General features: G+C 41.9%; 54 protein-coding genes and 4 tRNA genes. 41 read left to right on the top strand and 17 right to left on the bottom strand.

Annotation, left to right across the window (positions count from 1 at the left end):
• Window positions 1–63 precede the first annotated feature (63 nt).
• Window positions 64–264: a 50S ribosomal protein L28 gene (gene rpmB, locus KFV02_RS01995; protein WP_252379861.1), complete on the bottom strand. Its 201-nt coding sequence runs from the start codon at window positions 262–264 to the stop codon at window positions 64–66.
• Window positions 265–475: 211 nt separating this feature from the next.
• On the opposite strand from rpmB, the gene KFV02_RS01990 reads away from it, so the two are divergent.
• The 21 genes from KFV02_RS01990 (at window position 476) to lon (ending at window position 21,144) form a co-directional block, all read left to right on the top strand.
• The gene (locus KFV02_RS01990) at window positions 476–1,003 is read left to right on the top strand and encodes a YceD family protein (protein WP_252379860.1); all 528 of its coding nucleotides are present in this window, start codon (window positions 476–478) and stop codon (window positions 1,001–1,003) included.
• Window positions 1,004–1,082: 79 nt separating this feature from the next.
• Window positions 1,083–1,262 carry a 50S ribosomal protein L32 gene (rpmF, locus tag KFV02_RS01985; protein WP_252379859.1) on the top strand — a complete coding sequence of 60 codons (180 nt, stop codon included), beginning with the start codon at window positions 1,083–1,085 and terminating at the stop codon, window positions 1,260–1,262.
• A complete protein-coding gene (plsX, locus tag KFV02_RS01980; RefSeq protein ID WP_252379858.1) occupies window positions 1,255–2,301 on the top strand; it encodes a phosphate acyltransferase PlsX in 1,047 nt (348 codons plus the stop codon). The genes rpmF and plsX overlap by 8 nt, the downstream gene beginning before the upstream one ends.
• A 148-nt stretch (window positions 2,302–2,449) precedes the next feature.
• A complete protein-coding gene (locus KFV02_RS01975) occupies window positions 2,450–3,433 on the top strand; it encodes a beta-ketoacyl-ACP synthase III (protein ID WP_252379857.1) in 984 nt (327 codons plus the stop codon).
• Between the two features lie 52 nt (window positions 3,434–3,485).
• Window positions 3,486–4,229: a 3-oxoacyl-[acyl-carrier-protein] reductase gene (gene fabG / locus KFV02_RS01970; RefSeq protein ID WP_252379856.1), complete on the top strand. Its 744-nt coding sequence runs from the start codon at window positions 3,486–3,488 to the stop codon at window positions 4,227–4,229.
• Between the two features lie 183 nt (window positions 4,230–4,412).
• Window positions 4,413–4,643 carry an acyl carrier protein gene (gene acpP, locus KFV02_RS01965; RefSeq protein WP_252379855.1) on the top strand — a complete coding sequence of 77 codons (231 nt, stop codon included), beginning with the start codon at window positions 4,413–4,415 and terminating at the stop codon, window positions 4,641–4,643.
• Between the two features lie 229 nt (window positions 4,644–4,872).
• Window positions 4,873–6,114: a beta-ketoacyl-ACP synthase II gene (gene fabF / locus KFV02_RS01960; RefSeq protein WP_252379854.1), complete on the top strand. Its 1,242-nt coding sequence runs from the start codon at window positions 4,873–4,875 to the stop codon at window positions 6,112–6,114.
• 125 nt (window positions 6,115–6,239) lie between these two features.
• The gene (glyA, locus tag KFV02_RS01955) at window positions 6,240–7,478 is read left to right on the top strand and encodes a serine hydroxymethyltransferase (RefSeq protein ID WP_252379901.1); all 1,239 of its coding nucleotides are present in this window, start codon (window positions 6,240–6,242) and stop codon (window positions 7,476–7,478) included.
• 15 nt (window positions 7,479–7,493) lie between these two features.
• Complete coding sequence (locus tag KFV02_RS01950) at window positions 7,494–7,952, top strand: deoxycytidylate deaminase (RefSeq protein ID WP_252379853.1); 459 nt, start codon at window positions 7,494–7,496, stop codon at window positions 7,950–7,952.
• 20 nt (window positions 7,953–7,972) lie between these two features.
• The gene (ribD, locus tag KFV02_RS01945; protein ID WP_252379852.1) at window positions 7,973–9,169 is read left to right on the top strand and encodes a bifunctional diaminohydroxyphosphoribosylaminopyrimidine deaminase/5-amino-6-(5-phosphoribosylamino)uracil reductase RibD; all 1,197 of its coding nucleotides are present in this window, start codon (window positions 7,973–7,975) and stop codon (window positions 9,167–9,169) included.
• A gap of 46 nt (window positions 9,170–9,215) precedes the next feature.
• Window positions 9,216–9,875, top strand: a complete 660-nt coding sequence (locus KFV02_RS01940) for a riboflavin synthase (protein WP_252379851.1) — start codon at window positions 9,216–9,218, stop codon at window positions 9,873–9,875.
• 111 nt (window positions 9,876–9,986) lie between these two features.
• Complete coding sequence (locus tag KFV02_RS01935) at window positions 9,987–11,192, top strand: bifunctional 3,4-dihydroxy-2-butanone-4-phosphate synthase/GTP cyclohydrolase II (RefSeq protein WP_252379850.1); 1,206 nt, start codon at window positions 9,987–9,989, stop codon at window positions 11,190–11,192.
• A gap of 63 nt (window positions 11,193–11,255) precedes the next feature.
• Entirely contained in the window at window positions 11,256–11,726 is a 471-nt protein-coding gene (ribH, locus tag KFV02_RS01930) for a 6,7-dimethyl-8-ribityllumazine synthase (protein ID WP_252379849.1), read from the top strand.
• A 52-nt stretch (window positions 11,727–11,778) separates the two neighbouring features.
• Window positions 11,779–12,312 carry a transcription antitermination factor NusB gene (gene nusB, locus KFV02_RS01925; protein ID WP_252379848.1) on the top strand — a complete coding sequence of 178 codons (534 nt, stop codon included), beginning with the start codon at window positions 11,779–11,781 and terminating at the stop codon, window positions 12,310–12,312.
• Window positions 12,281–12,814, top strand: a complete 534-nt coding sequence (locus KFV02_RS01920) for a hypothetical protein (RefSeq protein ID WP_252379847.1) — start codon at window positions 12,281–12,283, stop codon at window positions 12,812–12,814. The genes nusB and KFV02_RS01920 overlap by 32 nt, the downstream gene beginning before the upstream one ends.
• 199 nt (window positions 12,815–13,013) lie before the next feature.
• Window positions 13,014–15,512 carry a leucine--tRNA ligase gene (leuS, locus tag KFV02_RS01915; protein WP_252379846.1) on the top strand — a complete coding sequence of 833 codons (2,499 nt, stop codon included), beginning with the start codon at window positions 13,014–13,016 and terminating at the stop codon, window positions 15,510–15,512.
• Between the two features lie 101 nt (window positions 15,513–15,613).
• Entirely contained in the window at window positions 15,614–16,105 is a 492-nt protein-coding gene (gene lptE, locus KFV02_RS01910; protein ID WP_252379845.1) for an LPS assembly lipoprotein LptE, read from the top strand.
• Between the two features lie 347 nt (window positions 16,106–16,452).
• Entirely contained in the window at window positions 16,453–17,418 is a 966-nt protein-coding gene (holA, locus tag KFV02_RS01905) for a DNA polymerase III subunit delta (protein ID WP_252379844.1), read from the top strand.
• A gap of 86 nt (window positions 17,419–17,504) precedes the next feature.
• On the top strand, window positions 17,505–18,182 hold the full coding sequence (gene radC / locus KFV02_RS01900; protein ID WP_252379843.1) for a RadC family protein: 678 nt from the start codon (window positions 17,505–17,507) through the stop codon (window positions 18,180–18,182).
• 71 nt (window positions 18,183–18,253) lie between these two features.
• Window positions 18,254–18,526 (top strand): acylphosphatase, encoded by a 273-nt coding sequence (locus KFV02_RS01895; RefSeq protein ID WP_252379842.1) that lies wholly within the window; start codon window positions 18,254–18,256, stop codon window positions 18,524–18,526.
• 197 nt (window positions 18,527–18,723) lie between these two features.
• Window positions 18,724–21,144 (top strand): endopeptidase La, encoded by a 2,421-nt coding sequence (lon, locus tag KFV02_RS01890; RefSeq protein ID WP_252379841.1) that lies wholly within the window; start codon window positions 18,724–18,726, stop codon window positions 21,142–21,144.
• 34 nt (window positions 21,145–21,178) lie between these two features.
• Here lon and KFV02_RS01885 read toward each other — a convergent pair whose 3' ends face one another.
• Both KFV02_RS01885 and KFV02_RS01880 read right to left on the bottom strand, forming a co-directional pair.
• Window positions 21,179–21,658, bottom strand: coding sequence for a CBS domain-containing protein (locus KFV02_RS01885; protein WP_252379840.1), 480 nt, complete (start codon window positions 21,656–21,658; stop codon window positions 21,179–21,181).
• A gap of 363 nt (window positions 21,659–22,021) precedes the next feature.
• The gene (locus KFV02_RS01880) at window positions 22,022–23,266 is read right to left on the bottom strand and encodes an HD domain-containing protein (protein WP_252379839.1); all 1,245 of its coding nucleotides are present in this window, start codon (window positions 23,264–23,266) and stop codon (window positions 22,022–22,024) included.
• Window positions 23,267–23,521: 255 nt separating this feature from the next.
• On the opposite strand from KFV02_RS01880, the gene rplM reads away from it, so the two are divergent.
• From rplM to KFV02_RS01865, 3 genes are all read left to right on the top strand, one after another.
• Window positions 23,522–23,950 carry a 50S ribosomal protein L13 gene (gene rplM / locus KFV02_RS01875; protein ID WP_252379838.1) on the top strand — a complete coding sequence of 143 codons (429 nt, stop codon included), beginning with the start codon at window positions 23,522–23,524 and terminating at the stop codon, window positions 23,948–23,950.
• Between the two features lie 21 nt (window positions 23,951–23,971).
• A complete protein-coding gene (rpsI, locus tag KFV02_RS01870) occupies window positions 23,972–24,364 on the top strand; it encodes a 30S ribosomal protein S9 (protein WP_252379837.1) in 393 nt (130 codons plus the stop codon).
• Between the two features lie 196 nt (window positions 24,365–24,560).
• Window positions 24,561–25,811, top strand: coding sequence for a radical SAM family protein (locus KFV02_RS01865; protein WP_252379836.1), 1,251 nt, complete (start codon window positions 24,561–24,563; stop codon window positions 25,809–25,811).
• A gap of 369 nt (window positions 25,812–26,180) precedes the next feature.
• Here KFV02_RS01865 and purM read toward each other — a convergent pair whose 3' ends face one another.
• Window positions 26,181–27,227 (bottom strand): phosphoribosylformylglycinamidine cyclo-ligase, encoded by a 1,047-nt coding sequence (purM, locus tag KFV02_RS01860; protein ID WP_252379835.1) that lies wholly within the window; start codon window positions 27,225–27,227, stop codon window positions 26,181–26,183.
• 525 nt (window positions 27,228–27,752) lie between these two features.
• Between purM and KFV02_RS01855 the strand changes: the two genes are divergently transcribed.
• Both KFV02_RS01855 and amrS read left to right on the top strand, forming a co-directional pair.
• On the top strand, window positions 27,753–28,016 hold the full coding sequence (locus KFV02_RS01855) for a hypothetical protein (protein ID WP_252379834.1): 264 nt from the start codon (window positions 27,753–27,755) through the stop codon (window positions 28,014–28,016).
• Window positions 28,017–28,408: 392 nt separating this feature from the next.
• Entirely contained in the window at window positions 28,409–29,422 is a 1,014-nt protein-coding gene (gene amrS / locus KFV02_RS01850; RefSeq protein ID WP_252379833.1) for an AmmeMemoRadiSam system radical SAM enzyme, read from the top strand.
• A gap of 40 nt (window positions 29,423–29,462) precedes the next feature.
• On the opposite strand, the gene KFV02_RS01845 is transcribed toward amrS, so the two are convergent.
• Window positions 29,463–29,969 (bottom strand): cob(I)yrinic acid a,c-diamide adenosyltransferase, encoded by a 507-nt coding sequence (locus KFV02_RS01845; protein WP_252379832.1) that lies wholly within the window; start codon window positions 29,967–29,969, stop codon window positions 29,463–29,465.
• A 163-nt stretch (window positions 29,970–30,132) separates the two neighbouring features.
• Window positions 30,133–31,383, bottom strand: a complete 1,251-nt coding sequence (locus tag KFV02_RS01840) for an amidohydrolase (RefSeq protein ID WP_252379831.1) — start codon at window positions 31,381–31,383, stop codon at window positions 30,133–30,135.
• Between the two features lie 353 nt (window positions 31,384–31,736).
• On the opposite strand from KFV02_RS01840, the gene KFV02_RS01835 reads away from it, so the two are divergent.
• A complete protein-coding gene (locus tag KFV02_RS01835; protein ID WP_252379830.1) occupies window positions 31,737–33,065 on the top strand; it encodes a UDP-glucose dehydrogenase family protein in 1,329 nt (442 codons plus the stop codon).
• Window positions 33,066–33,133: 68 nt separating this feature from the next.
• Here KFV02_RS01835 and KFV02_RS01830 read toward each other — a convergent pair.
• Window positions 33,134–33,211 (bottom strand) — tRNA-Pro (locus KFV02_RS01830).
• 94 nt (window positions 33,212–33,305) lie between these two features.
• Here KFV02_RS01830 and KFV02_RS01825 point away from each other — a divergent pair.
• The 10 genes from KFV02_RS01825 to dnaA all read left to right on the top strand — a co-directional run bounded on the left by KFV02_RS01825 (window position 33,306) and on the right by dnaA (window position 46,046).
• Window positions 33,306–34,802, top strand: a complete 1,497-nt coding sequence (locus KFV02_RS01825; RefSeq protein ID WP_252379829.1) for an HD domain-containing phosphohydrolase — start codon at window positions 33,306–33,308, stop codon at window positions 34,800–34,802.
• Window positions 34,803–34,832: 30 nt separating this feature from the next.
• Window positions 34,833–35,891 carry a protein-glutamate methylesterase/protein-glutamine glutaminase gene (locus KFV02_RS01820; protein WP_252379828.1) on the top strand — a complete coding sequence of 353 codons (1,059 nt, stop codon included), beginning with the start codon at window positions 34,833–34,835 and terminating at the stop codon, window positions 35,889–35,891.
• Window positions 35,892–36,051: 160 nt separating this feature from the next.
• A complete protein-coding gene (locus tag KFV02_RS01815) occupies window positions 36,052–37,989 on the top strand; it encodes a HEAT repeat domain-containing protein (RefSeq protein ID WP_252379827.1) in 1,938 nt (645 codons plus the stop codon).
• 4 nt (window positions 37,990–37,993) lie between these two features.
• Window positions 37,994–38,875, top strand: coding sequence for a CheR family methyltransferase (locus tag KFV02_RS01810; RefSeq protein WP_252379826.1), 882 nt, complete (start codon window positions 37,994–37,996; stop codon window positions 38,873–38,875).
• A 1-nt stretch (window position 38,876) separates the two neighbouring features.
• Complete coding sequence (locus tag KFV02_RS01805; protein ID WP_252379825.1) at window positions 38,877–39,272, top strand: PilZ domain-containing protein; 396 nt, start codon at window positions 38,877–38,879, stop codon at window positions 39,270–39,272.
• 110 nt (window positions 39,273–39,382) lie between these two features.
• Entirely contained in the window at window positions 39,383–40,132 is a 750-nt protein-coding gene (locus KFV02_RS01800; protein WP_252379824.1) for a ParA family protein, read from the top strand.
• A gap of 64 nt (window positions 40,133–40,196) precedes the next feature.
• On the top strand, window positions 40,197–40,901 hold the full coding sequence (locus KFV02_RS01795; RefSeq protein ID WP_252379823.1) for a chemotaxis protein CheW: 705 nt from the start codon (window positions 40,197–40,199) through the stop codon (window positions 40,899–40,901).
• A gap of 14 nt (window positions 40,902–40,915) precedes the next feature.
• Entirely contained in the window at window positions 40,916–41,287 is a 372-nt protein-coding gene (locus KFV02_RS01790) for a response regulator (RefSeq protein ID WP_252379822.1), read from the top strand.
• A 171-nt stretch (window positions 41,288–41,458) separates the two neighbouring features.
• Window positions 41,459–44,161 (top strand): chemotaxis protein CheA, encoded by a 2,703-nt coding sequence (locus KFV02_RS01785; RefSeq protein ID WP_252379821.1) that lies wholly within the window; start codon window positions 41,459–41,461, stop codon window positions 44,159–44,161.
• A gap of 547 nt (window positions 44,162–44,708) precedes the next feature.
• On the top strand, window positions 44,709–46,046 hold the full coding sequence (gene dnaA, locus KFV02_RS01780; protein WP_289510027.1) for a chromosomal replication initiator protein DnaA: 1,338 nt from the start codon (window positions 44,709–44,711) through the stop codon (window positions 46,044–46,046).
• Between the two features lie 31 nt (window positions 46,047–46,077).
• Here the strand turns inward: dnaA and KFV02_RS01775 are convergent, their stop codons facing one another.
• The 3 genes from KFV02_RS01775 to KFV02_RS01765 are packed head-to-tail and all read right to left on the bottom strand — an operon-like array spanning window position 46,078 to window position 49,124.
• On the bottom strand, window positions 46,078–46,824 hold the full coding sequence (locus KFV02_RS01775; protein WP_252379819.1) for a UPF0280 family protein: 747 nt from the start codon (window positions 46,822–46,824) through the stop codon (window positions 46,078–46,080).
• 45 nt (window positions 46,825–46,869) lie between these two features.
• Window positions 46,870–47,979: a glycosyltransferase family 4 protein gene (locus KFV02_RS01770; protein WP_252379818.1), complete on the bottom strand. Its 1,110-nt coding sequence runs from the start codon at window positions 47,977–47,979 to the stop codon at window positions 46,870–46,872.
• Window positions 47,980–48,005: 26 nt separating this feature from the next.
• Complete coding sequence (locus KFV02_RS01765) at window positions 48,006–49,124, bottom strand: glycosyltransferase family 4 protein (RefSeq protein WP_252379817.1); 1,119 nt, start codon at window positions 49,122–49,124, stop codon at window positions 48,006–48,008.
• 101 nt (window positions 49,125–49,225) lie between these two features.
• Here KFV02_RS01765 and KFV02_RS01760 point away from each other — a divergent pair, with 101 nt between their 5' ends.
• Window positions 49,226–50,053: a glycosyltransferase family 2 protein gene (locus tag KFV02_RS01760; RefSeq protein WP_252379816.1), complete on the top strand. Its 828-nt coding sequence runs from the start codon at window positions 49,226–49,228 to the stop codon at window positions 50,051–50,053.
• Here KFV02_RS01760 and KFV02_RS01755 read toward each other — a convergent pair.
• From KFV02_RS01755 to KFV02_RS01725, 7 genes are all read right to left on the bottom strand, one after another.
• Window positions 50,013–50,393 carry a molybdenum cofactor biosynthesis protein MoaE gene (locus KFV02_RS01755; RefSeq protein WP_252379815.1) on the bottom strand — a complete coding sequence of 127 codons (381 nt, stop codon included), beginning with the start codon at window positions 50,391–50,393 and terminating at the stop codon, window positions 50,013–50,015. The two genes, KFV02_RS01760 and KFV02_RS01755, sit on opposite strands and share 41 nt — an antisense overlap.
• Before the next feature lie 90 nt (window positions 50,394–50,483).
• Entirely contained in the window at window positions 50,484–50,801 is a 318-nt protein-coding gene (locus KFV02_RS01750; RefSeq protein WP_252379814.1) for a TusE/DsrC/DsvC family sulfur relay protein, read from the bottom strand.
• 248 nt (window positions 50,802–51,049) lie between these two features.
• Window positions 51,050–52,789 carry a YcaO-like family protein gene (locus tag KFV02_RS01745; RefSeq protein ID WP_252379813.1) on the bottom strand — a complete coding sequence of 580 codons (1,740 nt, stop codon included), beginning with the start codon at window positions 52,787–52,789 and terminating at the stop codon, window positions 51,050–51,052.
• A gap of 34 nt (window positions 52,790–52,823) precedes the next feature.
• Entirely contained in the window at window positions 52,824–53,594 is a 771-nt protein-coding gene (locus tag KFV02_RS01740; protein WP_252379812.1) for a class I SAM-dependent methyltransferase, read from the bottom strand.
• Window positions 53,595–53,701: 107 nt separating this feature from the next.
• Window positions 53,702–53,776, bottom strand: a tRNA-Gly gene (locus KFV02_RS01735).
• A 110-nt stretch (window positions 53,777–53,886) separates the two neighbouring features.
• Window positions 53,887–53,961, bottom strand: a tRNA-Cys gene (locus KFV02_RS01730).
• Window positions 53,962–53,994: 33 nt separating this feature from the next.
• A tRNA-Gly gene (locus KFV02_RS01725) sits at window positions 53,995–54,069 on the bottom strand.
• Between the two features lie 172 nt (window positions 54,070–54,241).
• Here KFV02_RS01725 and dksA point away from each other — a divergent pair.
• Genes dksA through KFV02_RS01710 form a run of 3 tightly spaced genes read left to right on the top strand, consistent with a single transcriptional unit; the run spans window position 54,242 to window position 56,492 of the window.
• Window positions 54,242–54,604, top strand: a complete 363-nt coding sequence (gene dksA, locus KFV02_RS01720) for an RNA polymerase-binding protein DksA (RefSeq protein WP_252379811.1) — start codon at window positions 54,242–54,244, stop codon at window positions 54,602–54,604.
• Window positions 54,605–54,619: 15 nt separating this feature from the next.
• Entirely contained in the window at window positions 54,620–56,104 is a 1,485-nt protein-coding gene (locus KFV02_RS01715; RefSeq protein WP_252379810.1) for an NFACT RNA binding domain-containing protein, read from the top strand.
• Between the two features lie 31 nt (window positions 56,105–56,135).
• Window positions 56,136–56,492, top strand: coding sequence for a hypothetical protein (locus KFV02_RS01710; protein ID WP_252379809.1), 357 nt, complete (start codon window positions 56,136–56,138; stop codon window positions 56,490–56,492).
• Window positions 56,493–56,774: the final 282 nt, after the last annotated feature.

The following is a 56,774-nucleotide window of genomic DNA, read 5'->3' as shown; positions in this document are numbered from 1 at the left end:
GAAGTTAGGCCAGGGTGTTATTTCTACAAAATAAAAAAAGGCGGCTGGTTTAGCCGCCTTTTTTTATTTTGCCATTGGCTTGACGACAGCGCCGGAGCGAATGCACCTGGTGCACACGCTAATTTTCTTTACCTGTCCACTGGGTAATTGGGCCTTGACTTTCTGCAGATTGGGCATAAATCTTCTTTTAGTTTTATTATTGGCATGGCTGACATTATTCCCAACCTGAGGCTTCTTTCCGCAGATAGCACATTCTTTTCCCATAACCGAACCTCCTCACTCGTTATGTAAATCTTTGATTTGTCTCAAAAATTTATTTCGCGAGGTCTAAAACATACGGTTTTTGCAACTCGCGAATTCATCCACTCAATGCCAAAGAATTTACTCTCCTAACTTGCTTGCTCAAAAATAGCAAGTGCAAACTCCTTGACAAGAAAATTATTCGCAATATAGACAGCTTGTTTCCGAGGTGATTATGCAAAAAAAATGGCTCTCTTTGACCGACATCCCGGCAGAAGGCCGGGAATTTTCTTTTCAAGATGACCAGGCGTGGGTGTACTTGTGGGAGAAAAACAAGTTGCCCTGCGCTATGGCTGAAAGTTTAGTCGTTTGGCTTAGTATTATCCCCCAAAAAAAAGGATTTTACATCCAGGGAAAAATCAGCGGTTCTGTTTTTTTGCCATGTAACCGCTGTTTGGAGCAGGCGAGGGTTGGTGTTGATTACTCTTTTGGCCTTTTTGAGGAGTTTGAGCCGGTTGAACCTGACCATGTTCAAAAACCTCTGCTCCGCTTTATTGATGGGGCCTGGGAGCTTGATATAGAGCATTTATTTTGGGAACAATTTGTCCTTGCCTTGCCCGATAAGTATCTTTGCTCAGAGAGCTGCAAGGGTCTTTGTCCACATTGTGGTCAAAATTTGAATGAAAAAATTTGCAGTTGTGAGCGAAATGCTGGCGACCCACGGCTGGCTGTGTTAAAACAATTTAAAGTTAAGGGTAATTAGGATTGTAAAGGTTGAGAGCATATCCGTTTAACATCACAACTCAACTACTCGAGTTTAACCATTAAGAAGAGGTGAAATCATGGCTGTACCAAAGAAGAAAACATCCAAATCCAAAAAAGGTATGCGCAGGTCTCATGACCATATCTCTGCTCCCAATTTTATTTACTGCGAGTGCGGCGAAGCCACATTGCCCCACCGCATTTGTCCTGGTTGTGGCAATTATAAAGGGAGACAATATTTAAGGCGCGAGGATGCCTAAGCAAACCCCTTGCATTGCTATCGATGCCATGGGAGGGGACCACGGTCCCCAAGTCGTTATCCCAGGCGCTTTAAAGGCCGCCAGGGCAGAACGGCTTTCTCTGATTCTAGTCGGCGATGAAAAGATTCTTTCCCAGGAGTTAAAACAACATAAAACGAATGGGTTAGATATTGAAGTTGTCCATGCTCCAGAAGTCGCAGGCATGTCAGAAAAGCCATCTGAGATTTTGCGCAAAAAGAAAAATACCTCTATTGAGGTGGCATTCAGGTTGGTGCGCGAAGGTAAGGCCCATGGTGTAGTCAGTGCTGGTAATTCCGGCGCTACTTTGGCCTGCGGCATGTTTATTCTGGGGCGAATCAAAGGTGTTGAGCGCCCAGCCCTGGCCTCGATCATTCCTTCTGAAAAGGGCCCGACCATTTTGATCGATGTCGGTGCCAATGTGGATTGCAAGCCTTACCATTTGGTTCAATTCGGGCTCATGGCGGATGTCCTGGCTCGGGATGTGTTGCACATAGAGAAACCGCGGGTCGGGATCTTAACCATTGGTGAGGAAGAGGGCAAAGGCAATAAGCTGGTCAGGGAAGCAGTTGAATTGTTCAGGATGTCTTCCCTAAATTTCATAGGCAATGTAGAAGGTCGGGATATATTTACAGGCAAAGCAGACATTGTTGTCTGCGATGGTTTTGTGGGCAATATTGCCCTGAAACTTATGGAAGGCCTGGCCATATCTTTGACCAAGTTGTTAAAGGCCGAGGTAAAAAAAAGTTTTTTGGCTCGTCTTGGTTTTCTCCTGGGGATCAGGGCCCTAAAGCGTTTTGGGCGCCGAATTGACTACGCTGAATATGGGGGTGCCCCGCTTCTTGGCTTAAGAGGCATTGCCATTGTCTGTCATGGCTCCTCCAACAGCAAGGCCATAACAAATGCAGTGCATATGGCCGCTACCTTTATTAAAAACCAGGCTAATGAACATCTGGTAGAAGGTTTATCCGCCAACAGAGAATTGAGCATCTTTGGTAAGAGGGCCTTGCCGCGTTCATAAATTGAATGTTGAGTGATTTATTTGTTCTGAAGGAAAAGTTCATTTAAGATAGGAAAATTTGATTGAATTTGTGCGTCTTGTGAAAAAATTATCTTTAGCTTACGTCTTGTGTCCTGTGCTTTAGCCTTTAAAAAATAGGATCATTTACATGGATAGAGAAACGCAAATTTGTGGTCTCGGCTTTTATGTGCCGGACAAGATTTTGACCAACGACGACTTGGAAAAATTAGTGGATACTTCGGATGAGTGGATAACAACCAGAACAGGTATTAAAAAACGGCACATTGTTGAGGATGAGGCCTGTTCTGATCTGGCTTTGGTTGCCGCTCAAAATGCCCTTCAGGATGCCCACCTTGAACCCCAAGACTTAACTCATATTATTACGGCTACCTTTACGCCTGACAGTTACATTCCCAGTGCTGCATGTGTATTGCAAAAAAAATTGGGCATCAAAGATATTCCTAGTTGTGATATAAATGCTGCTTGCACTGGTTTTATTTATGCCCTTGACCTGGCAAGAGGTTTTTGTGCTCTCTATGCAGATGCAAAAGTCCTCGTTGTAGCCTCAGAAGTGGTTACATCGAGAGTCAATTTTAATGATCGCTCTACCTGCGTACTTTTTGGTGATGGCGCAGGAGCTGTGATTCTTTCTAATTCTGGGGAAGACGGAGCCGTACTCGAAGATGTTCTATTAAAAGCAGATGGGTCCTTAGGGGAGCTATTAACTGTCAAGGGCGGCGGTTCAGCATACCCTTTGACCTTTGGTCAAAAGGCCGATGAGGACTTTTTTGTCCAGATGCAAGGCCAGACCGTGTTCAAGCATGCTGTACGCTCCATGTCTAATATTGCTCTTGAAATCTTGAAAAAGAACAATTTGTCTGTGGAGGATATTAACCTACTTATCCCTCATCAGGCCAATAACCGCATTATAGAAGCGGTGGGCAAAAAATTAGAGTTTCCGCCTGAAAAAATTTTTGTCAATGTACAGGATTATGGCAATACTTCGGCAGCTTCTGTACCTATTGCACTGGCCGAAGCAAAACAAAAAGGACGCATTGCTCCTGGCGATCGTGTGTTATTAGTGGCCTTTGGTGGAGGCTTTACTTGGGGGGCTGCCCTTGTAAAGTTTTAGAGTATTGAGTTTTGTGTTCTGAGGTGAAGTTCAAATTATTAAGAGGCTTTTTATGGGAGAATTAGTTAGAACAGCATTAATTACTGGTGGATCAAGAGGAATAGGTAAGGCCGCTGCATTACGTCTTGCCAAGATGGGGTATCAAATTTTTCTGACTTATGTGAGTAAACCCGAACTGGCCGAGCAAACCTGTGCCCAGATTGCAGACCAAGGTGGGCAAGCCAAGGCTTTTTGTCTGGATATTGGCGATTGGGATCAAGTGGTAAGTTTTTTTGAGAAAGAAATTAGAAAAAAAGTTTTTTTGGAAGTCTTGGTCAATAATGCCGGCATGACCAAAGATGGGTTGCTTATACGCATGAATAAGGAACAATGGGAAAAGGTGATTCAGGTAAACCTTACCGGCTCGTTTGTCTGCCTGCAACAGGCGGCCAAGATCATGATTAAACAGCGTTATGGCCGGATTATCAATATAACATCTGTCACTGGCCAGGCAGGCAACCCGGGACAGGCCAATTATACTGCAGCAAAGGCCGGTATGATTGGTTTGACCAAGACTGCGGCCCTGGAACTGGCCTCAAGAAACATTACAGTCAATGCTGTTGCTCCCGGCTTTATCACCACGGATATGACTGCTGGCCTTCCTGAAAATCTGCAAAATGAATATCTGAACAAGATACCTCTTCAACGCTTTGGAACTGCTGAAGATATAGCCGAAGCCATTGCTTTTCTGGCCTCAAAGGAGGCTTCCTATATTACCGGGCAAGTTATTAACGTAAATGGGGGAATGTACCTGTAATAGAAGACTCGGCTTTAAAAAATTTGAAGTTGGAAGGCTTGAGTGTTAAGTTGAAAAGCCAGTTTTCCATTTTAAAAGTTTACATTTATCAACTCTACACTCTAGTCCCGACATTTTTTATGTTTTTATTTGTTAAAATTTAATAATGCTACATTTTAAACAAAAATAATCATGGAGGGAACTATGTCAGTTGAGGAAAAAGTGAAAGAAATTGTTGTGGAACAATTAGGTGTTTCTGCTGATGAAGTAAAGCCAGAGTCAAAATTTGTGGAAGATCTTGGCGCGGACTCCCTGGATCTCACTGAACTGATCATGGCCATGGAAGAAGAGTTCGATATCGAAATCGACGATGAGAAGGCCCAACAAATCAGGACAGTGCAGGACGCAATCGATTTCATTAAGGCCAATCAGTAATCTGGATACCAGTTATCCTTCTTAGGCACATTGAGTGGTGGAATAAACCGGTCTGGATAAATAAGATCACAGGGGGTAGCCCCATTAGGGGCTACCCCAAAAAACTATCGGCTTCGTGTTATTATTTCTTAAGGTAGAGACCCCGTTAAATTAAAGTTCTGTGATCGTTTATATCTATACTCTAAACATTAAACTTTAAAAAAAACTTTAAACTTTTTTCGAGGTAGTCATGCTCAACAGGGTTGTCGTCACAGGTCTGGCAGCCATAACGCCTATTGGCCCCAATTTGCAAAAAAGCTGGGATAATCTTTTGGCTGGAGTAAGTGGAGTCGATAAAATTACCAGATTTGACTGTCAGGATTATGCGACCAAAATTGCGGCCGAGGTCAAGGATTTCAAGGTTGAAGACTTTCTGTCTCCTAAACTGGCCAGAAGGCTGGACAGATTCTGCCAGTTTGCAGTTGCTGCAGCGAAAATGCTCGTTGAAGATGCCAATTGGTCCACTCAAGAGGAGAAGGCAGACGAGTTGGGGGTCATCTTGGGTTGCGGCTTGGGAGGCTTAGAAACCATTGAAGAATTTCACACAAAATTGATGAAATCCGGGCCCAGGCGAGTTTCTCCATTTTACATTCCACAGTTGATTTCAAACATGGCTTCCGGACAGGTTTCCATTGCAACAGGAGCCAAAGGCCCCAATCTGGCAACTACTTCAGCCTGTGCCTCTGGCCTCCATGCTATAGGGTATGCTTACTCTGACATTAAATTGGGGCGAGTCAAGGCCATGATTACAGGTGGCGTTGAGTCAACAATAACCCCTATGGCTGTATCAGGCTTTAACGCCATGAGAGCTTTATCGACACGCAATGATGAGCCCCAAAAGGCAAGCCGTCCTTTTGACAAGGATCGGGATGGATTTGTCATTGGTGAAGGATGCGGTTTTTTGCTTCTGGAATCCCTGGAGCATGCACTGGAGCGTGGGGCTAAGATTTATGCTGAAGTTGTTGGTTTTGGAGCTTCTTCTGATGCCTATCACATGACTGCTCCCGAGGAAAGTGGTGCAGGTATGGCTCAGGCGATGCAGAGTGCTCTTAAAGAGGCTGACGTAAGTCCTGAGGATATCGACCATATCAATGCCCACGGCACTTCCACTAAATTAAATGATATTTGTGAAACCAGGGCCATTAAGAAAGTTTTTGGTCAACATGCCTATGATATTCTTATTACAGCTAATAAATCCATGATCGGTCATACGCTCGGAGCAGCAGGTGGCATTGAAAGTGTTTTTAGTGTACTCAGCGTTTTTGAGAGTAAAATTCCCGGAACTATTAACCTGGAACATCCTGATCCCGAATGTGATCTTAATTATTGTCCCGGCAAGTCAATAGAGAAAGAAATTCAGTTTGCCCTGTGCAATTCATTTGGCTTTGGCGGCACGAATGGCTCTATTTTATTTAGAAAGTTTCAGGGATAGAGGGTCGCAAGTTAGGAAGATAAGAGGGAAGTTGGAAAAATAAAATTATCTATGTAAATGTAATCACTTATCTTTCAGCTTAATACTTGTATATTGTACATTGAACATGGAGAAATAAGATAATGATGGATGAACTGAAGAGAAAAGATCCTGAAGTATTTAAGGCTATTGCCCTGGAAGAAGAACGACAAATAAGCAAGCTGGAGCTTATTGCTTCGGAAAATTTTACATCCCTTGCCGTGCGCCAGGCAATGGGCAGTGTTATGACACACAAATATGCTGAGGGCTATCCTGGTAAAAGATATTACGGTGGATGCGAATTCGTTGACATGGCTGAAGATCTGGCAAGAGAGCGGGCTAAAAAACTTTTTCAGGCCGAGTATGTTAATGTTCAGCCACACTCCGGCTCCCAAGCAAATATGGGAGTTTATTTCGGCGCCGTAGAAATCGGTGATACCATTCTGGGCATGAACCTTTCACATGGTGGTCATTTGACTCACGGCAGCCCGGTCAATTTTTCGGGAAAACTTTATAATGTTGTTTTTTATGGGGTACAAAAAGAGACCGGGACCATTGACTATGACCAGGTGGAGAAACTGGCTCTTGAGCACAAGCCAAAACTCATCGTGGCAGGAGCCAGTGCCTATCCCAGGACCATAGATTTTGCCAGATTCCGCGAGATTGCAGATAAGGTTGGGGCTAAGTTAATGGTGGACATGGCACATATTGCAGGTCTTATTGCCGCTGATCTTCATCCATCCCCGATCCCTTTTGCCCATTTTACCACAACCACCACGCATAAAACTTTGCGTGGCCCGCGCGGTGGCATGATATTGAGCTCGGAAGAATTTGGTAAGATGTTAAATTCCCAAATTTTTCCCGGAATCCAGGGCGGGCCATTAATGCATATTATTGCTGCCAAGGCCGTGGCCCTTGGTGAGGCACTAAAGCCAGAGTTCAAAGAGTATCAAAAAATGGTTATTGAAAACGCCAAAACCTTGGCTAAAGATCTGGTGGATGCCGGTTTTAATCTGGTTTCCGGAGGTACCGACAACCATCTTATCCTGGTTGATCTAACTAACAAGGACATAACTGGCAAAGAAGCGGAAATTGCCCTGGATAAAGCGGGCATCACTGTAAACAAAAACACAATTCCTTTTGAAACAAGATCTCCCTTTGTCACCTCCGGGATCAGGCTTGGCACTCCAGCTCTGACTACCAGGGGGATGAAGCCTGAGCATATGCATAAGATTGTGGACTGGATAGTCAAAGCCTTAGAAAGCAGAGAGAACGACACCAGATTGGATGAAGTAAGGCAAGAAGTAGAAAAATTTGCGCGTGAATTTCCTCTGTTTGCCTGGTAACATTTCGATAATATTATGGCTGACACTAGACTTAGTTGGGATGAATATTACATGCGCATCGCCCACTTGGTGGCGGAAAGATCCACATGTCTTAGGCGCAAGGTAGGGGCTATAGCTGTCAAGGAAAAGCGCATTCTAGCCACAGGATATAATGGTGCCCCGGCAGGTCTTGCCCATTGCCTGGACATTGGCTGTTTACGGGAACGACTAAAAATTCCTTCCGGCCAGAGACATGAACTGTGCCGGGGGTTACATGCCGAACAAAATATAATCATCCAGGCCGCAGTCCACGGCGTAAGTATCGCGGACGCCACCATCTATTGCACAACCCAGCCATGTCTTATCTGTACTAAAATGCTCATCAATTGTGGCATCACCGCCATCTATTTTGCGGAAGGCTATCCGGATGAACTGGCTCAGCAAATGCTCAAAGAGGCCGGGATCAAATTTAAACTCTTGTCTTTTGATTCGTAGTTCGGATTTGTAAGACAGGTATGAACAAAGACCAGATTATGCTCCAGGCCGCCTACCTAGCCAAACAGGGTAAGGGAAAAACAGCGCCTAATCCCTGTGTTGGTGCGGTCATAGTCAAGGACGGACAAATAGTGGCCAGGGGCTGGCATAAGGCCTATGGTCAAGCTCATGCCGAGGTGGAGGCCATTACTGAGGCCAGAAACAAAGGTGTTGACCTGAAAAACACTTCCCTTTTCGTTACCTTGGAGCCATGTAATCATTATGGTAAAACCCCACCCTGTACCAGAGCTATTTTAGAAGCTGGCATTAAAAAGGTCTTTGTAGGTGCGAGGGATCCCAACCCGCATGTCCAGGGAGGAGGAATCGAGTTTTTGCGGGCCAATGGCGTCCGGGTTGAAGCAGGTATTCTAGAGGAGGAGTGCCGGGATCTTATTGCCGACTTCATTGCCTGGACCCAGGAGAAAAGACCCTATTCTTACCTTAAAATCGCCTCAACCCTGGATGGGAAAATTGCTACTTATAACGGCCATTCTAAATGGATAACAAGTCATAAGGCCAGGGAAGAAGTACATCGTTTGCGCTCTCAGGTAGGAGCCGTTATTGTTGGTGGCAACACCTTTTATGCGGATAACCCCAAACTTACTTGCCGGCTTGAAGGGGATGAATTGGCTCAGCCTCTGGCAGTTATCGTCACCTCTAGACTGCCTGAGACGGATGATTCTTTTTATCTTCTGTCTGAGAGGGCAGCGCAAACTGTTTTTTGGACCACTGAAGAAAAGGCCAGCTCTTCTCAGGCCGAGAGATTAAGGAGTTTAGGCTGCCAGGTCTGGGGGCTGCCTTTGGAAGCTGAGAAGCAGGGGAGTTGGGAAGCAGGAAAGTTAGAACGAGGTGAAGACACAGAAAAACAGAACGTAGAATCTCAAAGGCGGGGATTTGATCTGCGGAGTGGTTTTGATCGTTTGTTTCAGGAATATAAAATTTATTATACTTTATGCGAGGGTGGGGGCAGATTGGCTTTAAGCCTTCTAGAGCAGGATTTGGTGGATGAGCTGTGCTTGTTCCTGGCGCCCAAAATTTTAGGTGATAATGCAGCCACCTCAAGCTTTAGTGGCCGCAAAGTAGAGTCAATGGATGAGGCCATAAATTTTCGGCTTACAGATTTAAGCAGGATCGGGCCGGATATATTCTTACGCCTTATGAAAAATCGTGATAACTAATTTGTGATAGAGTTTAATAAAAAACTATTAGCCACGAGCTAAATCTATGTTTACAGGACTGATTCAGGGAATAGGTGAAATCCAGGGTATTGAAGCCAGAGGGAAAGAGAGTAGAATCCGCATAAGCCCTCTTTTTGTCCTGGAAGACTATGTCTTGGGAGAAAGCATTGCTGTAAACGGCGTCTGTTTAACTGTAGAAGACTTTGGAGCCAATTGGTTTTTGGTTTATGCCTCAAAAGAGACTTTATCCAGGACAAACCTGAACCTTCTTGGGATTGGAAGTAAAGTTAATCTGGAACGGGCCCTGGCTCTGGGTGATAGGTTGGGTGGGCACCTCGTTTCCGGACATGTTGATTGTCTGGCCAAGGTAGAGTCCATCAAGAGGGCCGGGGAGTCCAGAGTCTATCGCTTAAGCTTTCCAAAAGAACAGGCACCTTTTGTCATTCCCAAGGGCTCTGTGGCTCTGGACGGGATCAGTCTGACCGTCAATAATTGTGGCCAGGATTATCTGGAAGTAAATATTATACCGGCTACCCAAAAAGAAACCACCATCTCATCGTGGAAGCCAGGCACTCTGGTGAATATGGAGACTGACCTTATAGGCAAGTATGTGTATCGAATTCTTCAGCCCTGGCAGGAGGGCGAGTCCCGCTCCCTGTCTTCTCAAGGATTAACCTTAGATTTTTTAAGGAAGCACGGGTTTTAGACAATGTTTACAGGACCTGGGGGCATGGGCGTTAGCGACTAAATTGAAGTCAATTATAAAAAAGCCACGAGCTGTCAGCTATGAGCAAAACTGATAAACAGAGGGGTTACTATGCCTAAATGTACTATTGAAGAAGCCATCGAAGAAATCCGTCAGGGACGGATGGTTATTTTAGTTGATGACGAAGATCGTGAGAACGAAGGGGACTTGACCATTGCCGCGGAGAAAATCACCCCTGAAGCCATTAACTTTATGGCCAAATACGGTAGGGGGCTCATCTGTCTGGCTCTGGCTCCCGAGTGGGTGGACAAATTGGGTTTGCCCATGATGGCCCAAAAGAATACCTCTAAGTTTGGTACGGCTTTTACTGTGTCCATTGAGGCCAAGCAGGGGGTGACAACAGGTATTTCTGCTTATGATCGAGCTACAACAATACTTACAGCTGTGCAGGACGATGTAACCCCTGATGATATCGCCACCCCAGGCCATGTGTTCCCTTTACGGGCCAGGAAGGGAGGCGTGTTGGTCAGAGCCGGTCAGACTGAAGGCAGCGTTGATCTTGCCCGTCTGGCAGGACTTAAACCTGCTGCTGTCATCTGCGAAATCATGCGTGACGACGGGAATATGGCCAGAATGCCAGATCTTGAAAAGTTTGCTGCTGAGCATAATTTAAAGATTTGTACTATTGAGGATCTTATTAGATATAGATCTAAATTTGACTCTCTTGTACATAGAGTCGCTGAAGCCGATCTTCCCACTAGTTATGGCCATTTTAAAGCCATTGCCTATGAGAGTGAGATAGATGATTATACGCACTTGGCCTTGGTCAAGGGAGAGTGGGAGAAAGATGACCCAGTTCTGGTGAGAGTGCACAGCCAATGTCTGACTGGAGATGTGTTTGGCTCATTGCGTTGTGATTGTGGCAATCAGCTGACAACTGCCATGCAAATGGTAGAACAGGAAGGACAGGGAGTCATTCTGTATATGCGCCAGGAAGGCCGAGGAATCGGTCTGGGTAATAAAATTCGGGCCTATGCTCTGCAGGATCAGGGCAAAGACACTGTTGAAGCCAATCTAGAGCTTGGGTTCGCCCCGGATTTAAGGGATTATGGCATTGGGGCCCAAATCCTGGTGGACCTTGGGATAAGCAAAATGCGTCTTATGACCAATAATCCCAAGAAAATTATTGGTCTTGAAGGTTATGGTCTTGAAGTGGTGGAAAGGGTGCCTATTGAAGTGCAGCCTTGTGAAGAAAATCTCTGTTATTTAAAGACCAAAAAGGAAAAAATGGGTCATCTTTTGAAAATGAAGAGTTAATGAGTAATAGTCATGTGATGTGTGCGATTGTTATCACTCGCCATTTAATGAAGGAGTATTAAGATGTCAGACATCAATATCATTGAAGGCAAGTTAGATGCCAAGGATTTAAAATTTGCCCTTGTAGCTAGCCGGTTCAACGATTTTATCGTGGACAAACTGGTTGGTGGGGCGGTTGATTATCTTGTCCGTCATGGGGCCCTGCGAGAGAATTTAACCATTGTCAAAATTCCCGGAGCCTTTGAAATGCCTGTAGTGGCTAAAAAATTGGCCCAGAAAAATGAATATGACGGTATTATCTGTCTGGGCGCGGTTATTCGCGGAGCCACTCCTCATTTTGATTATGTGGCCGCCGAGGTCAGCAAAGGCATTGCTCAGACATCACTGGAAACCGGAACTCCCATTGGATTTGGCGTCCTGACTACAGACACCCTGGAGCAGGCCATTGAACGTGCCGGCAGTAAAGCAGGCAACAAGGGTGTTGAGGCAGCGGCAGCAGTTTTGGAAACGATTCGGGTCCTTGAACAAATTTAAATAAGCATGTAGCGGAGCGTCCCGCGGAAAGCGGGGGGAAGTTTACAAATCAATGAATCTTCAAAAAAACAAAAATTCTTCAGAATTAAAAAGCGGAGCGTCTCGCGAAAAGCAGGATCGACTTAAGAGTAATAAAGGCTCAAATTCCAGGCGTGCGCAGCGTATTTATGCCTTTCAGGTCCTTTACTCTATGAATTTTTCCGATCAAAGCATGGAACATTTAGAGCGCACTTATGATAATTTTCCTGATCCAAGCAAGACTCCTCTACCTAAAGAGAGTTCCTTTGCTTGGGAATTAATTCAAGGAGTTGGCCAGAATTACAAAGAGTTAGACCAGATCATTGCCTCATATTCCAGGAACTGGAAGATCGAGCGTATTGCCAAAATTGAACTGACTATACTTAGGCTGGCTCTTTATGAGATGATCAAGCGAGAAGATATCCCCTTAAAGGTAGCAATTAATGAGGCCGTAGAGCTTTCTAAATTATTCGGGGATGAAAATTCCAGAAACTTTGTCAATGGTATCCTCGATGCTGTGGCTAGAGATGTAGAAAATGGTAAATTTGGGATTTGTAAGGGATTTTAATTCTTGTCCTACGGATTTACCTCGCATTTTTTTGCCTGAGCTTATTCAAGATCAGTCATCATATCCGACTATTAAGTCTTGGCCACATCATGATAATCGAGTCTGGGAGCTTCATTACTATGTTTCTCCTAATAAACCGGCTGAGGCATGGACGGCTGACCTAGCCAAATGCCTGACTAATTTGCACTTGCACCAGTGGTGCTTAAATATTTTTGATCTAATTAATATTTTTCATCTTCCACTTGATCAGGCCATGTCTAAGTGGGGTTCTCTTTTCTGGCCGGAGTATAATGTTGATGCAATTGTTTATCTCCCGGTCAAAGGCGAAAAAGATATAATAAAAAAAGAAGTTCAGAAATGGGAAAAGAGTTTTACCCATTTAGTCTTGCGGCCAAAATATGATCTAACATTAAGGTCCGTTGATGAGCAGCAAAATGAGCAAAATAAAAAAGCTTTAAGTTTTAAGTTTAAAGCTTTAAATTTTTTTAAAAGAGAAAACTAGTCAGTTAAAACTTGCAACTTTACAGAATGTGTTAAAGTTACAAGAAATTATCTGTAATACGCTGTTTGTTTGATCCCATACATTTTTAATAAATTTAAAAAATAATATTGTAAATTCTAAACAGGAGCCAGACAACTTGTTGTTCAATTTGAAAAAAGGTTGCGCTGAACAACAACTTATAACTTAGATGGAGAAGGAAATGGCAGTGAAAAATTATAATCCCCAGGAAATAGAACAAAAGTGGCAAGAAATATGGGAGAAAGAGAAATATTTTCAAGTTACACATAAGGATGACCGCCCTAAGTACTATGTACTGGAGATGTTTCCCTATCCCTCAGGCCGAATCCACATGGGACATGTACGCAATTATTCCATAGGTGATGTCGTGGCCAGGCTTAAGCGTATGCAGGGTTATAATGTTCTTCACCCTATGGGTTGGGATGCCTTTGGTCTGCCAGCAGAAAACGCTGCCATTAAACGAAATGTGCATCCAGCCAAATGGACCTATGAAAATATAGACTATATGCGTGAAGAACTAAAGCGACTTGGATATTCTTATGACTGGTCCAGAGAGCTGGCCACCTGCCACCCCAAATATTACAAGTGGGAACAATTATTTTTTCTTAAGTTTTTGGAAAAGGGTTTAGTTTATCGTAAGAAATCTCCAGTTAATTGGTGCCCTAAATGTCAGACAGTCCTTGCTAACGAGCAGGTGGAAGAGGGTTTATGCTGGCGTTGTGACTCTCTGGTGGAACAAAAAGAGCTTGAGCAGTGGTTTTTACGGATAACAGACTATGCTGAAGAACTCCTGGATTTTCTGCCCAAACTGTCTTCTGGCTGGCCTGAACGGGTTCTTACAATGCAGCGTAATTGGATCGGTAAAAGCGAGGGCATGGAAATCGATTTTAGCGTTGATGGTATGGATGAGTCCATAACAGTTTTCACCACCCGTCAGGATACCCTGTATGGAGCAACTTTTATGAGTTTGGCACCAGAGCATCCTCTGGTGGAAAAGTTAATTCAAGGTACAGACCAGGAACAGGATGTGCGCGCTTTTATCCAAAAAGTTGCCCAAATGGACCGGACAGTGCGTTCGTCCGAGGATTTGGAAAAGGAAGGTGTTTTTACTGGTCGCTATTGTATAAATCCTGTAACGGGTATTAAAATGCCCATTTATGTGGCCAATTTCGTCCTGGTTGAATATGGAACCGGTGCGGTTATGGCTGTTCCGGCCCATGATCAGCGTGATTTTGAGTTTGCCCGGAAATATAACCTGCCAATCAAGGTGGTCATTCAGCCGGAAGACACAGTTCTTGAACCGGACACAATGGACGCAGCCTATACAGAAAAGGGCTATCTGGTGAATTCTGGTCAATTTAATAATCTTCCGAATGAAGAGGCCAAAATAAAGCTTGCTGAGTACCTGGAAGAAAAGGGTTTGGGTAAAAGGACAGTCAATTATCGTCTGCGTGATTGGAATATTTCCAGACAAAGGTATTGGGGAGCACCTATTCCGGTGGTTTATTGCGAAAAGTGCGGCATTGTGCCGGTTAAAGAAGAGGACTTGCCAGTTGTTTTACCTTTAGATGTCAAGACAAGACCTGATGGGCGGTCTCCATTGCCCGAATATGAGGAGTTTTTACATACCACCTGCCCCAGATGTAATGGGCCGGCCAAGCGAGAGACAGACACTATGGATACTTTTGTTGAGTCCTCCTGGTATTTTGCCCGTTATACTGATGCCCGCAAAGATGACGCTCCCTTTGATCCAGAGGCTCTAAAATACTGGCTTCCTGTGGATCAATACATTGGTGGAATTGAGCATGCTATTTTACACCTTCTTTATTCCCGTTTCTTTGTCAAAGCCCTGAGAGACCTTGGGTATATGGAGATTGATGAACCTTTTGCCAATCTGCTTACCCAGGGGATGGTCTTAAAAGACGGGGCCAAAATGTCCAAGTCCAAGGGCAATGTAGTTGACCCTGATGAGATGATTAATCGCTATGGCGCAGACACTGTGCGTCTTTTTTGCTTATTTGCAGCACCACCGGAAAAAGACATGGAATGGAGTGACTCGGGCATCGAGGGGGCACACAGATTTTTAAACCGGCTCTGGCGTTTGGTTCAGGAACTTTTACCCATTTTATCTCCCGTTGGTGTAGCCATTGAAGTAGATGGTGACTCCTTGAGTTCGCCAGAAAAGGAGCTTCGTCGTAAGGAACATGAAACCATCTTCAAAGTATCACGGGACGTTAAAGATAAGTTTCAGTTTAATACGGCCATTGCCGCTATCATGGAACTCACCAATACCCTGTATGGTTTGAAAGAAGAATTAAAGCAGTCAGAAAACGGACAAAAGCTTCTGTCATCTGCCATTAGTACGGCTCTGGTTCTGTTATCCCCCATTGCTCCGCATATTTGTGAAGAGCTCTGGGAACAGATGGGATATAAAACCCGCCTGGCTGAAGTCTCGTGGCCTGAGTACGATGAAAAAGCCCTTGTAAAGGACGAGATTCTAATTATCATCCAGGTCAATGGCAAACTCAGGGCCAAAATTTCAGTTCCCAGAGAGGCAAGCGAGGATGAAATCAAAAGCAAAGCCTTGGCAGACGTCAATGTGCAAAGACATATCCAGGGCAAAAATATCGTTAAAGTTATTGTCGTGCCTAAAAAGCTGGTAAATATTGTAGCTAAATAAAAGGTGAAAAGGTAAAGAGGTTAATAGGTGAATAGATTAAAAGAAAATTTTATTATCTTAACCTGTTAGCCTTTTTACCTTTAATGCCTGAATTTTAAACAATGAAACAACGACCAATTATCTTTTTGTTGATTTTTTTACTGTGTGGATGTGGCTATCATTTTTCTTCCTTTTCTCCCGTAACCCTGCCGCGGGGTTATACTTCTCTATATATATCACGAGTAGTTAATCCTTCACAGGAGTCGTGGCTGGAGCCCAAGATAAGGTCTTATCTGCGAGAGGAACTTACCAGGCGTGGCCAGGTAAGGTGGGTGAGCAAGGATAAGGCGGAAGTTCTGATAAGAGTAAACATCAAGGAGATTTCTACGGCTAGCAGTATTAAAGGTGAAAATGATCAATCAATAAAATATGTAGCCCGAGTGGTTTTAGAAGTACTCATGTTCTCCGCCATGGATAAAACACTCATCTGGACTTCTGGTTTGATTAATGGAAATAAATCCTTTTATAATGAAAGCGAAAAAAAGGTCGCTACTGAAGAAGCCGTGGAAAGGGCCTTGGACCTGGTGTTGGATCGTCTGGGAAATCGTTTTTAAAAAAGTGAGGATTTCAACTTTCGGAGTTAATTTACGAGCACATTTTCTTCAATGCTAACAAAGACTTGGACACATCTAAGGCTTACTTGCGGGCTGTGCATAAATGGTGTTTTTGGTTAAATGTTATTCAAAGCATAGTCTGTATTCATGATATATCTCGCAATTTTTATGGGGCAGTCTCCCTATGCACATCTTTTCCGCAAGCTTCGCCAAGATGTGTTGCCCAAGCCGTTTGTAATGCATTTCAGAGAATGCGCTCTCCAAAAGTGTTGAAATTATAGTGAGTTAGACAACTCCGAAATTTGAGGTGAGGTTTTAAACTCTACAATTTAACCCCCTACAATTTGATGAATCGACCAGGTTTTACCTTTTGTATCTGTCCGGATTTAAGTCTTATTCAAGATTACATTCAGAGACAGCTGGATAATTTCCCTCATAAAAAGTGGAACAAAAAAATCTTCTGGGGAGATGAACCCCTGTCAGATAACTTCTGGTCGGCTTTAAGTCAGCCTGATCTTTTTGGTACCGGCCAAGTGATCATTTTGCGCCGTTGTGAACAATTGCCGGCAGACTTCTGGTCAGATTTAAGTCGCTATCTTAAAGGTTTTAAGGCCTGTATATGGCCTTTTTTTTGTCTGGAAAAAAACTGGGAGAGAGGCAAACCTAAAATTCCTAAGGTCATTGAGAAGCAAAAATACTGGGATATAGCCAAAAAAAAGGGCTGGATATGGCAAAATCCAGGACTAACCAGGGCTAGTTTGCCAGATTACATTACAAAATGGGCCAAAAGACATGGGAAAAAAATTACTCCCCAGGTTTTAAATGTCATGGTAAGTCTGGCCCCTGAGGACAGTACAACTTTAAATAACGAACTTAAAAAGCTGGAACTTTACGTAGGGCAGCGTGAGCACATTGAACTTGTTGACCTTGCTGTACTTAATTCTTATGCGGATATAGATATATTCGCCTTTTTCAAGGGCGTACAGACCAAAGGTCAGGATATCAAGCTTTGGTCCAAAGTCCTGCGAGAGCAGCAAAGCGGTGGAGATTTTTTTTTCCCTTTTTTAGGGTTGTTGGTTCGGGAAGCCAGAATACTATGGCAGCTAGTCACGGGCGATGAAAAGCACGTCTCCCTTTATCCAAAACTTAAGAGTCAGAAGAAAAGCATGGCTCAAAAACTTGGTTTAAAAAAACTTTCGCTTATTTTTGATCTGGCCCTGGAAGCTGAAGTAAATGTTAAAACCGGCCAGTACACAGCAGAACAGGCACTTGAAATCCTAACAGCAAAATTAATAGATTATTTTCATAATTAAAGCTTCCTCATTGTTTTATTGAGTAGCAGGATCTATCGCTAATCACGAAATACCTCTTGCCCCAACCCCAAATAGTGTCTATTAATATGAAAAATCAGCCTCATTATTTAGGACATAGGAAGAGACTAAAGGAAAAGCTACGCAAAGAACCATCATTATTAGAGGATCATGAGGTATTAGAACTCCTTTTGGGCTATGCTCTACCACGTAAGGACACTAAGCCTCTTGCAAAAGAGCTTTTGAGTCGATTTGGCTCATTTAAAGAAATTCTCTTTGCAAGAACAAGTGAACTTGAGCAGACTCCGGGTATAGGACATGGAGTCAGTACTTTCTGGCTCTTATGGCGAGAGTTTTGGAGCCGGTTAGAGCAATCGGATTTCAAGCCTAAAATTGTCTTGGATTCTCCGGGAAAAGTTGCCAGCCTAGCTAGAACCAGACTTTGTTTTTTAGAGATTGAAGAATTTTGGATCATTCTGGTGGATACCAAAAACGGACTTCTTGCCTTTGAAAAACTTTGTTCCGGTACTGTTGATCAAGCCCTTGTTTTCCCCAGGGAAGTCATTGCCCTGGCGTTGGAATTTAAGGCTAGTGGGTTGATTTTATTACACAATCATCCAGGAGGTGATCCTAGACCTTCTCCACAAGATTTCCAACTGACCGAAAGGCTGCAAAGAATTGCTCAAGACTTGGGACTTCGAGTCCTGGATCATATCATCATTACTCGAGATAATTATTTTAGTTTTCAAGAAGAGAGAAAAATGTAAAGAAGGTAAGCTCAGAGAGGGAGATAATGAAAAAAAAGTTTTCATCTGTGCAATAAAAGGAGGATTTAGCCATGAAAAGCATGCATTGTCTTGTCAGTGGTAAGGTTCAGGGGGTTTATTTTCGAGCCTGGACACATGATCAGGCCAAAAACCTGAATCTTACCGGTTGGGTCAGGAACTTGAAAGAGGGACAGGTGGAGATTTTGGCTCAGGGTGATGAGGAAAATTTAAATGAGTTAAAAAAACGGTTATTCCAGGGTTCACCATTGAGCCGTGTTGAGAGTGTTCATTGTGAATTCATTGATTATGACAAGACTTACGATAAATTTGAGATAAGAGGCTAAAAATTGTTAGAAAAAATTTCATTTTTTGACAACATGTTGAATTTTTAATTATTTTATATTGTAGTGATAGATAGCAAAGTTTTGTTTTTATATTCGCATCATAGAGGGGAACTGGCAGCATATTAGCATATTGAGAGCAGAGTGAAAGCCTAGCCACTCTTCTTAACGAATCACGAATGAGGAATGGAGTAAGTGCCATGAATGAAGAAAAGTTTGATTCTCGGTTTTCTGAGCAAGATCAAGGTGAAAATCCTATCAAAGAAAAGAAAAATGAACACGAAACTGATGAATTAGATATCCCTACCACTCTTCCGCTTTTAGCAGTGCGAGATATCGTGGTTTTTAACTACATGATTCTGCCTTTGTTTGTGGGCCGCGAAAAGAGCATTCAGGCTGTTGATGCGGCTCTAAATAAAAATAGATACATATTAATTTGTACCCAAAAAGACGAGAAGATAGATGAACCAGGCCCGGATGATATCTATCACACAGGTACTGTAGGCATGATTATGCGCATGCTAAAGATGCCTGATGGCCGGCTTAAAGTGCTGGTCCAAGGACTAAGGCGGGCTAGGATCAAAGAGTTTCTTCAGCAGGAGCCTTTTGATCTGGTTGAAGTAGAGTTGATAAAAGAAAAAGAGGTAAAAGAATTTGGTCCTGAAGAAGAAGCTCTGCTTAGGGCAGCCAGAGAGCAAAGTGAACGCATTTTAACCATGCGCGGAATTGATGCCACAGAAATTATGGCTGTTTTAAATAGTGTTGATGATCATGGTAGATTAGCTGACCTCATTGCCTCAAACCTGCGTATGAAAACGCCAGAAGCACAGAAAATTCTGGAATGTGAGGATCCCATTGAGCGCCTTAGACTGGTCAATCAACAGCTAGCCAAAGAAGTAGAAGTAGCCACCATGCAGGCCAAGATTCAGAATATGGCCAAGGAAGGCATGGACAAGGCCCAACGCGAGTATTTTTTAAGAGAGCAGCTTAAAGCGATTCGTAAGGAACTTGGTGATACCGGAGAGGGAGCCGAAGAGATAGAGGAACTACGCCAGGCACTGAAGAAGGCAGGGTTGCCGGCCAAAGTGTTAAAGGAAGCAGAAAAGCAGCTTAAAAGGCTGGAAAGCATGCACCCCGAATCTTCTGAGGCCACAGTTATCCGCACTTATCTGGATTGGCTGGTTGAACTACCTTGGAAGAAGACTTCTCGTGACCGCATCGACATAAAAGAGGCAGAAAGAATTCTTAACGAGGACCACTATGATCTGGAAAAGGTCAAAGAGAGAATTCTGGAATATTTAAGTGTACGAAAACTAAACCCCAAAATGAAAGGGCCTATCCTTTGCTTTGTCGGACCTCCGGGAGTAGGTAAAACTTCTTTGGGCAGGTCTATTGCCCGGGCTTTAAATAGAAAGTTTGTACGCATGTCTTTGGGTGGAATGCGTGATGAAGCTGAAATCAGAGGGCATCGCCGGACGTATATTGGTTCTATGCCAGGGCGAATTATTCAGGGGATGAAAGAAGCAGGGACAAAAAACCCTGTTTTTATGCTAGATGAAATAGATAAAGTGGGCACTGACTTCAGAGGAGATCCTTCTTCGGCTTTGCTCGAAGTTCTTGATCCGGAACAAAATTACAGCTTTACTGACCATTATTTGAATGTTCCTTTTGATTTATCCAAAGTTATGTTTATATGTACCGCTAATATACTGGATACGATACCACCTGCTTTGCTCGACCGCATGGAAACTATCCGAATTCCAGGATACACTGAACAGGAAAAGATTAAAATTGCCAGAAAATATCTTTTGCCAAGACAAATTAAAGAAAATGGTCTTAAACCTGAGGACATACAGATTACTGATAGTGTCCTGGCTAAAACAATCAGATATTATACCCGGGAAGCAGGTCTGAGAAATCTGGAAAGAGAAATAGGCAATATTTGTCGCAAGGTAGCCAGGATGGTGGTAGAAGGGAAAAAAGGACCTTTTCGTATCACACTTAAGCGACTGAACAAGCTTTTAGGCCCCCCCCGGTTTCTGGATGAAGATCGAGAGAAGGAACTTCCGCCTGGAGTTGCTCTAGGTTTAGCCTGGACTCCTTATGGAGGCGAAATCCTCCATATTGAGGTTAGCATAATGCCGGGTAAAGGAAAACTTATCCTTACCGGTCAGATGGGAGATGTCATGAAGGAAAGTGCTCAGGCTGCCTTGAGCTATGCTCGGAGTCGAGCCCATAAGTTCAATCTGGATGATGATTTTGCCGAGAAAAAAGATATCCATATCCATGTTCCGGCCGGAGCAACTCCAAAAGATGGTCCCTCGGCAGGGGTAACCATGGTTACAGCACTTATTTCTGCCTTGACCAATAAATCTGTCAGCAATGATATTGCCATGACTGGTGAGATTACCCTGAGAGGAAGGGTGTTGCCTGTAGGCGGAATTAAGGAAAAGATACTGGCAGCTGTAGGCGCGGGAGTAAAAAAGGTAATTATTCCCGCTCAGAACAAAAAAGACTTGGAAGATATACCAAGAGAACTCAGACGGAAGGTTAAGGTCAAAACAGTAGAAAATGTTGATGAAATCTGGCCTCTCGTTCAACTAGACGAGCATAATAAATAAAAAATAAGCCAGGGACAAACCCTGGCTTATTTTTTTACCACTTCTCAACATCCCGGGCTATTTCTTTATACAAATCAGAAAGTAATATCAGGCCGATCACTTTTCCTCCTTCCTCGACTACGGCGCGTCCGCGTCGGTAATCAAGAAAAATTTCCATTATCCTGGCCAGGGGGTCGCTGGGTTTAACCACGGGGACGTCTTTTTGGATTAGTTCCTCGATTCCAACATGGGAGCAGGTGCGACAGGCTCGATGAAAGGCCAAATCCCAATCAGCTTCCTGTTCTCCCAATTTTGCTTCTTTTAGCAGACATGGACCCATAGCCTGGATTATATTCCACATGGAAATTATACCTAAAAATTTTTTCTTTTTGGAATAGACCAAGACACAGTTGTTGTCTGGACTTTCTTCCTGACTCTCCTTTAATTTTCTGATAACTTTGCTCAGACTGGCATCTTCCTCAACATAAGGAAAATCATCCCGCATGATGTCCCAAGCACGTTTGCGTAACAACATAAGGCCTCCCTTTATGTTTTTTATTGGCAAGTTACACTTTTTCTGAGCTTGTAGCCAAACCTTTTTATGAACTTAATTTCCATGGTTTATTTCAGTTCTGGTTTCTTTCATGCTGGTACAAAGACTTGGACCCATCTAAATTTTGCTTGCGGACAGAGCATAATGGGATATTTTGAGTAAATAAATATTCTTTTTTTGTCGATAGTTATGGTCAACATCGCAAAATATTTAGCCCATTCATCCCGATGCTCTGTTTTTCCGCAAGCATCTCTAAGATGGGTTAGCCAAGCCGTTTGTAATGCATTTCAGAAACCAAGACTTTCAATCTGCGGTTAAAATGGGGTTTGGCCACAGGCTAATAAGCTAATCAAAGTCTGCTAACAAAGCCCCGATATGTACTCCATCTATTAAAGAGCTTTGTTGATATTTATTCCTTATTCGCCACTGGGCCTGCTGTAGTTGTTCGTTAACAATGCCATTTCTGGTGGCTGTATACGCTTCAATAAAAGCAGCCAGATTATCACACACTTTTAGCAAGTATCCATCCTTGGGATCAAACCGGTCTTCATTATATTGGTTTTGGAGCTGTTCCCAGGTTACAATTCTGGCTTCACCATCGACAATTATTGTGGAATCAAATTCAGAGCCTATATCGATACCCAGAAAATATTTAAGTCTATGTATCAGGTCTTTGTAGCCGCCTGCACTTAAAAGATTAAATACCCTGCGGTCAAGCTCTCTGCATTCATACTCTTTGATTAGATTTCCAATTCGTTTCACAGATTGTTTTACCGGGGAGATGATATCTCGGGTCAAAAGTTCTGGTAGATCATGGAACAAACCAGCAAAAAAATTGTTCTGTCGCCTTCTTGCGCATGCACCTACTGCAAGACTAAAAAAATAGGCGTAACAGGCAACAATGAACATGTGTCCCAGAACCGATGTTTCTGGGATGCGCGGAGTTTGGGACCATCTTTTTTGAAACCTGAGTTGTCCGGATAAATTGATGAATCTGGCCAGTTCTGTTTTTGGGTCATTAATCAATTCGGGTACTCCAACCAGGTCAGTGTATCTTTTTAATCCGTTAAAAAAATTTACTTCAATCTCTTTTAACTCTTCATCCTCTTTGTTTAATTCCTTGATCAAACTGAATTCCCACTGACTGGCAAAAATGTGGGCTGCATCCAAAATTCTGCGAGCCAGAGAAGTATTGTCTTCACTAGTGAAATAATGTTCCAGCTTATGCCAAAAGTCTTTTCCCAAAGGTTGAACCCTGGGTTGCAATTGCTCCAAGACCCACTGTGTCAGTTGATAATAATGGGCAGGGTTAGCTTTGATCTTATAAAATATGGGGGGCTTGATATCAGTGATAACCAGTCGGTAAAGATAATCAAAAATCCCTCCCAGGATTATCTCTTCAGCTAGAGCATCCTTTTCTGCCTCCGGTACTTTTTTTGCGTTCAGAACATAAAGAACAAAGGCCAGGATCATTTTATGGCCTTGTTTGTCGACCTCTACCAGTTCCATGGGCCTTAACTTATCATTCCACCTTTTCATAAAGGATCCCGAAAAAATGAGTTGCAAAAGACTCTTTCTTATACTAGGCACTTTTTCCTCCGTTCCCGGTTTTTTTTATTTTTTTTAGACTTTAGGGTTTGAAGTTAAAAGTCAAGTTTCAGTTTTTTTATCTATGGCTTTTTTCTACCTTGCCATGGGGTTAAAGTAATGTGTTACTTTCTGAATTAACTTGAAATCCACCGGTTGACAAATTTTAACTTCAGGCTCTATTTTATTTTTTTAGTTGACAGACTTGCTAAAAAAAAATATAGAGACTCTCTTTAGTTCAGCGAGGAGAAATGACATATGAAGACATATAGCCCAAAGCCGGAAGAAATTCAGAAGAATTGGTATTTAGTAGACGCCCAAGGCAAGACTTTGGGTCGGATTGCCACGGAAATTGCCAAAAGGCTAAGGGGAAAACATAAGCCTGAGTTTGCCCCTCATATTGACACTGGAGACTTTATTGTTGTTGTTAACGCAAAGAAAGTGAAGGTTACAGGTCAAAAGCTGGAGAAGAAAAAGTATTATCGTCATACTGGTTATCCAGGGGGGTTGAAAGAGACGACTTTAGCTGAAATGATGGAAAACAAGCCGGAAGAAGTGATCAGGCGTGCCGTTAGGGGAATGCTTCCCAAAAATCGTCTAGGCCGGGCTATGCTGAAAAAGTTAAAAGTTTATTCAGGCCCTGATCATCCACATGGTGCTCAACAACCTCAAGCTTTGGAATTCTAAATAGTATAGTTGGAGATAGCTATGACTCAAGATTTTTTCTACGGTACAGGCAGAAGAAAGACATCAATTGCACGCACAAGGCTTTATAATGGGAGTGGTCAAATTATTGTCAATGGTCGCCCGTATAATGAGTATTTTCCTCGGGCCACCTTGCAAATGATTATTAAACAGCCTCTAGAGTTGACCAAGACCGCAGGTAAATTTGATATTAAGGTCAATGTTAAAGGAGGAGGGCTGGCCGGACAAGCCCAAGCCATCAAGCACGGTATAAGCAGGGCTCTTCTAGACTTTGACCCTGAACTTCGACCTGTACTAAAAAAAGCCGGATTTTTGACCCGCGATGCTCGAGTCAAAGAAAGAAAGAAATACGGCCAGCGCGGTGCGAGAGCCAGGTACCAATACTCAAAACGTTAGTAAAAATGACACTTCCCCTCATGAAAGGCAGGGCCACAATAGTGGTTCTGCCTTTTTTTGTCTCTTGTTCCATCGTTCTCGCAGTGCACAATTGGCAACTCTGCACCATGTGTTACAATGGTAAAAGTTTTCTTTACGAATGTTATTGTAGGGCCGGGTTTGACTTAGCCTGCTCTAAATCAAGGGTTTAAGTATAATGAAACATTTTCTTCCTAACTTGGTTTATGCTGATGAACAGGGCAATATTTATGATGAGCCTGGTTTAAAAATGCTCTGCCGCCAGGGAAATGACTTTGCCTTGCCCCGTCCTGATGAGCTCATTCCCTTACCTCCTGAAAGCGAACTTTACTTATTGCCGGATAGACGAGCCCTGGGGTTTGATCCTCAAACAGGCAATATCGAAGCTATTGAAGGGACGGCCGTAGCTGCTTTTGTCTGTCCGGGCTACACTCTAGCTGGACTGCCAGCATATTTAACAGGAGAGAGAGCTCCCAGGCTTCCTCTTTTTGCTTATGGAGCGGTAGGATATTTTCAGGGTAAATTTTGGGTGGCAGCCAAACAGATAGACAAAGATAGGCGACAGGTTTTTGCCCACATTCCACAAAAGAAGATCAATATCGGAGCACACAGACTTTTAAAAAAATATCCTCGTAACCGTCTGGTGAAACATCTTGCCAGGTGTGCCTTAAATTATTGTTGCCCGGCAGCTAAAAACTTGGCCCTGGGTAGGTTTGAGGCTCCACTCCCCACATCCAGGTCTTGCAATGCCCGCTGTATTGGCTGTATTTCTCTTCAGCCAAAAGATTCTGGTTTTCCATCTACGCAGAATAGAATCGATTTTACCCCAACCAGCGATGAAATAGTTCAGATAATGTCCTGGCACGGACAGAAAGAAAAGAAACCTATTTATTCTTTTGGGCAGGGGTGTGAAGGAGAACCATTAACTGAGGCAAAATTAATTCTTTCCGCTATTGAAGCTTTTCGTTTGAAGGGAGGTAAGGGGACTATTAATATCAATACTAATGCCAGCCAGCCTGAAACCATAGCTCCGTTGGCCTTGGCCGGACTAACATCCATTCGGGTTAGTCTAAATAGTGCGGACAGGGAGAGATATACAAGTTATTATCGTCCGCAAAATTATACTTTTGACCAGGTGGTCCAGTCCATTCGTGAGGCTAAAAAAAATAATCTTTTTGTCTCTTTAAATTATCTATTTTTCCCGGGTATAAACGACACTGAACAAGAGGTTGAGAGTCTGATTGCTTTAATTCAAGAGACCAAGCTGGATTTTATCCAGATGCGCAACTTAAATATCGATCCAGAGCTCTATTTAGATCACATCAAAGCTAACCTGGGGCCGCGACTAGGGCTTAAAAATTTTTTGAAAAGAATAAAAAAGAATTGTCCCTGGGTAAATTTCGGTTATTTTAACCCCTATTTGGGTTAAGATTTGAAGTGTTGGGCTCAGCTTTCTGAGTTAATTTGCGAGCGCATTTTATTCAATGCTAACAAAGACCTGGACACATCTAAGGCTTGCTTGCGGGCTGTGCATAATGGGGTTAGTCAATAGAATATTATATTTAATGCCTTTTCTGTTGTTATGATGGGTTTCGAAAGTTCGATGGAATAACCTCCCTATGCCCAGCACTTCCGCAATCTTCGCCAAGATGTGTTACCCAACCCGTTTGTAATGCATTTCAGAAAATGCACTCTTCAATTGTGAAGTAATTTGAGGATGTTAATCGTGTCAGAAAGTTGAGGTGTTGGGTAAATGGGGGAGGGGCTTTTGGCCTTTCTCCCCGGCAACTCATATAAGTTAAAACAAAACTTGAACCGCTTCTTCCCCTTCCTTTTTTGCATCAATTTGTCCAATTTCCCAAGCCGGACAATCCAAGGCGTTCAAACGGGACAGAACATCCTCTTTTATTTCTGGAGAAACAACAATCATAAATCCAATCCCGCAATTAAAGATTTGAAGCATTTCCTCCCAGGAGAGGCCTCCCAAATCTTTTAGCCAGTTGAAAACTGGGTGTATTGCCCATTGACCAAAAGTAATGCGCGCTTTTAACCCCTTGGGTAAAACTCGGGGGATATTATCATAGAAGCCTCCTCCCGTGATATGGACAAGTCCCTTGATTTCCATATCTCGAAGTAGATTTAAAATAACGGGCGTATAGATTTTGGTTGGTTCGAGAAGAACTTCACTTACTTTTTGTTCTGTTCCGGGAAAAGTATCATCACCTTTCAGACTAGAGTCGGCCAAGAGCTTTCGGACCAGAGAGTAACCGTTGGAATGAAGCCCAGAGGAAGCCAGGCCAATAATGATGTCCCCGTTTCTTATTCCAGACCCGTCAATTATTTTTTTATTATCCACAATACCAACACAAAATCCAGACAGATCATACTCTCCAGGGGCATAGAAATCCGGCATCTCTGCTGTTTCACCCCCGAGCAAGGCACATCCAGCCTGTTTACATCCATTGGCTATGCCCTCAATTACTTGCTGTGCTTTTTCAATCTCAAGTTTGCCGGTAGCAAAATAGTCCAGAAAAAATAAAGGCTTAGCTCCTTGCACAACAATGTCGTTGACACTCATTGCTACTAAATCAAGACCAATGGTGTTGTGTATATCAAAGGTAAAGGCCAATTTTAGCTTTGTGCCCACTCCATCTGTGGACGCTACCAAAACCGGGTCTTGGATATGATTTAAATTCGGGCGAAAAAGTCCGCCAAAACCTCCGATATCGGTCATGACACCCTTGGTAAAAGTGCTGGCCACAATGGATTTAATACTTTGGACAAGCCGATTTCCGGCCTGAATATCAACCCCTGCTTCTTTATAAGCCCGATCTCTGTTGTTCATCTTTTCTCCTTAATATATAAAATTTATTGACAATCTTAATTCAACTTTACGAGTTAAATGGAGAGTACTTTTTCTTCAATGTTAACAAAGAGTTGGACACATATAAGGTTTACTTAAGGGCTGTGCATAAAGAGAGTTTTTAGTTAAATGTTATTCAAAACATTTTCTGCATTCATGATGTAGTTCGAAAAATTTGTGGGGTAGTCTTCCCATGCGCAGCTTTCCCGCAAGCTTCTACCAAGATTGGGTTACCCAAGTCGTTTGTAATGCTTTTCAGAAACCAGGACTTTCAATCAGCGGTTAAAATAGGGTTTGGGCACAGATTCTGTTACCAAGTCCTTTGCAATGATTTTCAGAAAATGCGATCTCCAAAAGGATAGAAATTGTAGGGTGTTAGATAACTCGTAAAGTTGAGATATCTTAATTTAAGTTTGAGTATTTTAAAAAAAATCCCTGTACAATTATTATGTTCATGCTTAATTAAAAAACAATACTTGTCTATTTGACTAAATTCAAGGTAAAATTATGGGGCTCAAAAAAATTATCCTTACCTTACCATTCCTTTTGGTTGCGGCCAGTCCTGTCCTTTCGAGAGAAAGACAGGATATTTTTATCGGCACAAAAAATCAAACAGGAATCTTCATTGGTAAAGAGTCTGGGACAGGTGACTTTATTATAGAAGTTTCACCCATGGAGCAAGACCAGGAAAACACTTGCGACTTTGAGCAAGTTATTATCAGTCCGGAAATTAATATCCACGTCAATTTAAACGGTACCTTAGTTAAATAATCTTGCCTCAACTTTCGGAGTTAATTTACGAGCACATTTTCTTCAATGCTGACAAAGACTTGGACACATCTAAGGCTTGCTTGCGGGCTGTGCATAATGGGGTTAGTCAATAAAATGTTACTTAATGCCTTTTCTGTTGTTATGATGGGTTTCGAAAGTTCGATGGAACAACCTCCCTATGCACAGCGCTTCCGCAATCTTCGCCAAGATGTGTTACCCAAGCCGTTTGTAATGCATTTCAGAAAATGCACTCTTCAATTGTGTAGTAATTTGAGGATGTTAATCATGTCAGAAAGTTGAGTAATCCTGCCATAAACTTTGTGGCTCCATTGATAAAAATTTTTTATTGAAACTAAAATCTTTAACCAATGTCTATTTTCAGGAGGTTGCTTATGCAACAGGCCATTTTATGGAAACCGTATAAAGAAGATATCGTTCAATGTCGTTTATGCAGTCATTTTTGCCTGATTAAACCTGGAGAAAGGGGGAAGTGCGGGGTACGCTATAATGATAATGGCCAGCTAATGACCTTGGTCAAAGATCGTGTAGCTGCTATGAATCTTGACCCGATTGAAAAAAAGCCCCTGTATCATTTTTATCCTGGTACTAAAAGTTTTTCCATTGGCACCATGGGGTGCAATTTTTCCTGCACTTTTTGTCAAAACTATTCTCTCTCCCAAGGCCCCAAGCCAAACAAACCCGTGCAGGGTGAGGTGCTTTCCGCCAAGGAAATTGTTCTTCTTGCTCAAAAATATGGAGCTGCCAGTATTTCCTATACTTATTCTGAGCCGACTATTTTTATTGAGCTGGTTATGGAAACTGCTCGTCTGGCCCAGAAAGAAGGGATCAAAAACATTCTGGTCAGCAATGGTTTTCAAAGTCCCGAGTGTCTGGAAGAACTTGAACCCTATATTGATGCGGTCAACATTGATCTCAAGGCATTTACTGAAAAATTTTATCAGAACTATTGCGGCGCCAAGCTAAAGCCAGTGCTCAAAAACTTGGAAAGGATAAAAAAAATGGGTTGGTGGCTGGAAGTAACCACCCTTATTATCCCTGGCCTCAATGATTCGGATGATGAACTAAAGAAGATAGCCTCATTTATCTACCACAATCTTAGTCAAGACACGCCCTGGCATATTTCTAAATTTTATCCGGCCTATAAAATGACCGACAGACCTTCAACACCTATCTCCACCCTGGAGCGGGCTTATACAATCGGTAAGGAGACAGGCCTGGACTATGTCTATACCGGAAATGTACCCGGGCATAGTGGTGAAAATACCTACTGTCCGGCCTGTAGTAAGAAAATTATCACCAGAATGGGATTTCAAATAACCGATCAGCACTTAAAGGAAGGTAAATGCGAGTTTTGTGGGCATGAGATTGCGGGACGGTGGGAATAGCTTTTGTTATCCCGCCAAAGGCGGGATAAACACAACAAACTCAAAATTCAATTCCCTTTTGGGCTTTGATTCCTGTTCGATACGGGTGCTTAACTTCCCTTATTTCTGAAACCAGGTCAGCCTGCTCAATCAACCATTCAGGGGCCCCTCTGCCTGTAAGAACTAAATGCACATCATGTTCTCTACAATGGGTGATAAGATTCTCTATATCTTGTCTTTGCAGTAGATTCATATTTAAAACATAGATAGCCTCATCCAAAATGAGCATATCTATGCCAGAATCTACTTTTTGCTCTGCCCATTGTAGAAGTTCCAGAACCTTTTTTTGGTGTTTTTTCCTTTCGGTTTCCTGGCGAAAGAAACCGATACCAGAAGCCCAAAAGTTTTGCCCCAAAAGGTTTCCTAGTATCTTCTGTTCCCCGGCTTGGCCATCTCGTTTAAGAAACTGGCCAAAAACGACAACAAGGCCTTGTCCCAAGGCTCTTATGGCCTGCCCCGTTGCAGCAGAAGTTTTTCCTTTGCCTTGACCTGTGTAAATAATAAGCATTTTAATTTTGTCCTCAACTTAGCAGTGTCTTTTGACCTCGAGCTCAAAAGGCCACGAGGCTTAGCGAATACGCGTGCAAAAGTAAATTTTAGTAGCGAGCCTCATGGCAAGGTATATCCTAGCCTCAGGGGCTGCTCATTTTGTCTTTTAATACCTCATCTTTCTATTTTCTTAACTTTTTACTGATTCTATCCTTGACTTCTGCAATCAATTCTTTCTCGCCGGGCACCTGCCTGTCATGCATCAAAATTTGACCATTGCAAATGGTGGTGTGTACACACTCGCCACTTGCAGCGTAGACCATGTTCGAAATCAGGTTATGGTTGGGAACAAGCTGCGGGTGATTTAAATCAACCAGAATACAGTCAGCTAGTTTGCCTGGAGCAATTTCTCCGATATCCAGGCCAAAGATTTTGGCTCCGTTAATAGTGGCGCAGTCAAAGGCCTCTTTAGCTGTAAAATTCGTTGGATCATTGGAGGATATTTTGGCCAAAAGTGTGGCCACCTTCATCTCTTCAAGCATGTCCAGGTTATTATTGGACGCGCAACCGTCGGTACCCAGGCCGATACATAAATCACGCTCTTTTAGCTTCGCGTAAGGGAAAATGCCGGAACAAAGCTTCATATTTGATACCGGATTATGGACGATTTTTACCTCATGCTTTGCCAGAATATCCATCTCCTCCTCGTCAACCCAGATATTGTGGCAGGAAATGATATTCGGGCCTAGAAAACCAATTTTTTCTAAGTAACGCACCGGTGTCAGACCATGTTCATTAAGGCAATCATCTACCTCTTTTTTGGTCTCAGCAATGTGTATATGAATAAGAAGATTTTTTTCCTGGGCAAATTCTTTGAGCCAGATCAACGATTCTTTGGATACAGTATAAATGGCATGCGGACCTAGAGTGAAAATTATTCTTTCCGTATCCGTATGCTCAGCAAAAAACTCCCTGGTTCGTTTCCTGAATTTTTTTGCCTTTTTGGGATCATTAAAATCAATGAAAACAGAAGAAAGGGCGGCGCGTAGACCCATATCCTCAACAGCCTGTAATGTACCGGGCATATACCAATACATGTCACTGAAAAAAGTGGTTCCGGACTTAATCATCTCCAAACAGGCCAATTTGGTTCCCAAATACACATCTTCCTGGGTGAGGTTTTGTTCAAAAGGCCAGATATACTTTGTAAGCCAGGTATGGAGTTCCAAATCGTCAGCATACCCCCTTAGAAGAGTCATAGCTGCATGGGTATGGCTATTGATAAACGAGGGTAAGATGGCTTTATCCTGTCCATCTATAAGCACATCAGCCTGCTCATTCAAATTTGTCCCAATTTTTTCAAAACGGTTCTGTCGAATATAGATATCTACCTGTTTATCATCGAGAAGGATGTTTTTGATTAGAATGGTCATCTGGCACTCCTTTTTATCAGATTTCATTTGTTAACTGAATACTTGTTATTTGTACTCAATTATATTAATTTTTTTCTAAATTCTAGTCTGACTAACAGGATAAACTGCCTAGATAAAAAAACTGAACATGCTCGTGACATACTAAAATGATTGGTAAAAATGATTTCAGCTTTTAAAATCTTTAACTTCTGGTTACTTGCAAAAAAGCGCTTGGAGCATGATTTTTTTGTAGTGAACGGGTTAAGTTGAGAGGAATTAACTCAGGTACATGGTAAAAAGAGGTAGTTTTCCCTGTCACCGACGGTATTCGTTTCATGAAAGCTAATTTTCAACTGTTTGGAGGAGGAAGTTACATGGATATATGTATCGTGGGCACAGGATATGTAGGACTTGTTTCTGCTGCCTGTTTTGCCGAAATGGGGAATAAAGTCTATTGTGTGGATATAAATCCGCAAGTGGTCGAAAGACTACAAAACGGACAAGTGCATATCTATGAGCCAGGTTTAGAGGAGCTGGTCAAGAGAAACTACGCTGAGGGCAGGCTTTTTTTTACCACAGACATAAGAGAGGGGCTTAAAAACTCTCTTTTTGTTTTTATCTGTGTAGGCACTCCACCCAAAGAGGATGGCCGTGCTGACTTATCTTATGTGTTCCAGGTGGCCAAAGATATAGGCCAACATATGGAAGATTATAAAATAGTCGTGGACAAATCTACAGTGCCTGTGGGTACTGCCGATAAGGTACGGTCCATAATTCAGGAAGAACTGGACAGAAGAAATATGGACCTGGAGTTTGATGTTGTTTCCAATCCGGAATTTTTAAAAGAAGGCGATGCTGTTAATGATTTTATGAAGCCGGACCGGGTGATCGTAGGGACTGATAATATACGCACTGCAGAGCTTCTAAAGGCTTTGTATGCTCCTTTTGCGCGTACCAGGGATAAATTGATTGTTATGTCTGTGCGAAGTGCTGAGATGACTAAATATGCAGCCAATTGCATGCTGGCCACAAAGATTTCTTTTATCAATGAAATAGCTAATATTTGTGAGCGCGTCGGCGCTGATGTGCGTGATGTGCGCGTAGGCATAGGCTCGGATCACCGTATTGGGTATCATTTTATTTATCCAGGTGTTGGTTATGGTGGTTCGTGTTTTCCCAAGGACGTCAAGGCATTGATTCAAACTGCCAATGAAAGTGGGTACCAACCCAAACTTTTAGAAGCAGTGGACGGTGTAAATAAAAGACAGAAGAGGGTGTTGGCCCGGAAAATCATAGATTATTTTGATCCTCAAGGTGGGGTTGAAGGGAAGGTTCTGGCCTTATGGGGATTAGCTTTTAAGGCCAACACGGATGACATGCGGGAAGCTCCATCCTTGGAAATCATTGAAGAGTTGACCTCCAGGGGAATGCGTATCCGGGCCTTTGATCCCGTGGCAGGTGAGAACGCTAGAAAGATACTTAAGGACAATGAGTTAGTGGAGATAGTGGATGAGCAATATGCTGCCTTAAAAGGGGCCAATGCCTTGGCTGTTGTTACCGAATGGAACCAGTTTAGAAATCCTGATTTTTTAATAATTAAAAAAGAGTTATCCGCGCCGATAATTTTTGACGGACGAAATTTGTATTTACCAGAGCTTTTGGCTGAAAAAGGATTTGCTTATTTTTGCATTGGCAGAAAGTAGGATTTGGGGAGCGGGTATTTGGAATTTGGGGGTTAGGAGTTATCAACCCCCAAATCTAGGCTCTAAAATGGTCGGGATGCGGGGATTCGAACCCCGGATCTCAGCGTCCCGAACGCTGCGCTCTAGCCAAACTGAGCCACATCCCGTTACTTTTATAATACTATAATAGGATGGTTTAAAAAGCAAGTTGTCGTTTGCTGTTTAGTTAACAAATTAAAATATTAAGAAATATAGTCGTCTATGAATAAGAAGATTTTTAAGGTTTTGGTTGTTGATGACGAAGAAAGCCTGAGGGATATCTGTAAAGATGTCTTACAGGATGAAGGTTATGAGGTTTTGCAGGCAACAGATGGTCAAGATGCTCTACAGATTTTATCCAAAGAGCAGGATATAGATCTTGTTATTTCTGATCTGAAAATGCCTAAAATGAACGGGCTGGAGTTACTTAAAGCGGTTAAAGAGAAAAAAATAGATGTAGACTTTGTGGTTATGACCGGCTTTGGGACTATTGAGACTGCTGTTGAGTGTATGAAAATGGGCGCAGCCGATTATTTGCCCAAACCATTCAATATAAATCATCTTTTAGTTAAGGTAAATAAAAGCATTAAAGCTAGAAGACAGAGGTTGGAGAGAAAAAGATTGAGCAGTGTTGTGCGTGTGCTCAATCTTAGTAATGCCTTGAATAGTCACTTGGATTTAAAGTCATTGGTGTATGAATTTGTTAGTCATATTCAGAAAAATTTTCGTCCTGACAGTGTAGTACTTTTTCTAGTTAATGAGAGTAAAAAATTAGTTAAATCTGTAGTTAGAGGAAAAATTTTTCGTATTAACACAAAAATATTTTCTTTTGTCCAACAAAAATCTCAAGATGTATTGGATGGTGGTCGTTCGCAATTAATTGACAGATATACTTTTCAAGAAAAGGGTTTTGATAATTTTCCCTATTCATTAATAATTGTTCCGTTGATGAGTCAGATGCAAAAAGTAGGTGTGGTAGCTTTGATTCGGGAGAAGGATAGAGAATTGTTTACTCCTAGGGATGTTCAACTTTTATCTATTTTTGCTTCACATGCTGCGAATTCTTTTCAAAATGCGAAAATGTATACTAAGTTGCGTGATATGAATATGGATATAATCCGTTCCTATGCCAAGGCAGTGGAGGCAAAAGATTATTATACCAAAGGACATTCTGAAAATGTAGCTTCCTATGCTTTGGTACTGGGCTCGAATTTGGGATTATCTAGTTCTGAATTGGAAAAATTATATACTGCAGGGGTGCTTCATGATATTGGCAAGATAGGTATACCAGACCATATTTTAAACAAACCAGGGCGTCTGACAGAGGAAGAGTTTGCTATTATGAAAGAGCATCCGCTAATTGGTAGAGAAATTTTATCTCAGGTGTGGACTCTAAAAGATATATTCCCTCTTGTATATCATCATCATGAACGTATTGATGGTCTTGGCTATCCAGATGGACTCAAAGGAGAGGAACTACCTTTTTTGGGCAAACTTATTTCTGTAGTGGATGCTTTTGAAGCCATGACTTCTGATCGAGCATACCGTAAAGCTTTACCTTTGCCTGAGGTAGAGAAAATTTTAGAAGAGGGCGCGGGCAGACAATGGGACGAAGAATTAGTTGAAAAATGGCTCAAATTAGTCAGAAAGGCGGGTATGGACGGGTTAAAAAGTGGAGCTTTGATTTCGAGATTAAAAGAAGTTTTGCATAGCTCATAACCAATTCGTAAGATGAGTAGGAGTGAAAGGATGATAAAAGTTGTGGTCGTTGATGACTCTGCGTTCATGCGTAAAGCCATAAGCACAATGTTGAAAAAGGATCCTCAGATTGAAGTAGTGGCTGTTGCTCGTGATGGGGAGGAAGGTTTGGAAATGGTGCGCAAATACGACCCTGATGTAGTGACCATGGATATTGAGATGCCCAAAATGGATGGGTTAACAGCTTTAAAGCACATCATGATGGAAATGCCCAGGCCGGTGATCATGGTCAGTTCTTTAACTACTGAAGGGGCAGAGGCGACCTTGAAGGCTATGGAATATGGAGCCGTTGACTTTATACCTAAGCAATTATCCATGGTCAGTTTAGAAATCGTCAAGATCGAGCACGAACTAAGAGCCAAGGTTAAATCTGTAGCCAAGAGAAAAAATAAACTTAAGGTTATCAGGCGTGTTAAGAAGAAGGTTTCTGACACTACCAAAAAACAGAAAAAAATAGCTACTCCAAAAGGGAGTCTTATCAGAGATATAGTAGCTATTGGAGTGTCTACTGGTGGGCCTCCGGTGGTTCAAAAGGTACTATCAGAACTTCCAGCGGATTTTCCAGCCTGTATTTTAATCGCTCAACATATGCCAAAGGCTTTTACCGGACCCTTTGCCAAGCGTTTGAATGAATCCTGTAAGCTTAAGGTTAAAGAGGCAGAGAATGGGGATGTGGTTAAGCCCGGCCATGTCTTTGTTGCCCCAGGTGGTCAGCATATGAAAATAGATCAGAAGGTGAGCCGTATTGATGTGTTAGTAGACTCTGAGCCTCGTCATGTGTTGTATAAACCCTCGGCTGATGTACTCATAGCCTCTGTTGCCACTGGTGTGGGAAAAAGGGGGCTGGGAGTGATTTTGACAGGCATGGGTAACGATGGTTTTTTAGGTATAAAGGAACTGAAGAAGAAAGGTGGGAAAGCGATTGCCCAGAGCGAAGAGTCTTGTGTAGTCTATGGTATGCCCAAAGCTATTGTAGAAGGAAATTTGGCTGATGCTGTTGTTGACGTAGAGGAAATGCCGCAGACAATAATATCATTTTTATATGAGTGAGTTGTTATTTGGATAAGATTATAGAGTTTTTTAGTTTATTAAGATTTGTATTAGTTTATATCTAGACAAAAAATGATAATTTTGGCTAAGTTTATTGTTAAATAGTAAGTTAAAATAATTCAAAATTCCCTAAGTTAAGGGTATCGTGTGGGAGTTGGTTATGTCCCAGCAAATGACAAAGGATAAGGTTTTGGATTTATTGCGGAGTAAAAGTTGCGATGAACAAAGAGAAGGTGCTTTTGCTGCCAGAGACTTAAACTGTCAAGAAGCTGTACCTTTACTAATAACTTTGTTGCAAAGTGACAATGTTGGTGTGCAAGAAGCTGCCGAACTGGCGTTGCGCAAAATAGGCGGGAGAAGAGCAGTTAACGGTCTGATCCCTCTGCTGAGAAGCGATAGCGCTTCTATCAGAAACCTGGCCATGGATATATTACGCCATATAGGACATGAGGATTTGGAGAGCTTGATTAATCTCCTTAAAGATCCTGATCCGGATGTCAGAATTTTTGCCGCAGACATCCTGGGTACAAGTAACTCGCATTTGGTTGTGCTTCCACTGTGCGAGGCTTTATTAAGAGATCCAGAAATCAATGTCCGTTATCAGGCCGCTGTAAGTTTGGGTAATTTGAAAATAAAAGAGGCTGCACCATGTTTACACCAGGCTCTGGAAGAAGACGATGAATGGGTACAATTCGCCGTTATTGAGGCTTTGTTAAAGATTAGGGATGATTCTTCTATTAAGGCTTTGATCGGGGCCTTGGACAAGAGCTCGGAACTAGTCGGGTCAATGATAGTTGATGCTTTAGGCGAGATGGGCAACATTAAATCTGTTCCTCTGCTTTTAAAAAAGCTTGATTCCTCGTCAACAGCTTTGCGGAATAAAATAATAAAAGCCTTAGTCAATATTTTGGGTGGTAAGTCATTGACCTTTCTTTCTGAGGCTGAACGAGAAAAGTTCAATGAGTATCTCTTAGTGGCTTTAGATGATGATGAGGAGGAAATCCAGGACGCTGCTATTTCAGGCTTGAGTTTTGTCGGCGACAAACGGGCAACGAAAAAAATTTTGGCTCTGGCTGCCAAGTTAGATCCTGATAAGGATCACGAACGGTTGATGAAAATTATCGCTGCTTTGGAGGGTATTGGAATAAATGAAGAATTAGTTTCGGGCCTTAAATCCGATCATGATCCCCAGGTCATAATTTGTATCAAGGTTTTGGGCCGAATAGGCGGTAAAGAGGCAGCCAGGTTACTCATGGATATTTTTTGGGAGAAGCACAGGGATATACAAAGGGAGTTGAGTCTTGTTCTTATGAATATTGCCGGCCATGAAGCCCGTGACTTTTTTGTTCATGTCCTTGAAAAGCATACCGACGGCGACGTGATTAAGTGTGCTTTGAAGTTTTTAGGCCAAAAATTACGAGATGAACAGGTCGTGGACAAACTGTTCGAATTTTTAGACCATCCGTGGGATGATGTTAAAGAAGCAGCTCTGGATGCGATTCTGGGCATTGGCGGAGAAAAGGTGCTGGCAAAATTTAAACAGATGTTTTCTAGTCCAGATCCAATGTACCGGTTAATGGCTGTGTATGGTTTTGGTAAATTAGGGGCCAGGGAGTGTTTAGAAGAGTTGAAGCAGGCTTTGGAGGACGAGGTTCCTGATGTACGCAAAATTGCCTTGGAAGCCATTGCCAGTGTGTGTGAGGAGCGTAATGGGGTTTTGGAAATAATATCGGACAAGCTCTATGACGAAAACAGAGAAGTACGTCTGACTTTAGTGGAGTTAATGGGTAAATGTTCGCATAAAGAAAGTATACCTTATTTACTTGAGGCTTTAGAGGATGAGGATGACTGGGTAAAGGTCAGGGCGCTGGAGGCCTTGGGACTAAGAAAGGTGAAGGAAGCTTTGCCCCCGATTATTAATTTGCTTCAAAGTCCAAGTGAGTTGGTTAGGATTAAAGCCATTGAGGCCCTGGGCGAAATTGGGGGGCGAGCTGCTTTTCGAGCTTTAATCGATGTTTTGGATAGTGACAATGAAGAAGTTCTGAACGCAGCAGAAATGGCCTTAGATAAGATCCAAGAAGCTATGGAAAAGGAATAATAAAATGGCTTCATTATTTTCCAAGACAATTACTTTAAGAAATGATTTAAAAATTACCGATAAGGAATTTTTCCAACTTCGCGATTTTATTTACGAGCAGAGTGGAATTTATATAAACGACAATCGAAAATACCTATTAGAAAATAGACTAATCAATCGGTTAAAAGAACTAAACTTAAAGAGTTTTGGTGAATATTATTATTTTTTAAAGTATGATCCAGGACGCAAGCAGGAGTTGAATCGTCTTTTTGAGGTTATAACCACGAATGAAACCAGCTTCTATCGTAACCCTCCCCAGCTTAAAGTATTTCAGGACATAATCCTAAAGGAAGTTTTGGACAAGCAAAGGGCCAAGGGTCAAAAGAAGTTGCATATCTGGTCTGCCGGTTGTTCTACTGGTGAAGAGCCGTACACTATTTCTATGATTTTACATGAGGTTCTAAAGTTGGAGATAAATTCTTGGCAGATTAAGATTACTGCCAATGATCTATCTGAAGGAGTCCTAAGGAGTGCCAGAAGAGGTGTTTATAGTCAGTACTCCTTGCGTACAACTCCAAAAGAAATAATTGCCAAATACTTTATTGATGAAGGAAATGGGAAGTACAGGGTTAAGCCCGAGGTTAAGAAGCTTGTTTCTTTTGGACAGCTTAATTTAAGTGATAGATTTCAGGTTAAACGGGTTGAGCGATCGCATATTATTTTTTGTCGTAATGTTATTATTTATTTTGATGATGAAATGAAGAAAAATGTCATTGCTTCTTTTTATGACAATTTGCTGCCCGGAGGTTATTTATTCATCGGGCACTCTGAGTCGCTGCACAATATATCTAGAGCCTTTAAGCCAATTCATTACCCAGGGGCTATTGTGTACAAAAAAGAGGGATAAGATGTCTGTTCAAAACGATCGGCGTAAGTTTGTTCGGTTGCCCAAAAATTATAAAGTAGAAATATGTGAGCTTGTCTTTCCTTTAAGCCGGCAGAAATGGTATCGTCTTGAAAGTGTGGATATTAGTGCAGGAGGCTTACGCATTAGATCTCCCCAAAAGTTTTCTCCCGGACAAAAGGTACAAGTGAAAATTTTTATTCCTCGTTTGAATAAATTTCATCCCAGCTTTTTTAAAGTTTTTGAAAGCGATGTGGGGCAATACTTAAAGGCTGTGGCTGAAGTGGGCTGGGTCAAAGAAGTTTTGCCGCTTACCAAGTATGAATTGGGCTTAAAATTTATTGATATTTATGATGATGATTGGCGGGCGCTGCATAATATGATTAAGCATTTACTCTAACAACTTAAATGGATTAAGTTGGTATTCTGCCTGGATCTGAAAACTTCTTAACCTGAGGGAACTATTTAAAGCTATGAGCTATTCCGCTTTTGGCGTGAGAATATGAGCCAATGTCTACTCAGGTGCTGTCTATTGCTAACCAGAAAGGTGGGGTGGGTAAAACCACGACCACTTTGAGCTTAGGAGCTGCCTTGGCTCGGCTGGGTAAAAGAGTACTGGTTATGGACCTGGACCCCCATGCTTGTGCCACTATTCATCTATCGTTTTTCCCTGGAACATTTACTTGGTCTGCATTGGATATTTTTAAGGGGGGTGAAGTTAGACGAGTTATTTACAAACAAAAGTCTTTTGATTTTGTACCCAGCCATATCCAACTTTCAGATCTAGAGTCGGATCTAAAAGATGTTCCGGGTAAAGGTTTGATTTTAACTAATTGGATAAAGAAGATTAGTACCGATTATGATTATATCCTTATAGATTGTCCGCCACAAATGGGAGTGCTTTTGGTCAATGCGCTGGTGGCAGCGGACCAAGTCATTATTCCCATTCAAACAGATTTTTTGGCTTTGCACGGTCTTAAGCTTATTTTTGATACGATGCGTCTTTTAAATAGAGTTCTAAAAAGACCTATCCATTATCGTACCTTGGCCACCATGTATGATCGCCGGGCAAGGGCTTGCAGGCGGGTTTTAAAACTTTTGCGTCAAAAGATGGGTGCGAGGATGTTTTCAACGGTAATTAATACAGATACGAAGTTTAGAGAAGCTAGTGCTAAAGGAAAGGTCATTTTGGACTATGCTCCGAAATCTAGGGGTGCTTTAGAATATATGCAGCTTGCTCTAGAGATTATTAAGGCATGAAGTAGAGACGTGCAAAGAATACCATTTTTAGCTCTTGAATTTTAAGCTTTGAGAGTACCAAAACATGAAAACACCAGAAGAATATTTTCAAGAACAGGATTTTGACTCATTGGAAAAGAGCGGACTACAGGAATTTAGTCCTGAAGAAAAACAATTTTTACAAAAGTATTTGGGTCATGCCGATCAAAAAATACTTAATGAATTAAAGGAGGAAGTGGCTCTTGAGTCCCAAGATAGTGGAGTGCTCCGAGAATTGCCTCAAGAAAAGAACTTGAAAGGTACCAAACACCAGGTACGATTGACGGATGCGAAAATAGATGTTGAGCAGTCACTGAAAAAAAGTGTCGACGTACAATTGGTTAGTTTTTTCTTAAATGAACAAGAATATGCCTTGCCAGTTGAAATTGTATCCGAGGTTGTTCGTTATGTTTCGCCTACAAAGTTGCCAGGAACTCCTGACTATCTTGCTGGCATAATTAATTTAAGGGGACGAGTTACACCGATTGTCAGACTTAATAGGTTGTTAAATATTGTTCATGATGCTGACGAGAAAAGATTTATTGTGGTTTGCAAACATCGAGGATTACAGTTGGGAATTTTAGTGGACACCATTGCCACCATGTATCGCGTTGCCCAACAAGATATTGAATGGGGCTTGGAAGTAAATCTAGGAATCAGTGGCGAATTTATTTCCGGACTGATAAAAGGTAAAGAAAAGCTTATTGCGATTTTGTCTATAGATCGTTTGGTTGGACAGTTAATTGATTAATTAAGGGGGGTAGTATGTCCAAAAAGCATGTACTGGTTGTTGATGATTCTAAGACAGTGCGAAATTTAGTTGCTTTTATCATGAAAAAGGAAGGTCTCCGCGTAACTACCGCTGAAGACGGACTGGACGGCTTGGAGAAACTGTACTCAAACCCGGATATCGATCTCGTTATTTCAGATATCAATATGCCTAAAATGGATGGTTTTACTTTCATAAAAAACATTCGAGAACAAGAAGCTTATCGTGATTTGCCTATTATTGTTCTTTCAACCGAAGGACAGGAAAAAGACATTCAGGAAGGACTGAGCTTGGGAGCAAACTTGTACATGGTCAAACCCGCACAACCTGAAAAGTTGGTACGTAACGTAAAAATGCTTTTGGGCTAGGAATATGGTTTAGTTTTTTTCATAGGAGTAAATATAGCATGTAATTTTTTATGAAAATTATTCGAGTTTAGTAGATTTTATTATATATGAACTAGTTTATTGGATTCGTTGGCATAATTTTTGATTACCTTTAAAAGCATTCGTCTTTAATTTTAAGCGGAGAGTATGTGAATGAGTCAGGATTTTTTTGATCCGGAAATATTTGCTGATTTTGTAGTTGAGGCCAGGGAACATTTGGAAACTATTGAACCAAAGCTGTTGGAGTTGGAAAAGGATCCGGAAAATTTGTCTCTTATAGATGAGATATTCCGGCCTATGCACTCTTTGAAAGGTGCTTCTGGCTTCCTGGGGTTAAAAGAGATTAATGCCTTGGCCCACAAGGGAGAAAATATATTAGACGAGTTGCGTAAAGGCAAAATGAAGCTTACCCCTACGGTTATGGATGTGATTTTAGAAGCTACAGATGCTCTGCGGGAGATGATTGATAATTTGGAAGCGTATGGCAATGAAGGAGATGTAGATACAGCACCGATCATTGAGCACATTGAACATTTGTTGGAGGGGAGAGAGATTAACTCTGGAAATGATGTTAAAAGTAAGAACGATGCCGATGAAGGAAATGATGTTGAGAGTAATTCCGATGAAGAAACAAAAGATTTTTATGCTTTAACTCTGGCAAGTGAAGAACACTTGGTAGATTTTTTAGATGAAGCTAAGGAGCTTATTGAGAATATAAATTCTTCATTGCTGGAGTTGGAAAAGAGACCGGATGAAAAGGAGTTGTTAGATGATATTTTTAGATATTTTCATAATATAAAGGGCAATAGTGGCATTATTGGCTATAGAGAGTTAAATGCTTTGACCCACGCAGCAGAGACTTTGCTGAACAAAGCACGGAATAACGAAATAGAGATTAGCAGGGAGTTAGTTGATCTGCTTTTGTCAACTGTAGATATGATGGAGGAACTGGTTGGAAATATTGATAAAGAAAAAGGGCTGGTAAAGCCTCAAGATATTTCGCATCTACTTTCAAAACTAGAGGGTATAATTAATGACCAAGATACAGTGGCTAAAGAAAACGAGTCCGAAGATTCTGCTGATCTTAAGGAAGAACTCCAAAATGAAGAAAATGACGAAGATGAATATGAACTAAATGAAATAGATCCTGAAGATGTGCTTATTTTCGAGCACACAGTAAAACAGCAATTTGAAAATATTGATTTAGCCTTAAATAAGCTGACTCAAGATCCGACCCAAAAGGATTTTATAGACGCCCTTTACCGATCTTTTGTGACCATCCAAAATTCCACTGGCTATATGGGCCTTGAGGAAATAAAAAAGTATGCCCAGCGTACCGCTGACTTGGTTGATCAGGGCCGAAATTCAGATATGGATTTTTCTCTCATGCTCGATCTCCTGCGTCAGGAAATAGATATCCTTAAGGATATGCTTCAGAAAGAGCTGGATAAACTAAAGGCTGGCCTCAATAAAAAGGAGAAAAAGGGAAAGGTTGAGGCAGAAGATTACAGGGCTGATGAGAAGAAAGAGGAAAAAATTGCTGCTGAGCCTGGTGAGCGGGTTCAGGAGAAAACAGAGCTCAAAAAGAGTAAAGTCAAAACACAGGTTTCAGGAAAAGCCAGTCCAACATCCAAACCAAAAACGAGTCCGGCCATCTCCTCAACCATCAGGGTTGATCACTCTAAGTTAGACCATTTGATGAATCTTATAGGCGAGCTGATTATCAATCGGAATCGTTTTACTATGTTGGCCAAAGAATTGGAAGAGGGAAAAGATCCAGCGGAGGTGGCTCAAAAACTCACTGAAACTACGTATTCCATGGCAAGGATTTCTGATGATCTGCAAGTGACAATTATGAATGTCCGCATGGTACCGGTGAAATCTGTTTTTGCAAAATTTCCCAGGTTGGTCAGGGACTTAAGTCGTAAAAGCGGAAAAAAAATCGAGTTGATTACAGAAGGTGAAGAGACAGAGCTTGATAAAAGCGTGATAGAATTGATCGGCGATCCGCTAGTCCATCTTATACGCAATGCTATTGATCATGGACTTGAACCGGAAGAAGAGAGGAGGCGCTTGGGTAAGCCTCCAACCGGCAAAGTATGGCTTAGAGCCGCGCATAAAGGAAATTCTGTAGTCATTGAGGTTGAGGACGACGGTCGTGGCATTGATCCGGAAAAAATGCGGGAGAATGGGGTTAAAAAGGGGATTATCAGCGAAGAAGAAGCCCAGAATATGGATGATCATCAGGCTATTGATCTTATTTTTGCCCCTGGGTTTTCTACGGCAGAAAAGGTTACGGATATCTCTGGTCGCGGTGTAGGGATGGATGTGGTCAGAAATAACATAAAAAGTTTAAAAGGAAGTATTATTGTTCAGTCAGAAGTTGGGAAAGGGACTAGGTTTACCATTACTTTGCCTTTGACCCTGGCCATCATTGACGCCCTGATGGTTAAGGTCGCCGGTGATAATTATGCTATTCCTCTGGATGCTGTATCAGAGACAACCAAGATAGAAGCAGCAAAGTTAAGTGAGGTTAACAAGAGAAAGGCCATTACCTTGCGTGGAGAAGTGTTGGGTATTGTAGAATTGGCCAAACTTTTAGAGCTGCCTGTTGAAAAGGATGAACGTCAAATTTTGCCAATTGTCATCATCTCGGTCAATGAACGCCGGTTGGGTTTGGTGGTTGATGCCCTACTAGAAAGACAAGAAATTGTTATTAAATCCCTGGGACATTATTTGGGTGAGTTACCTGGCATCTCGGGTGCTACCATTATGGGTGACGGTAATGTCGTTCTAATTTTAGATCCGCATGAAATCTATCGCTTGGCAACTACCCAGGCAACACTTGTCAATTAAATGACATTATTTTTCAGTTAAGTTTGTTGATGAGAGTAAATTCCAACTATATTTCTTAATCCAGTATAACTCAGCCTTAAATTTACTCTCTTGTCTCTCCCTTTCTTCCAGGGGAATACCGGACCTGTGCCATTAACCCTAAAGTTTAATGATCGTTCTTCCGAAGTCTTCTGATTTTTTTGATTTCTCCCTTTATCCTCTTAACATTTAATCAATGACATTATTTGAATTACGAATCATGATGGACTTTTACACTTTTGTTGTTCTTATTTAAGATATTTTTTAAAATTTGAAGAAAATCGGAGAAAAATTAAAATTATTCCTGTTGAAAATTTTTGTGTTGACTGTGGAAAGAAGAGTGAGGGGCAAGTGTAAGCCTGTTATATACAGGTGTTAAAGGGGGTGAAAAAAGGCCCATAAAATCAACGAATAAAAAAGGTTAATAAAATTAATATGTTGTCTTGTAGATTAATTTAGGGCTAAACTCTCCCAAAGTTTCTTTTTTGAGCTTGCTTTAAGATGGGCAAAATGTTTATTTCCACCCGTTATGAATGATTCTTGGCAACGTATGCTGAAAATTCTTGAAAAATGCCTTAAACCTGGCATTTTTCAAGTATGGATAAAACCCCTTCAGGCCGATTTTAAGGGACAGGAGCTCATTTTAGAGGCCCCGAATGAATTTGTGGCTAGTTGGGTTAGAGAGCGCTTAAAGGGACATATTTTGGAGGCAGCCAAAGAAGTTCTGGGGCTTGCGCCCAAAATTTCAATCTGTTCCAGCAAAAAGGCTCCTGAAAAAATGCCACTAAACCTGGGGCGGGCAAAAGTAAAAGAGCAACTAGGGTTACCTATTCACACTTCTGTTCCCAAGACAACAATAAACTTCCGTTACTCTTTTGATAATTTTGTTGTTGGCCCCTGTAATGAATTGGCATTTGTGGCATCCAAGACTTTTTGCTCACAGTCTATTTCTTCGGACCAACTTTTTCTTTGTTCTGGTCCCGGGCTTGGTAAAACTCATTTGGTCCAAGCCGTGGGCAAAGAACTTAGCTCCGAGTGTAACAGGTCAAATGTGCGTATTGCCTATTTGACCGCGGAAGAATTTGCCTGTCACTTAATTATGGCCATCAAGTCTAAACAGATAGAACAATTTAAGGCAAGGTTCCGAGATAACATTGATATCTTACTGCTGGAGGACATCCATTTTTTTCAGGGCAAGGAAAAGATGCAGAATGAGTTTTTATCTACCATCAAATCCTTGCAAAATCAGGGGAAGAAGGTAGTTTTTTCCAGTACATTTTTGCCCAGAGAGTTGGATGGTGTTGATGGTCACCTGGTTTCTCGGCTGTGCCAGGGCTTTTTGGCTGTTATTGAAAAACCGGATTTTGAAACCAGAGTAAAAATTGTCCATAACAAGGCCCGAAGCTTTCAGGTAAGTATTCCTGAAGAAGTAGGCGAGCTTTTGGCAGAAAAGATTCAAAATGATGTCCGGCAGTTAGAGAGCTGTTTGCAGAACTTGATATTTAAGGCGAAACTTCTCAAGGAAAGAATCAGTTTGGATTTGGCCTGGCAGGTACTCAAAAATTACGGCCTTGAGGAGCAAACTTTTGACTTGAAAAAAATTATACAGTTTGTTGCGGGGGCCTTTGATTTGCCTGTAGAAGCCTTAAGCTCAAAAAGCAGGAAGAAACAATGTGTCTTGGCCCGCAATACAGCCTTCTATCTTGCCCGCAAGTATACCGACCACTCTTTAAAAGAAATCGGACAGCAATTCAATCGACGTCACTCTACGGTGTTGAAGGGTATAGCCAATGTGGAGCGCGAAATCAGCAAGCAAACTCCTTTGGGCAGACAACTTGCAAAAATTATAGAAAGGCTTGAGCAGTAGGCTAACCGTGAGACGGGGGGGAGGATGGAGGTTAAAGTGTAATTATCTCCATGTCCCCCCATATGCCCACATGTTCATCCAACTGGGCAAATACCCCTGACACCCCTTTTCCCCTCCACTCCTTAGCAGTCTTTAGAACCCTGGACAGCGAACCTCTGTTTTGTAATTTATTGTTTAAAGCTGTAGCTGCAGCATCAGCTATGGCGCCATCTCTGGCCTTGACAACTACCAGGTCTCCCTGCCCGAGGCTTAGAGAATGGCCAATGGTAGCTGAAGACGAGCATAAGGCGCAGGGAAAATCTTGCTTGGGGATTAAGAGACCTAAATATAGATTATCTTCAGGGTGGGCCAGGAGACCAATCTTCCTATCTTTCGTGGAATACATATACACGTCTCCACCGTTTTCAACTAAAAGATTGGGTGAAAGCGGGTGAAATTTTTGGGCAACCTCATGGGCTATAGCTCCGGCTACCGCAGCCATGGGGCCGACATCAAACAATTTTCCTGCGTGTGCCATTTTCTGGATTATGCTTGGAGCGCTTTTCGGGACCGAAACTGGTTTTAGACTGGTCAAGAATTCAGGATGGAGATCAATGTAAGCTTTTATCTGTGCCCTGAGTTTAATCACTTGGTCCAGGGTTTCATTTTTTAAATCAACTTGGCTTACTATCCATAAATCGCTTTCCTCTACCACAACCTGGTATCCAAGTTCATTTTTATCCGGAGCATAAAGTTCTCGGTAGGTGCGCAAAGGATTTAAGTGGATTTTTTTTCTCATAGCCCTAACTTCTCATTTTTTTATTCACTGATTTCCTCAGCCCCTTCAGGCTCCAAGAATATTTAAAAAAGTTTTTTTATATTCTCTAAGGCCAGCGCGGATGTTCTCTGGCCAGGTAAAGGCAAGCCTTTTTTGTTTGCTGGCCAGGAGGATTTTTTCGGCCAGATCAATGTGATTTGTGGGGTCTTTAATAACCAAGTCTTGTGATAAAAAGATACTACTTCCGTTATTTTGACTGGAGACAACAGGGATTCCAGTCGCCAAGGCCTCTAAAACAGCATTGGAGCAGGCATCATAAAAAGTAGGCAGAACAAAGATATCGCTTGCACGGTAAAACGAGATCATGTCCTTAACTTGTCCCATAAACTTGACTCGTTCAACTACATTAAGCTTTCTGGCCAAACGTAAAAAATAGGCTGGATTTCTTTTCCCTGCCACGATGAGATAGAATTTATCTGGTAAAAGGTTTAGGGATGAGATTAATTGGGCTACGCCTTTGAGCATAAAGTTGGTTCCTGCTGTGGAAACGATAATTTTATCTTTTGGCAGGGAAAATTTGTCTCGAAGCTTTAGCTTTATTTCGTCTTTGGCAGGAGAGAACCTGGATAAATCAGGTTGGTTGTAAATGATTTGAAAGTCTTTTTTACTAAGAAAAGGATAGGCTTTGATGGTCCAGTCCCGGACTAGATGGGAAACAGCTATTAGATTTTGACTGTTTCGCAACTGAATCATTTCAATAGCCTGGGTGAATCTATTCCCCGGAGAGATGCGGCGTCGAAACATCTTGAACTTTCTCGAAAATCCCTCTGGATAGGCTTTTTTACTGAGCTCCCAGAAGATTTTTGTTGGTCCGCCACTAAGCCGTAATACATCTTGCCTGAAGGTATTTCCAAGACCCACGGTAAGGTCGAAATGTTGCTTACGCAGAAAGAGTTCCGCACGCATGGCATACCAGAAGATTTTCATGGCCTTTCCCAGAGGAGGCCTGCCGAGACATGTCACATTTACTCCTCTGGGCGGAGTTGTTTCTTTTTTGGCGCAGATAAAATGGACATCAAAGTCAGGGGCAAGATAGCTGGCTAAATTATAAGAGAAGCGCTCTGCTCCTCCGTAAAGGCTTAGTTTGGGCAAAAGAAGAGCGATTTTTGGTTTCATTTTTAAGTTTAAAGTTCGAAGTTTTTTTAGTTCGACGTTGCCGTTAGCCCTTTCTTATAAACGTCAAGCGTTGCCTGCAGGAAATCCTGGCTGGTGAGATTAGACATTGTCTTCCGTGCTGTCTTTTTTAGTTGGGTATAAAAATTGTGATCAAAAAAGGCTTTATAGATTAATCTTGCCAACTCTTCTGGATCGCCAGGGGGAACTAGAGCCTCTGATGGTAGTAAATCGGGCATAACTCCTACCCGAGTACTGATTAAAGGAACCTGGCAGGCCATGATTTCAAGGGCTGCCCTGGCAATTGCTTCGGACCACAATGACGAAACAACACCTAAATCCAATGCCAGAATATAGTCACGGACGTTTTTTGCTCGTCCAGTGATGTGAGTGATGTTTTCAATCTCATATTCCCTGAGCCAATCTCTGATCTGTTTTTCGGGCAGTGCAGAAGAAAATCCTATCAAGAGCAGCCTTATGTTTTCAATTTTCTTTTTGTGGTATAAACTTGCAACTGCCTGAATCAGCTCTTTTTGCCCTTTGACCCGGTCAAAGCGTCCCAGAAGCCCAACAACAAAATGCTCGTTGCTAAACTCTAGTTCATTGCGTATTTTATCTTTGATTGTGGCATCAAAAAAGAATTTTTTTTCATCAACCCCGCCGGGTATTAGATAGAGTTTGTCTGCTGGGATTTTAAACTCTTGCCTGAAATGGTTAAACATAAATGAGTTAGTGGTAACTACAGCCTGACACAAACTCTTATGCAGCCAAATATTGACAGGATTTTTTTTGGGCAGCCTTTGATCGCCCCTGGTGCGAACCAGCGAAAAGTTTTTTAGCCTTCTTTGCAATAAAGCCCAGAGAATAAATGCTTCCCCGCGATGACAATTGACAATATCCGGTTTAAATTTAAAGATTAGTTTTTTTAGCTCGTTATATAAGCTAATAAATTTTATCGGATTTTTTGTGTTTAAATCAATACACTTTGTTTCAAGCCCCCACTTGAGGCTCTTATGATAGGGCTCTGTATCTTTTAAGGTCAGAACCAAAACATCATGGCCGGCTGTCTGAAGCAGTTTGCCTAAGTAAAGCCCATACCAGGCAGTGGCATTAAACCAGCGAACATTAATAACCTGGATAATTTTCATGGTTCAACGTTCAATGTTCAAGGTTCAAAGTTGAAGTTTTAAACTTACCTCTGACAATCAACGTAGAACGTTGAACTTTGAACCTTGAACGTGTTAAAAAAATGTTGATTTCAGTGATCATACCTACTTTTAACCGTGGCCAGTATATTGTGGATGCCGTAAATTCAGTGCTTAATCAGACCTGGAAAAAACTGGAGCTGATCGTGGTGGATGATGGCTCAAATGATCAGACCAGGGCCTTGTTAGAAAAAATTAAAGATAAAAGGTTCCATTACTTTTATCAAGAAAATAAAGGTGTATCGTCTGCGCGTAATTTTGGTCTTAAAAAGGCAAGAGGGGACTTTCTAGCCTTACTTGATTCTGATGATTATTGGTTGCCGGAAAAACTTTCGGTGCAGCTTAAGTTTATGCTCGAAGGAGGTTTTCACATTTCCCAGACTCAGGAAATTTGGATTAGGCGGGGCAAAAGAGTCAATCCTATGTCCAAGCATACTCAGCCCGGGGGATGGTTTTTTGAAAAATCCCTGCATTTATGCTTAATTAGTCCCTCTTGCGTTCTTTTTTCCAGAAAAGTCGTGGAGGAAGTTGGTTTTTTTGATGAGAGGCTTACCGCATGTGAAGATTATGATCTCTGGCTTCGAACCCAGCTCAAATTTCCTGTAGCACTGGTCCCCTATCCCTTGGTAATCAGAAGGGGCGGACATTGTGATCAATTGTCCAGGAAAATAATAGGGCTGGATCTTTATCGCATTTACTCCCTTTTAAAGTTGCGCACTTTCCCAATGAGTAAGGATAAAAAAGAGGCCCTGAAAAGGGTTTTAGAAAAAAAGGTCAGCATCTATATCTCTGGTTGTCTGAAAAGGGGTAAGTTTGAGGAGGCCGAAAGGATTAAGGAGTTGTGGACCGAGAATCGACAACTTCTTTTTTAGAAATAGCCTCTTTTTTCACCTTATCTAAAACTTCTGCCAATACGGGCTTGACATGTTCCCGGATATCACCAGCCACAATTATAAATAATAGGTCATCCCCCGGCTTCAAAGTTCCTTTTTTAGCTTCAATGATGATTTTGTATATGCCTGGTTTTTGTTCAAATTCTTTTCTGATCTCTTCGATTTTTTCAAAGTCGGGCGTTACCTCTATGGCTTGGACTTGGGCTTTGTCTTTTCTGGACCAGGCTCGAACAACACCATTATGGACTAGGATCATGCCCACATTTTGAGTGAAAAGGGGCTCTTTTTTCATTTCAGCAATTTTTTTGGATATATCCATGCTGTTCCTTCCTTGTTTTGGAGTTGTAAGAGTTTAGATAAAAAAAGCGGACCCAAAGGCCCGCTTTTTTCTTTTCTTAATAGAAAATAATTATACACAACCAGTTGGCTTGGGCAGTCCAGCCATTTTACAGGCTCCCTTACCAGGTCCAGATGGGAAGAGCTCATAGATCTGTTTCAGCTTGTAACCTGTAACCTTAGACAGGATACGAACCATAGGAGCGATACCATTTTTCTTGTAGTAATCTTGCAAGAAGTCGATAACTTTTTGATGGTCTTCGGTGATCTCTTTGATACCTTCGCTTTCCTTTACATATTCTACCCATTCTGGACACCAGTCTTCAAATCTTTGCAGGAAACCGTCTTCATCTACTTCGAATTTTTTTCCTTTGAACTCTACAACTGCCATACTGACTACCTCCTTAAAATAGATTTAAAAAAAATTAACCTCAAAAGATACTGACAAAGTCAGTAACCATTAAATCCCAACCTCGGGGATTTTGCCATGTAATTTTTTCAATGCAAACTCCTTATTCCTTAAATGGGAGAAAGGATTTTTGTCAATGCCTTTTTAACTTGCTTGGACTTTAAAAAAAGCAACAGGCTGTAATTATTGAAAAAAATTAGAAACAAAATTTTAAAAAATATATATAATTTTTAACTTAAATCTAATAATTCATTTAACTGTTTGTTTGCGAAGTCAAGGTTTGGTTCTAGTTTTAGAGCTTCACTCAAGAGTTCTATGGCCTTTTCTTTTTGGCCCAAAAATTTGTAGCAGAGTCCAAGATTGGCTAAGTCTACAGCAGAGCCCTGGTCGAGGTTTAGGGCTTCCTGAAAGTTTTTGGCTGCTTGTTCAAACTCCTTTTGCTTGAAAAGGGCAACGCCTCGCAGGTTATAATATTCTTTTACATCAGGACTAAGGGCTATGGCTCGATCAAGGTGAGGTAAAGCCTCAGACCATCGACCTGCCTGGGTCAGGGTATAAGCGTAGTAAAATGCAGCTAGCCCTTTTTCTTCGTTGTCCGGTTGTAGAGGTTCAGACTTGGCAAAATGATCAGCTGCGAGTTCGAGTTTATTAAGCCGTAAAAAAGCGAGTCCCTTAAAAAAGGGTATGAAATAGCTTTGCGGATATATTTCTGCCAGGGTGTCTAACTTTTTAAGGGCCAGTTGTGGCTCTTCTTCCTCAGCAATGATTCGTCCTACAAAAAGGCCTAGAGATGCGTTTTTGGTTCGTTCCCTGAAACGAAAGCCAGGGATTATATTATAATGCGTTGCAATGCCGAGTTCCGGGTGGGAGGTTGAAATGGAATAGAGGCGAAAACCTAAGGAGGCCAGTCTGTTACACAATTTTTTGAGTTCTAAATAAATATCGTCGTCTTCTAAACTAGGAAGTTTATCAAGAGCGATTTTTTCTCCTTGCGTAAGCCAGTGGATTTGGTCCAGGCTGGTGAATTTAGACAGACCAGAAGCTTCATAATTACTTCCTGACTCGAAGTCTCCGGCCAGTTGAGCTATTTCTGTCAACGCTCTAATAGCAGCCTTGTGGGGAGAGGTGGCTGTGCCCGCGGTAAAGACAATTTCACTGGAGGCTGGAAAGGTTTTCGGGTCATAGGCCACAGCCCCTACGGTTGGGGCTGGCATGTCCAGGGAAAAGTCTTTGAGCCAGACTTTAATCCCTTGTTTTTTAAATTTTAAATAGAGTTCTTTTAAAATAGGATCAGAAAATGTGTCTGGATCAATAGTTGGTCTGATGAGACGCTGTTCATCAATTATGGCACAGGTATGGCGTTCGATTAATTCGCACGCTCCTTGTAGAATGGATTCTTCCGCTGTGTTGCCTGCTGAGGAGCCATTAAATTCATTTAATTTTTTAAACCAATCAAAGGGCAGGTAACACTCTTTTTCCGTATCTATTTCAGTGGCTGAGGTAAATTTCCACTGGACAAGATCGAGTATCTGCCTAGCATTAGATGGAGGCATTTGTTCCTGGACAGAGTGCAAGATTTCTTGCACAGGCAATAATTTGGAACCTAATGACTTTTCTGCTTCAGACCAGGTTAGGAAGCGAAATCTTTTCTCATCTTGAACAAAGTTAAAAAAGCTAAAGCGTTCAACAAGTTCCATTAAAGCGGAGGCTTGGGCCTGAGCAGGAGATGCACCTTTGCCCATTTGTTTGCGCGTGGGCATTACCCCCCGGGCTTTGGGGCCGCAGATGCTCATATATACAGGGATGCCCAGTCGTCCGGTATCTATGCGTTTGAGTTCAGCCAGGATTTCTTGTCCCCAGTTAGCCAGGACTTCTTTGACTTTAGCTACTGTATGTTCGGGCGGAGTAGCTTTGTCCAGATCTTTAGAATAACCTTTAGGGCAAGGTTTAAGAATGATTTTTGTGTTCATGGCTGAGTTTGTCGGGTTGAGTTATTAAAGTTACTTAGTTTTTGCTCTTAGACCTTGGACCTTCGGAAATGTACTTGGGATGCAGCCGATAAATAGTGCATAAAAAGCGTTCTTCGCCTTGGGAGTCGGTCTCGCTTTCCTGGCGATATCCTATGGTCTTTTCTGCTATTTTAAAGTCCTTAGGGGCAAGACGAAAGAATTTTTTGGCTGCCCTACGATAATCTTTAGCAAGTATTACTTCGGCGTGGGGAGTTGTTTTTAGATGGGCCGAAAAGAATTTGATCAACGGTCTGTAGCTTTCCTCCTGGTACAAGACTTCCGATCCGAGGATATAGTCAAATTTTTGGTTTAGGCGGTCTTTGGTGAAATCAACTTTGGCCACTGTGGCTTTGTGTTCCAGGTTGTTTTTCAATATATTAATCTTAGTAAATAACAAAGCATCATCACTATAGTCTGAAATGACAACGTCAAAGCCTTTCAATGCCGCAAAAAGTCCGCATAATCCAATGCCTGCCCCGATTTCCAAAAGTGTCTTTTGGGTAGTTGGTGGCTGCATGGAGTTGATAAAATAACTGAGAAGAATAGATGCTGGCCAGATTTTGGCCCAAAAGGGAAGTTCTATTTTTTGACCAGGTCTGGCTTCGTTGACCAACTTGTCAATATACTGGTCCATTTCCGCGATTTGAAGGATTTCTAAGGTGTGTTCACCTACTTTGACAGGCTCAAAATAGGTTTCGAATTTAGAGTTGGCTATTCTAAGAAGTTCTTCCAATGAGTTTTCTAGTGGATATTTAATCTTAGACAAGAAGCTCTCCAAGTATTTTATTTTCGCTTGGGCTCATAATTTTTTTTGTCTCCTGGGTCAACACAGAACTGCAAAAAAAAACCCGCCATTAGGCGGGGTGTCTTCTGTGGAGCGGGAGACGGGATTTGAACCCGCGACTTCAACCTTGGCAAGGTTGCACTCTACCACTGAGTTACTCCCGCGTATTTTTTGAAGATAAGAAGTTGGGATGACAAATAGTTAGGAGAATCCGTAGTTGCAATTTTAATCATATTCTCCAAACTTCTCAATTTCTTATCTTCTCATTTTTTTCTGGAGGCGGCATCCGGATTTGAACCGGAGAATGGCGGTTTTGCAGACCGCTGCCTTACCACTTGGCTATGCCGCCTATTTCTATGAGTTTTTTTAATTTAGTCCGCACTGGAGCGGGAGACGGGATTTGAACCCGCGACTTCAACCTTGGCAAGGTTGCACTCTACCACTGAGTTACTCCCGCTCAAGCAGAACAGGTTAATATACAAGGCTTTTTAAGCTGTCAAGAAAAAATTGTATTTTTATCTCCTCAAATTTGATAAGGTTTTAGATAAAGATTTTGTCAGCTCTTTACTTTTTATACCTTATAAGTTATCCGCCCAACCATAATATAAGAATTAGTAGGAGGGTAAGATATGAAGCCGGCTGATATTGAATATTTCCGTGATTTGTTAAAACAGATGCGCGATGAGATTCAAAAAAAAGGCGAGGATACCATTGAAGATATGACTGAGGATGTACAGGTCTATGCTGACCCGGCGGACAGGGCTACAGCCGAATCCGATAGAGCCTTTACTCTGCGTTTAAGGGACAGGGATCGTAAATTGATTCGTAAGATTAATGAAGCCCTAGAGCGTATAGAGGATGGAAGCTTTGGTATTTGTGAAGAGTGTGGTGAAGAGATCGGTATCCCCAGGCTCAAGGCCCGACCTGTAACAACTCTATGTATAAAATGTAAAAGCAGGCAGGAGGAAGAAGAGGCCCTTTTGGGGGATTAGGGGTCTGTATAACAAATGGAGGCCAATTTTTTTCGTTTTGTAGCCGATGAACTTAAAGAAAAGTTTTCTGGATCGCGTATTGGAAAAATTTTTTCACCTGCACGCGAACTATGGAGTATAGATTTAGGCCGAGGTGGTTATTTGATTTTACGATCCTCCCGCAAGGGAGGGTTTTTTTTTCTTTCTCCTCAGAAGCCTGAAAATCCATTAAATCCTTCAGCCAAAGTCATGTGGCTGCGAAAGCAGCTAAAAAACAGGCGTATTTTAAAAGTAAAGAATATCTGGACTAAAAGAAGGTTATATTTAGAGCTGTCCCCCGGGCCGTTTAAGTATTTACTCTTGGATCTTTGTCAGGGGTTGGCTCTTGTTCAAGAGGTATGTGATGATGAAAATGTTTATTGGCCTTCGTTAGAGGAAATTTTTAGCCGTAAGGATATCTGGAAAGAATACCCACAGATCTCTCCGCCTCTTAGAAAAATTCTTGCCCAGCTGGACCCGGAGGAAAGTAAAAAGTTATATGCTCGGATCATGTCCGGCCAGGTGAACGAATTTTATCTCCATCACAGGGATGGTCAAAATTTAAATGTACTTTGCTGGAGGCTTAAAGATACTCCTGCTGTGAGTTTTAGTTCAGCTTCAGAAGCTGCCTACGTTTTTGGTTTTCCCAGAGTAAGTGAACTTGTGAATCAGGTTTTTGAAAAGCAAAAGGAGAACCGGAATAAAATAAAAAGAATCCGCAGAAGGTTGGAAAAGCTTGAGCAGGACGAGCAAAGGCTTAAGAATATGGTCGCGGAGAAACAAAAAGCTCTTCTTATTCAGGCCAATTTATACCGCCTTGAAGCCCGGGCCAAGGAAAAGCAGGTTTCTGTTATTGATATGGAAGGTAAGAGAATATCATTAAGCCTGGACTCAAGTTTGAGCATCAAAGAAAACATGGAGAGAATTTTTGCCAGGGCAGCCAAAGGAGAGCGGGGGCTTAAATTTATTGAACAGCGCAGGAGACAATTGATTCAAGAACTTGACGAGGTTCAAAAGATTGGTGGTCAGAAGATAGAAAAAAAGAAGAAAGAAGAAGTTAAGCCCATTGTTTTATCCAGAAAGTTACAAAAATTAAAAGTCTGTGTTTATCGATCGTCTGAAGGTTTTATTATTTTGCGAGGAAAGAATAAAGAGGCCAACCACAAGCTTTTAAGTTTTGGAGCCAGTTCTTTTGACCTTTGGTTTCATGCACAGGGTGGGCCTGGGGCGCACGTCATTTTAAAGCGCGACTATCAAGATCAAGAGGTTCCAGAAAAAAGCATCCTGGAAGCTGCTGCTTTGGCTGGTTTGTTCAGTTATCAAAAAGATGCCGGGCAGGCCAAGGTAATCTGTGCCCTGGTTAAAGATGTGCGAAAAGTAAAAGGATTTGAACTCGGTCAGGTAGTGGTTGATAAGGTTTTAAAGACTATGGTTGTGCCTCTAGAACCGGGCCTTGAAGATAGACTCAAAGTTGATGTCTGAAAGAAGAAATTAGAATGTAAGGAGGAGCTTAATGTTAAATAAAGTCAAGACTCTGTTTTTTATAATTTTTGTTTTAGCGTTAATAGGCTGTACTCAGGAAACCCAGAACAGGCTGTCCAGGTCCATTCAAAACTGGACAGGGACTGATGGGGTACTTGACATTTATGCCGGGGATAAGTTGGTTAAGAGGTTTATTAAAATCGATAAATTGTCCACAGCTTATGGCACCTCTGATCGTAAGCCAAGATCTTATCGCTACGGCTATGGATATTTAGATAAAAATTTTAACCTCAAAGTGGATCCTGGAGAGAAGAAGGTCTATTTTGAGATAAGTGATTATGCAACCATGTATGTTTTTTATGAAAATCCTGAGCGCGATAAACCTTAGGGCGTCATTTCTATGCTCTTTGGGAGTTAATTTACGAGCACATTTTCTTCAAAGCTGACAAAGACCTGGACACATCTATTCCCCAAGCTTCGCCAAGATGTGTTGACCAAGCCGTTTGTAATGAATTTCAGAAATTGTGCTCTGCAAAAGTATTGAAACTCAACTTTCTCGTATGTTTACATCACCTGTTTTCAAATTTAAGAGATAAAGAAATAAGAATTTAGGCGTGACAGACCGTTCAACTTTCTGGTGCATCAAGACACCGTAACTCAGCTTTTGGTC

Source organism: Desulfovulcanus ferrireducens, assembly GCF_018704065.1.
GTDB lineage: Bacteria > Desulfobacterota > Desulfovibrionia > Desulfovibrionales > Desulfonatronovibrionaceae > Desulfovulcanus > Desulfovulcanus ferrireducens.
The sequence above is the reverse complement of the archived record's forward strand: the minus strand, read 5'-3'. Positions and strand labels throughout refer to the sequence as shown.

Bases quoted from the DNA above. Each gene is read 5' to 3' on its own strand.
- rpmB (WP_252379861.1), bottom strand. From the start codon at position 264: ATGGGAAAAGAATGTGCTATCTGCGGAAAGAAGCCTCAGGTTGGGAAT.
- KFV02_RS01990 (WP_252379860.1), top strand. From the start codon at position 476: ATGCAAAAAAAATGGCTCTCTTTGACCGACATCCCGGCAGAAGGCCGG.
- rpmF (WP_252379859.1), top strand. From the start codon at position 1,083: ATGGCTGTACCAAAGAAGAAAACATCCAAATCCAAAAAAGGTATGCGC.
- plsX (WP_252379858.1), top strand. From the start codon at position 1,255: ATGCCTAAGCAAACCCCTTGCATTGCTATCGATGCCATGGGAGGGGAC.
- KFV02_RS01975 (WP_252379857.1), top strand. From the start codon at position 2,450: ATGGATAGAGAAACGCAAATTTGTGGTCTCGGCTTTTATGTGCCGGAC.
- fabG (WP_252379856.1), top strand. From the start codon at position 3,486: ATGGGAGAATTAGTTAGAACAGCATTAATTACTGGTGGATCAAGAGGA.
- acpP (WP_252379855.1), top strand. From the start codon at position 4,413: ATGTCAGTTGAGGAAAAAGTGAAAGAAATTGTTGTGGAACAATTAGGT.
- fabF (WP_252379854.1), top strand. From the start codon at position 4,873: ATGCTCAACAGGGTTGTCGTCACAGGTCTGGCAGCCATAACGCCTATT.
- glyA (WP_252379901.1), top strand. From the start codon at position 6,240: ATGGATGAACTGAAGAGAAAAGATCCTGAAGTATTTAAGGCTATTGCC.
- KFV02_RS01950 (WP_252379853.1), top strand. From the start codon at position 7,494: ATGGCTGACACTAGACTTAGTTGGGATGAATATTACATGCGCATCGCC.
- ribD (WP_252379852.1), top strand. From the start codon at position 7,973: ATGAACAAAGACCAGATTATGCTCCAGGCCGCCTACCTAGCCAAACAG.
- KFV02_RS01940 (WP_252379851.1), top strand. From the start codon at position 9,216: ATGTTTACAGGACTGATTCAGGGAATAGGTGAAATCCAGGGTATTGAA.
- KFV02_RS01935 (WP_252379850.1), top strand. From the start codon at position 9,987: ATGCCTAAATGTACTATTGAAGAAGCCATCGAAGAAATCCGTCAGGGA.
- ribH (WP_252379849.1), top strand. From the start codon at position 11,256: ATGTCAGACATCAATATCATTGAAGGCAAGTTAGATGCCAAGGATTTA.
- nusB (WP_252379848.1), top strand. From the start codon at position 11,779: ATGAATCTTCAAAAAAACAAAAATTCTTCAGAATTAAAAAGCGGAGCG.
- KFV02_RS01920 (WP_252379847.1), top strand. From the start codon at position 12,281: ATGGTAAATTTGGGATTTGTAAGGGATTTTAATTCTTGTCCTACGGAT.
- leuS (WP_252379846.1), top strand. From the start codon at position 13,014: ATGGCAGTGAAAAATTATAATCCCCAGGAAATAGAACAAAAGTGGCAA.
- lptE (WP_252379845.1), top strand. From the start codon at position 15,614: ATGAAACAACGACCAATTATCTTTTTGTTGATTTTTTTACTGTGTGGA.
- holA (WP_252379844.1), top strand. From the start codon at position 16,453: ATGAATCGACCAGGTTTTACCTTTTGTATCTGTCCGGATTTAAGTCTT.
- radC (WP_252379843.1), top strand. From the start codon at position 17,505: ATGAAAAATCAGCCTCATTATTTAGGACATAGGAAGAGACTAAAGGAA.
- KFV02_RS01895 (WP_252379842.1), top strand. From the start codon at position 18,254: ATGAAAAGCATGCATTGTCTTGTCAGTGGTAAGGTTCAGGGGGTTTAT.
- lon (WP_252379841.1), top strand. From the start codon at position 18,724: ATGAATGAAGAAAAGTTTGATTCTCGGTTTTCTGAGCAAGATCAAGGT.
- KFV02_RS01885 (WP_252379840.1), bottom strand. From the start codon at position 21,658: ATGTTGTTACGCAAACGTGCTTGGGACATCATGCGGGATGATTTTCCT.
- rplM (WP_252379838.1), top strand. From the start codon at position 23,522: ATGAAGACATATAGCCCAAAGCCGGAAGAAATTCAGAAGAATTGGTAT.
- rpsI (WP_252379837.1), top strand. From the start codon at position 23,972: ATGACTCAAGATTTTTTCTACGGTACAGGCAGAAGAAAGACATCAATT.
- KFV02_RS01865 (WP_252379836.1), top strand. From the start codon at position 24,561: ATGAAACATTTTCTTCCTAACTTGGTTTATGCTGATGAACAGGGCAAT.
- purM (WP_252379835.1), bottom strand. From the start codon at position 27,227: ATGAACAACAGAGATCGGGCTTATAAAGAAGCAGGGGTTGATATTCAG.
- KFV02_RS01855 (WP_252379834.1), top strand. From the start codon at position 27,753: ATGGGGCTCAAAAAAATTATCCTTACCTTACCATTCCTTTTGGTTGCG.
- amrS (WP_252379833.1), top strand. From the start codon at position 28,409: ATGCAACAGGCCATTTTATGGAAACCGTATAAAGAAGATATCGTTCAA.
- KFV02_RS01845 (WP_252379832.1), bottom strand. From the start codon at position 29,969: ATGCTTATTATTTACACAGGTCAAGGCAAAGGAAAAACTTCTGCTGCA.
- KFV02_RS01840 (WP_252379831.1), bottom strand. From the start codon at position 31,383: ATGACCATTCTAATCAAAAACATCCTTCTCGATGATAAACAGGTAGAT.
- KFV02_RS01835 (WP_252379830.1), top strand. From the start codon at position 31,737: ATGGATATATGTATCGTGGGCACAGGATATGTAGGACTTGTTTCTGCT.
- KFV02_RS01825 (WP_252379829.1), top strand. From the start codon at position 33,306: ATGAATAAGAAGATTTTTAAGGTTTTGGTTGTTGATGACGAAGAAAGC.
- KFV02_RS01820 (WP_252379828.1), top strand. From the start codon at position 34,833: ATGATAAAAGTTGTGGTCGTTGATGACTCTGCGTTCATGCGTAAAGCC.
- KFV02_RS01815 (WP_252379827.1), top strand. From the start codon at position 36,052: ATGTCCCAGCAAATGACAAAGGATAAGGTTTTGGATTTATTGCGGAGT.
- KFV02_RS01810 (WP_252379826.1), top strand. From the start codon at position 37,994: ATGGCTTCATTATTTTCCAAGACAATTACTTTAAGAAATGATTTAAAA.
- KFV02_RS01805 (WP_252379825.1), top strand. From the start codon at position 38,877: ATGTCTGTTCAAAACGATCGGCGTAAGTTTGTTCGGTTGCCCAAAAAT.
- KFV02_RS01800 (WP_252379824.1), top strand. From the start codon at position 39,383: ATGTCTACTCAGGTGCTGTCTATTGCTAACCAGAAAGGTGGGGTGGGT.
- KFV02_RS01795 (WP_252379823.1), top strand. From the start codon at position 40,197: ATGAAAACACCAGAAGAATATTTTCAAGAACAGGATTTTGACTCATTG.
- KFV02_RS01790 (WP_252379822.1), top strand. From the start codon at position 40,916: ATGTCCAAAAAGCATGTACTGGTTGTTGATGATTCTAAGACAGTGCGA.
- KFV02_RS01785 (WP_252379821.1), top strand. From the start codon at position 41,459: ATGAGTCAGGATTTTTTTGATCCGGAAATATTTGCTGATTTTGTAGTT.
- dnaA (WP_289510027.1), top strand. From the start codon at position 44,709: ATGAATGATTCTTGGCAACGTATGCTGAAAATTCTTGAAAAATGCCTT.
- KFV02_RS01775 (WP_252379819.1), bottom strand. From the start codon at position 46,824: ATGAGAAAAAAAATCCACTTAAATCCTTTGCGCACCTACCGAGAACTT.
- KFV02_RS01770 (WP_252379818.1), bottom strand. From the start codon at position 47,979: ATGAAACCAAAAATCGCTCTTCTTTTGCCCAAACTAAGCCTTTACGGA.
- KFV02_RS01765 (WP_252379817.1), bottom strand. From the start codon at position 49,124: ATGAAAATTATCCAGGTTATTAATGTTCGCTGGTTTAATGCCACTGCC.
- KFV02_RS01760 (WP_252379816.1), top strand. From the start codon at position 49,226: ATGTTGATTTCAGTGATCATACCTACTTTTAACCGTGGCCAGTATATT.
- KFV02_RS01755 (WP_252379815.1), bottom strand. From the start codon at position 50,393: ATGGATATATCCAAAAAAATTGCTGAAATGAAAAAAGAGCCCCTTTTC.
- KFV02_RS01750 (WP_252379814.1), bottom strand. From the start codon at position 50,801: ATGGCAGTTGTAGAGTTCAAAGGAAAAAAATTCGAAGTAGATGAAGAC.
- KFV02_RS01745 (WP_252379813.1), bottom strand. From the start codon at position 52,789: ATGAACACAAAAATCATTCTTAAACCTTGCCCTAAAGGTTATTCTAAA.
- dksA (WP_252379811.1), top strand. From the start codon at position 54,242: ATGAAGCCGGCTGATATTGAATATTTCCGTGATTTGTTAAAACAGATG.
- KFV02_RS01715 (WP_252379810.1), top strand. From the start codon at position 54,620: ATGGAGGCCAATTTTTTTCGTTTTGTAGCCGATGAACTTAAAGAAAAG.
- KFV02_RS01710 (WP_252379809.1), top strand. From the start codon at position 56,136: ATGTTAAATAAAGTCAAGACTCTGTTTTTTATAATTTTTGTTTTAGCG.